The organism is Kitasatospora sp. NPDC057904 (genome assembly GCF_042887925.1).
GTDB lineage: Bacteria > Actinomycetota > Actinomycetes > Streptomycetales > Streptomycetaceae > Kitasatospora.
On the sequence record NZ_JBHVOL010000013.1, the window covers coordinates 1 to 52,427 of the forward strand.

The window sequence follows — 52,427 nt, forward strand, 5'->3', positions numbered from 1 at the left end:
CCGCGACACCTTCCTCTACCACGCCTACTGGTTCAACAACGGCAAGCCGTGGAGCGCCTGGGAGACCCTCGGGAACTGGAAGTTCTCCGGCCGGACCCCGGCGCCGCTGTTCAGCGCCTCCGCCGGCACCGTCGACCTCTTCGCCGCCGGCACCGACGGCGCCGTCAACCACACCGCCTACAAGCCCGGCATGCCCAAGTGGGCCCCCCTGGACACCCTCACCGGCACCACCCTGCCCACCGGCTGACCGGGCACAGCAGCGGGACCCGACCCGCGCGGCGCCGGCCACCACCACGGTGGCCGGCGCCGCGCCGCGTTCGGGGCCGGGCCCGTCAGGGTGCCGGGGCGGGGGCGGCGGTGAGGAGGGCGTCGAGCAGGCCGGGGAAGCGGGTGTCGAGGTCGGTGCGGCGCAGGCTGACGAAGCGGTTGCGGCCGGCGACGCGGGTGGTGGTGACGCCCGCCTCGCGCAGGACGCGCATGTGGTGGGAGACGGTCGACTTGTGGAGGTGGTCCAGGCCCAGGCCGCGCGGGTCGCAGGAGTGCTCGGCGCCGTCGGCGTAGCTGAGGAGCAGGCGCATGCGCACGGGGTCGCCGAGGGCGGCCAGGACCGTGACGAGGTCGAGGTCGGCGGTGGCGGGCTGGGGCAGCCGCTCGTCTTCGGTCATGGCGCTCGGGTCCTCGCAGGGGTCACGGACGGCGGTGGGCGGTCGCGGGCGGTCGGGGCATCGGCACCGGGCCGTTGGTTTGACAATCATCCACCAATTTCTAGTGTTTGACGAGTGTCAAACTATTGCGCGTTCGTCCAACAATCGAGGGGTTGCGAAATGCTGGGGGGTCGAGGTCGTTTTGGTGCGCATGGGTGTCCGTGAGTTTGTTTTCGATCATGGCTTGTTGGATCGGTGAGGCGACTGTCGGTGGCGTGTGTGAGGGTGGTGGCGCTGACGGAGAGGGGGATGGCGTGACCGGGCCGGGGAAGCCGCTGCGGCGGATCGACGCGCCGTTCGTTTCCCTTGGCCCGTCGGGTGTGACGGTCCGTGACCGTCTCAAGGGCCTCACGTCCGAGGACGAGAGGGTGCTGCGGCTGGTCGGCGGGCACCTCGGTGCGCTGGCGTCGCGTGATCTCAAGGCCCGGTGCGCCGACGGCCTGGATCACTTGGCGACCACGTGGGCGGCCCGTAAGCGGGATCTGACCGGTGTGTCGTCGTCCCGCTGGGCGGGCTCGATCACCAAGGCCACGCACGACCAGTGGGCGCTCTCGCGCCGCGGGCAGGCCTCGCACCTGGACTCCCTGGACACCGGGATCAGGACGGTCTCCCACCGCCTGTCCCTGCCGATCGGAGAGAAGGGCACCAAGCGCACGCCCGGCGGATACCGCTCCCGGCACGAGTGGTTCGTCAAGACCCGGCGTCTGCACGTTCTTGAGGAGCGACGCGCGGCTGTCGCCGCCGACCGCGAGAGCGGCATCGTGCGTGTGGTGCGCGGCGGCCGGAAGCTGCTGGGCACCCGGCACAACCTCGCTGCAGCGCAGCTCACCGAGCAGGAATGGCGGGAACGCTGGGAGACGGCGCGCTGGTTCCTGTCGGCTGACGGGGAGTCCGGCAAGCGGTTCGGGAACGAGACGATCCGCGTCACCCCCGACGGCGAAGTGTCGATCAAGCTGCCCGCCCCGCTCACCGGTCTGGCGAACGCCAGGAGCGGCCGGTACGTGCTGGCCGCGAAGGTGACATTCCCGCACCGGGGGCAGGAGTGGGCCGACCGCATCGAGGGCAACCGGGCGGTGGCGTACCGCATCCACCTGGACGTGTCCCGGGGCCGCTGGTACCTGGACGCCTCCTGGACCCGGCCCGTTGTGCGGACGATGCCGTTGTCCGCGGCCCGTGCGGCCGGGATGGTCGGGGTGGACACCAACGCCGACCACTTCGCCTGCTGGCAGCTGGATGTCCACGGCAACCCGGTCGGCGACCCCCACCGTTTCCCCTACGACCTGTCCGGCACCGCCACCCACCGCGACGCCCAGATCCGGCATGCCATCACGCAGCTCCTCCACTGGGCCAAGCGCTGCGGTGTGAGGGCGATCGGCCTGGAGAGCCTGGACTTCACCGCCGAGACCACCCGCGAGAAGCACGGCCGCCGCAAGCGGTTCCGGCAGCTCGTCTCCGGCATCCCCACCGGGAAACTCCGTGCCCGGCTCGTCTCCATGGCCGCCGAGCTCGACCTGGTCATCGTCGCGGTCGACCCCGCCTACACCTCCCAGTGGGGCGCCCAGCACTGGCAGAAGCCACTCGCCACGCCCACCCGCACAACCACCCGGCACGATGCCGCGAGCATCGCGATCGGGCGACGCGCCCTCGGACACCCGATCCGGCGACGGACGGCACCGCCCCACGACGACCGGAGTGATCGTCGCGGGCATCGGACCGCCCAGGCCGGACCAGGCGTTTGGGGGCGTAAGGAAACCCGCCACCCCGCCACGGACCGTGCACACGATGCGCGCAGCCGGACGGGGACAACGAGAACGCGGGCGACCAGCCGGGCATCCAACACCGTTCGGGATGCACGCAGTGATCAGACCTGGGTCCAAGACTCACTCCTGATCACTTGATTGGAACGGTTCCTTTCCATGCCCGTGCGCCTGCTCCTGCTCGCCCTCGGCACCTTCGCCGTGGGCACCGACTCGATGGTCGTGGCCGGCATCCTCGGCCCGGTCGCCGCCGACCTGGGGGTGTCCGTGCCGGCCGCCGGCCAGCTGGTCACCGTCTTCGCGCTCGGCTACGCGCTGCTGGCGGCGCTGTACAGGCCGGCCGCCAACGCGGTGGCCACCGCGCTGGTGGCGCCCGAGCGGCGCGGGCGGGCGCTGGCCACCGTACTGGGCGGGATGACGGTGGCCACCGCACTCGGCGTGCCGGTGGGCACCTGGGTGGGGCGCGGCGACTGGCGGCTGACGATGTGGCTGGTCACGGCGCTGGGCCTGGCGGCGCTGGCCGGGCTGGCGCTGCTGCTGCGCACCCTGCCCGCGCCCGGCGCACCCGCGGGCCTCGCGGCGCGCCTGGCACCGCTGGGGCGCCCGCGGGTGCTGGGGGCGGCGGCCACCACGCTGGTGTTCTTCCTCGCCTTCCAGAGCGTCTACATCTACCTGGCGACCGCGCTCTCCGGGGCGACCGGGGGCGACGCGGGCCGGCTGAGCACCGTGCTGGCGGTCACCGGCGCGGCGTCGGTGGCGGGCAGCTGGCTGGGCGGGCGCCTGGTGGACCGGGTGGGGGTGCGCCGGGTGCTGCTGACCGGTTCGCTGGTGGCGGCCGGATCGTTCGCCGCACTGCCGTGGCTGGGGCGCAGCATGGCGGGGGCGCTGGTGTACGCGGTGGTGACGCCGCTGGCGGGGTGGGCGGTGTCGGTGGCGCTGCCGCACCGGATGGCGTCGCTGGATCCGGGTGGTGCGCCGCTGCTGATCTCGCTGAACTCCAGTGCGCTGTACCTGGGGACGGCGGCGGGCGGGGTGGCGGGCAGCTGGGCGATCGGGGTGCTGGGCGGGCGGTTCTTCCCGCTGGCGGCGGCCGTGCTGGCGCTGGTGGCGGCGGGTGCGGCGGCGGCGACCACGCGGGCGGGGCATGCCGCGGTGGTCGCGGGGACGCCGGCGGGGGCGGGGGTCGATCAGGTCCCCGCCCCGGTGCGGCGGTGACGGGTCAAGCGCGGGCGGAGCCGAGGTCGCGGTCGGTCTCGGCGCCCTTGAGGAGCAGGGTGGTCTCCTCGATGCGGGCGAAGCGCCCGCAGGGGCCGAACTCGCCGAACACGTAGACCTCCATGCCGACCTCGCTGCCGTCGGTCTTGACGACGTGGACGGTGTGGCGGTCGGCGGTGCGGCCGTCGGCGTGGAACTCCTCGTGGACGTCGATGGAGCCGGAGGCGACGACGGCGCGCAGGTGGCCGATGTGCTCGGCGAAGCCGGCGCGGTCGGCCCAGGTGCCGTCGGTGCGCTGGCGGTAGTCGGGGGTGAAGTGCCGCTCGATGGCGTCCTCCAGGGGCAGGGAGGGGGTGAAGAGCAGGTCGTTGATGGCGGCGGTGATGGTGGTGTGGGCGGCGGCGGTCATGAGAACGGCTCCTTCGGGCATGGGGGTGGCGCGGTCCGGGACGGCCGGAAACCGAGATGCGTGCGTCGCGCACGCTTTCTGGAAGGGGACTCTACACGGAATGCGTGCGCCACGCACGCTACGATCGGGGGGTGAACCACAGCCCCGACGCCTCCCCGTCCCCCGCCCCGCCCTCCCCCGTCCCCCCGGACGCTTCCCCGGCCGTCCCCTCGGACGCTCCCTCGGACGCCCCCTCGCTCGGCGACACCGTCGCCGAGGCCCTGGCCGCCCTGCTGCGCCGCCCCGCCCGCACCGCCCTCTACCGGCGCCTGACCGCGGGTCTGGGCGAGGCCGTGGACGAGGTCACCTACCCCGTCCTCAGCGGCCTGGCCCGCTTCGGGCCGCGCAGCGCCGCCGACCTGGCCGCCGAGATCGGCCTCGACCGCTCCGGCGTCTCGCGCCGCGCCACCCGCCTGGAGGACGCCGCCCTGCTGCGCCGCGAGGCCGACCCCCGCGACCAGCGCGCCACCCTGCTCGCGCTCACCGCGGCCGGCGAGGAGGCGGTGGAGGTGATGCGCCGGCGCCTGGCCGGCGGCATCGAGGAGGCGCTCGCCTCCTGGCCGCCCGGCGAGGCGGAGGTCTTCGCCCGGGGCCTGGCCCGCTTCGCCGAGCAGGGGCCCTTCGGCACCCTCTAGGACACGCCCCGGCAGCCCGGCGCCGGCCCCGCGCGGATGGCGGACGGCGGACGGCCCGGCGCGGAGGTACGTACGGACGCGCGCGGAGGTGCGGGCATGCGCGTGCCCCGGACCGCGGCGGCGCGGTCCGGGGCACGGCGGGCGGGCGGGGCGTCAGGCGCCGAGGACCTCGCCGACCAGGGCGCGGGCCTCCTCCTGCACCCGGGCCAGGTGCTCGGGGCCGTGGAAGGACTCGGCGTAGATCTTGTACACGTCCTCCGTGCCCGAGGGGCGGGCGGCGAACCAGGCGTTGTCCGTGCAGACCTTGAGGCCGCCGATGGCGGCGCCGTTGCCCGGGGCCTTGGCCAGCACCGCGGTCACCTTCTCGCCGGCCAGCTCGCCCGCGGTGACCTGCTCCGGGGCCAGGCGGGCCAGGCGGGCCTTCTGCTCGCGGTCGGCCGGGGCGTCCACGCGGGCGTAGGCGGGGGCGCCGTGGCGCGCGGTCAGCTCGCGGTAGTAGGCGCTGGGGGTGGCGCCGGTGACGGCGGTGATCTCGGAGGCCAGCAGCGCCAGCAGGATGCCGTCCTTGTCGGTGGTCCACACCCCGCCGTCGCGGCGCAGGAACGAGGCACCGGCCGACTCCTCGCCGCCGAAGGCGATCGAGCCCTCCAGCAGGCCGTCGACGAACCACTTGAAGCCGACCGGGACCTCGACCAGCTCGCGTCCCAGGTCGGCGGCGACGCGGTCCAGCATCGAGGAGGAGACCAGCGTCTTGCCGACCGCGGCGTCCAGCGGCCAGTCGCCGCGGTGGCGGTAGAGGTAGTCCACCGCCACCGCCAGGTAGTGGTTGGGGTTCATCAGGCCGCCGTCGGGGGTGACGATGCCGTGCCGGTCGGCGTCCGCGTCGTTGCCGGTGGCGATCCGGTACTCGGAGCGGCGCCCGATCAGGGAGGCCATCGCCGACGGGGAGGAGCAGTCCATGCGGATCTTGCCGTCCCAGTCCAGCGTCATGAACCGCCAGGTCGGGTCGACCTCGGGGTTGACGACGGTCAGGTCCAGGCGGTGGGCCTCGGCGATGCGCCCCCAGTAGGCCACCGACGCCCCGCCCAGCGGGTCCGCGCCGATGCGCAGGCCCGCGGCGCGCACCGCGTCCAGGTCCAGCACGCGCGGCAGGTCCTCGACGTAGGCGCCCAGGTAGTCGTAACGGCCGGTGGTGGCCGCGGCCAGCGCCCGCGCGTAGGGCACCTTGCGCACCCCGCGCAGGCCCTCGCGGATCAGCTCGTTGGCGCGGTCCTGGATCCAGCCGGTCGCCTCCGAGCCGGCCGGGCCGCCGCTGGGCGGGTTGTACTTGAAGCCGCCGTCGCGCGGCGGGTTGTGCGAGGGCGTCACCACGATGCCGTCCGCCAGCGCGCGCGGGCTGCGCCGGTTGTGCGCCAGGATCGCGTGCGAGACCGCCGGCGTCGGGGTGTAGCCGTCGGCCGAGTCCAGCAGCACCTGCACGCCGTTGGCCGCCAGCACCTCCACGGCCGTCACCTTCGCCGGCTCCGACAGCGCGTGGGTGTCCGCGCCCAGGAACAGCGGCCCCGCCACCCCCTGCAGCGCCCGGTACTCGCAGATCGCCTGCGTGGTCGCCGCGATGTGGTCCTCGTTGAACGCCGCGTCCAGGGACGAGCCCCGGTGCCCCGACGTCCCGAACGCCACCCGCTGACCCGCCTCCTGCGGGTCGGGGTGCAGCGCGTAGTAGGCCGTCACCAGCCGCGCCACGTCCACCAGATCACCCGGCTCGGCCTGCCGGCCGGCCCGTGCGTGTGCCATCCGTCTCTCTCCCGCCACAGTCCTGCGCGTCCTTGCCCCGTGCGACCGATCGTAGCCAGAACGCGACGGTGCCCCGTACCGGCGACCGGGACGGGGCACACTACACGCCCCCGGGAACACCCCGGGGCCACGACGGCCGGAACCGGACGAATCCGGACGATCTTCCGCCGGGAACGGACCCGGCGGACGGACGGCGCGGCGGACGGACGGCGCGGCAGCGCTCAGGCGGGCAGCTGCTGGCGGTAGGCGTCCAGGGCGGGGGCGGTGACGGTGGCCAGGAACTCGGTGACGCGGTAGGCGCACACGCCCTCGCGCGCGAACGGGTCGGTGGCCGCCAGCGCCTCGACCGCGGCCCGGTCCTCGCCCACCGCGAGGATCACCCCGCCGTCACGCGGCACCTTGCGCCCGGAGGCCAGGAACGTGCCGTCGGCGTAGTGGCCGTTCAGCCACTCGACGTGCTGCGGCAGCAGGGCGTCGACGCGCTCCAGCGGGGCAATATACGAGAGCTCCAGAACGAACATGCGCCCAGGCTAGCCCCGCCCCGCCGGACACGACCGGCCGGGGCGGGGGCTGCGAGGTGGGCGAGGGCGGATTCGAACCGCCACAGCCGAAGCGGGGGCTTTACAGGCCCTTGGGCTCACCAGTGCCCAGCTCGCCCTCGGAGAAAGGAGACGGATCCTCAACTACCGTGCGCGGCACGCGCGGAGAGCCGAAGAACCACAGAAGAGAAGCGCGGAAAGAAGCGCGGAGACAGCCGCGGAAGCGGTGCGGGCCCCGGCGGGCCGGCGGCGGCTTCAGCGCGCGGCGGGACGGCTCGCGCGATAACGCGGGGAACCCGGATAGGTGCGGTGCATCGCCAAGTCCCCCTTCGTCATTCGCGGTACGCGGTTGATCGCGTCGTCGGGGATCACTGTGCCGGGTGCGCGGCGGGGCGGCAACCGGTTTTCCGCAGGGCCCGTCCCGGGTGTGTGGCGAGTCCTATCCTGCCAGGTCGGCGGGTGGTTGCGGTAGGACGCAGAGCACCCGGGTTTCGCCTTGTGCGCCCCTGGCGCCCACCCGCAGACTCGTCCGCATCCACCTCTCCGGTTCCGTGCCGGCTCCCGCCTTCGGGGGCCGGCGCGCGCCTCGTGCTGCGTGCGGGCCGGGGGCGGGGTGGGGCAGGGCGATACGAGGGGGCTCGATGGAGATGAACACGGACCGGGATCTGGTGCTCAGGGCGCGGATGCGGCTGCTGAGCCACGACGGGCGGGTGCTGCACGCGCCCGCCGGACTGGCCGTCTACCGGCTGCTGTTCGCGGTGAACCCGCAGGTGTACGCCACGCGGCTGGCGTACGTCCTGGAGGAGTCGAGCCGCTCGGCGCAGGTCGCGCACCTGCCCGGGCGGCGGCGGGCGCTGCTCCAGGAGGCGCTGGCGGCGCTGGCCGTCGTCCCGGCGCACCACCCGCACCGGGCGAAGGTCCTGGAGCGCGTGGCGGCCGGGCTGCGCGCACTGGAGGCCGCACCGCAGAGCGCATCGCAGACGGGGGCGGGGCGGTAGGCGCGGAGAGGGGCCGCCTGCGGTACGGCACGTGCTGTTTGACGGTCGATCGGAGGCGGACGGGATGAGCAGCGGTTGGGCACCGCCGCGCGGGCCCGGGCCGTGGAGGGCGGCGGCCGGGGCGCGGTCCGGTCCGGCGGGGATCCCGGCGCCGGGCCGGGGCATCCGCGCGTCCTGAGCCGCCGGTGCCCGCCCCGAGGGGCCGTCCGGCGCGCGGGCGGCCCTCGAGGGGGTGGGTCAGGAGATTTCCATCTGGGCCATCATGCCCATCGCGGAGTGGTCGAGCAGGTGGCAGTGGTAGGGGTAGCGGCCGCGGTAGGTGTCGAAGACGGCCTGCAGGCGCACGCTTTCGCCGGGCAGCAGGCGCACGGTGTCCTTGAGGCCGGACTCCTCGGGGCCGGGGGGCTGCCCGTTGCGCGCGAGGACGCGGAACTGGACGAGGTGGAGGTGGAAGTTGTGGGGGACGTCCTTGTTGGCGTTGGTGACCGTCCACACTTCGCTGGTGCCGTGGGTGATGGCGGCGTCCACGCGGTCGGGGTCGTAGGTCTTGCCGTCGATCATGCCGCGGGGCTCGGCGCGTCCGTCCTCGTCGACCCGCAGGACGACGGTGCGTTCGCGGTCGGGTTCGGGCAGGGCGGGCAGGGTGCGCAGGCGGGCGGGGACCGAGCTGGGGTCGTGGGCGGCGCGGGTGACGTCGAAGCGCAGGACCTGGCCGACGTGTTCGGGCGGGCCGGGGGGCATGGCGTTGGTGAGGGTGACGCCGGTGCCCACGCGGTATCGGGAGAAGTCGATGACGACGTCGGCGCGCTCGCCGGGTGAGAGGTCGACGGTGTCGGTGACGTGGGGGCGTTCCAGCAGGCCGCCGTCGGAGCCGATCTGGGTGATCGGGCCGCCGTCCTCCAGTTTGAGGGAGAAGAAGCGCAGGTTGGAGGAGTTGAGCAGGCGCAGGCGGTACTTGCGGGCGGCGACCTCCACGCGGGGCCAGGGGCGGCCGTTGGCGAGGATGGTGGTGCGGTTGAACGGGTCGTCCATGCGGTAGACGAGGTTGCCGTCCGCGTCGAAGCGGGCGTCGCGCAGGGCGATGGGCAGGTCGTAGCGGCCCGAGGGCAGGGGCAGGGCGGCTTCGGTGGCGTCGGTGAGCAGGTAGAAGCCGGCCAGGCCGCGGTAGACGTGTTCGGATTCGGCGTGGTGGGCGTGGTCGTGGAACCACAGGTTCGCGTGGCTCTGGTCGTTGGGGTAGGTGTAGGTGCGGGTGCGGCCGGCGGCGATGAGGGTCATGGGGTCGCCGTCGCTGTCGGCGGGCACGCTGGCGCCGTGCAGGTGGACGGAGGCCGGCTCGTCCAGGAGGTTGGTCTGGCGCACGACCACCGGGCGCCCGGAGCGGGCGCGGATGACGGGGCCGGGGAAGGCGCCGTTGTAGGCGAGGACCTGGGCGGGGCGTCCGGGCAGGATCGGGGTGTGGACCTTGAGCATGGTGACGGCGTAGGTGTCGGTGCCGCCGTCGGTGGAGACGGGGCTGAGCACCGGGGGCAGGGGCATGGCCAGGGAGAACTTCCCGGCCAGCCGGGGGCCGGCGTCGGGTCCGGGGTCCGGCTGCCCGGTGGGGGTGGCGCTCTCGTGGACGTGGCCGGGGCCGTGGCGGTCGGCCGCGTCCGGGCCCGCGGGGGTGAGGGAGGCGGCCGGGCGCAGGGTGGTGCGCATCAGCAGGACTCCTCCCCCGGTCGCCAGGGCGGCGCCGATCATCCTGCGTCTGCTCACCATCGTGGGTCCTCCGGGGCGGCGGGTCTGTGAGGCTTCTCTGGAGCTGCGGGCCGGACTCGTGGACGGGGTGCGAGGCTTCGGGTCCGGGATCTTCCGGGGGCGATTGCAGCAGCGCCCGCTAGCGCGGCGGCGGAGTCCCGCTGGGGCCGGGCGCCGTCCGTGCGGCGCAGGTCGCAGGTGTGCGGGGTGCGGGGTGCGGCGAGCTGGGCGTGTTGCGCGCCTGTTGCGCCGTGCGGGTCACCGTGGCTCGGGAAGCACTGGAGGATCCCTCGAAGCGGCTCCAGGCAGCTGGAAGCCGCGCGCCGGCGTGGACGGCTCGCGGGGATCCGGGGGGACTCGAAGGGGAGGGCGGGAGCGTGGACCTGCGGTACTGGCTGGGCAGGGCGGCCGAGGTCGTCGAGCGGTGGGGCGAGCGGTTCGGGCCCTTCGAGCCGCACCCCTCGCACCACGTGGACGACGCGGACTTCGCCGCCGCGTTCGAGCGCTTCGCCAAGCGCCTGGAGCACAACTACCCGTTCTTCCATCCCCGTTACGCCGGGCAGATGGTCAAGCCCCCGCACCCGGCGGCCGTCGTCGGCTACCTGGCGGCGATGCGCTTCAACCCCAACAACCACGCCTACGAGGGCGGCCCGGCCACCAGTGACATGGAACGCGAGTGCGTGGCGGCGCTGGCCGCCATGTTCGCGCTGCCCGCCCACGTCGGCCACCTCACCAGCAGCGGCACCATCGCCAACCTGGAGGCGCTGTACGTGGCGCGCCAGAGCCACCCCGGGCGGGCGGTGGCCTACAGCGAGCAGGCCCACTACACGCACAGCCGCATGTGCCACGTCCTGGGGGTGCGCGGGGTGGCGGTGGCCGCCGACGGCCTGGGCCGCATGGACGCGGGCGCGCTGGAGGCGCTGCTGCGCGGCGGCGACGTGGGCACGGTGGTGGTCACCGCCGGCACCACCGGGCTCGGCGCCGTCGACCCCGTCCACGAGATCCTGCCGCTGGCCCGCCGTTACGGGGCGCGGGTGCACGTGGACGCCGCCTACGGCGGGTTCTTCGCGCTGCTCGCCGCCGACCCCGCCCAGGCCGCCGCCCTGGGCCTGGACCCGCGGCCCTGGCGGGCGGTCGGCGGCTGCGACTCGGTGACCGTCGACCCCCACAAGCACGGCCTGCAGCCCTACGGCTGCGGCGCGGTGCTGTTCGCCGACCCCGCCATCGGCCGCCACTTCGCCCACGACTCGCCCTACACCTACTTCACCGACGCCGAACTGCACCTGGGCGAGATCAGCCTGGAGTGCTCACGCGCCGGCGCCTCGGCGGCCGCGCTGTGGCTGACCCTGCAGCTCCTGCCGCTGACCCCCGGCGGCTTCGGCGCCGTCCTGGCCGGCGGGCGCCGCGCCGCCCTCGCCTGGGCCGACCTCATCCGGGACAGCCCGGACCTGACGCTCTACCAGCAGCCCGACCTGGACATCGTCACCTACCTGCCCACCGGCACGGGCCCGCTGTCGCTGGCGGGCACCGACGCCGCCGGCGAACGCGTCCTGCGCGCCGGGATGAGCGCCGAGGACGACCCCGTCTACCTGAGCCTGCTGCGCGTGGACGCCGCCGACTTCACCCGCCGCCACCCCGGCGCGCTCGCGGACGCCGACGGGGCGCGGATCCTGCGCAGCGTCCTGATCAAGCCCGAGGCCGAGCACTACCTGCCGCGCCTGCACGCGCGCGTCAGCGAACTCGCCCGCGCCTGAACCGGCTTCCCCCCGCGCAGCCCTTTTGTCCACCGATCCCGCCGATCGTCTACCGATCCCGCCGAGGAGAGTGTGTCCGTTGACCACCGCCACCCTGCGACCCGGCGCCGCCGCGCTCGCCCCCCTGACCCCGCCGCCCCCGCCCCCGCCCGCGGTCCGCCCCGCGCGCGACGGCGAGGAGGAACCCCTGGCCCGTACCCTGGCCGCCGCCTTCCACGACGACGCCCTGATGCGCTGGGCCTTCCCCGACGGCGCCCACCGCGCCCGCGTCCTGCCCGCCTTCTTCCGCGTCCACCTCGCCCAGTGCCTGGCCCACGACGGCGTCATGACCACCGACGCCCTGGACGGCGCGCTGCTGTTCCTGCCCCCCGGCGTGTGGGAGAACCCCACCCGGCGCGACACCGGCGCCGCCCGCGCCCTGGACCGGGCCGTCGACACCGCCGCCCACCCCGAGGCCGCCCACCGCCTGGCCGCCATCACCCGCCTCCAGCAGCGCCGCCACCCCGTCCACCGCCCCCACTACTACCTGGCGTTCATCGGCGTGCGCCCCGTCACCCGCCACACCCGCACCGCCGCCGCCCTGCTCGCGGCCGTCACCGCGCGCATCGACGCCGACGGCCAGGCCGCCTACGCCGAGACCAGCTCCCCGGGCGGCGCCCACCTGTGCGCCACCCACGGCTTCACCCGCTTCGGCGAGGCCATCGCCCTGCCCGGCGGCGGGCCCCGGCTGCGCCCGATGTGGCGGGGGCCCAGGTGAGCGCCGTCCTGCGGGTCCACTCCGCCGCCGAGATCGACGCCGGCGCCGGCGCCGAGCGCCCCGAGGTCGCCCGCGTCCTGGCCTGGAGCCGCGCCTTCCTCACCGCCTCCCACCCCGACCTCGGGCGCACCGGCCCCGTCTGCCCCTACACCCAGCCCTCCCTGCGCCGCGGCCTGTTCCACATCGCCACCATCGAGGGCCAGGACGACGGCGACCTGCCCGCCCTCGTCGCCGGGCTGCGCACCTGGTACGACACCCTCCTGGACGGCCTGACCGAGGAGTCCGAACGCGAACTGCTCACCATCCTGCTCCTGCTGCCCCACCTCGATCCCGCCGACTCCACCACCCTGGACGAACTCCAGCGCAAAGCCAAGGACGACTTCGTCGAACAGGGCCTGATGATCGGCCAGTTCCACCCCGTCTGCGAGGAGGGCGGCCTGTGGAACCCCGCCTTCCGCCCGCTGCGCGCGCCCGTCCCGCTGCTCGCCGTGCGCAAACTCCTCGTCTTCGACCTGCCCTTCCTCACCGGCGACGAGACCCACCTCACCCACTACCTCGCCCGCTTCGCCCCCGCCATGCCCGCCCGCATCCGCGACCAGCTCGTCACCGGCATGACCGCCCGCGCCAAGTCCCCCTCCCCCGTGGCCGCCTGACCCGGGCCCCCGGAACGCCCGGCCGGCGCCCGGGCGTCCCGGGGGCCCAACTCCCGTTTGCTCCTTGCGCTTTGGATCACCCGTCTCCCCACCCCGCGCGGCCTCCGAGCTGCACCGCCCGCCCCGGGGCGCCGCGACGAACCCGTGCCCACACACCCGCCCCAGCCTCCCCGACACACCCAACCCCACCGCCGGGTGCCCGACTCCCCCACCCCGGGGCGCACGAGTCCGGGCCGGGAGCGGCCCCTGCCCCGCGGCCGGGATGGCCGGGGACGAAACCCGCTGGCCGGGCCGGGCGGCGGCAGGGCAGGGTGGGCGCATGACCCGCCAGGAACTCGCCGCGCTGCTCACCGACCAGACCCCGGCCTGCGGCCCCGCCCGCCGGGCGCTGCTGTCCGGCGGCGCGTTCGATGTCGGGACCAACCTGATCCCCGCCCGGCGGCTCGCCGGCGTCTACAGCCGGCGCGAGCGCAGGATCCTGGAACGCGGCCTCTATTCGCTCGGCCTCGCCGAGTCCCTCGCGATCCTGCGCCAGGCCGGGGACGGGGCCCTGCGCGTCGCCGTCGTTCAAACCCCGGACTGCAGCGGGCCGTTCATCGTCTTCCTCGACGCCACCGCCCCCCGCGTCCTGGCCTGCCTGGACAGCCCCCGCTTCCTGCCCCGGCCCCTCGACACCCACCGACCCTCCCGAAGCGCCGGCTCGTACTGGTCCGAGCAAGCCACAACGGCAGCTCCGCCGCCAGGCAAACGTCAGCAAGCCGCCCCGGAGGGGGAAACTCTTGAGACGAAACATGATCAGGAACAACACTGGGTGAGACACGACGAGCCGGTGACCAGGCTCTGCGGCCACTCTCCTGGCGATCTTCGACGTCAGTAGGCTCGCTCCGCCTCGCCCGGCCACCGGCCACCGGCCACCGGTCGCCGACCTCGGCCGACCTCCGCCGACCTCCGCCGACCCTGGGAACGACCGGCGGAACCGAACAAACTCACCCCGCCCGGTCCGGCGCGGGTTCGGGAGCCTCCACACGAAGGTCCCCGCACCGGCGTGTGCACCGAAACCAGCCCGCACCGGCCCGGGCCGGCCGCCCGGCTCGAAGAACCAGCGGCCCGCCGCCCGCTACGAGATGGGGCAAAGTCCTCGCCACCGGCGGGGCACACGCCCGGCCCGCCCACCACCGGAAGGGCACCGAACCCAGGCGCACAGCTTGACCAGCCTGAGCCAGGATGACCTGGACGGATCAGGTAGAACTGCTCGCGTCACAGCACCAGCTCCGAGAGGCGAGGTATGGATCACCGGGATGTGGATGGCGCCGTGGCCGAGATGGTGCGGGTACTCGGCCCGCACACAGCGGACAACTGGGCGGTCTCAGCGGATTCGCTTGACTGGACCTGCCGGGAGACGGCTGTCCACGTGGCGCACGACCTGCTGGCCTACGCCGGCCAGGTGGCAGCCTGCCCCGCCGATGCCTACCTGCCTTTTGATCTGACGGTCCCCCCGGATACCTCCCCCCGAGAGGTGCTCCAAGTGGTCACCGCCTGCGCGGGACTGCTCAGCAGTGCGCTGGTCACGGCTGACCCGCAGGTGCGGGCCTGGCACTGGGGCGCCTGTGACCCGGCCGGCTTCGCGTCGATGGGTGTTGCCGAGATTCTCCTTCACACCTACGACATCACCCAGGGCCTGGGCGTGCCGTGGCTGCCACCGCAACCGTTGTGCGAGGGCGTGCTCCGCCGCCTCTTTCCCGACGCCCCGCCCGGAGCCCCCATCGAAGTGCTCCTCTGGTGCACTGGCCGGGGCGAGTTGGACGGTCGCCCCCGCCGCACCTCATGGACGTGGCAGGCAGCGACCTCCTGACAGATCTCTGCGAAGGTTGAACGTCAAGCCGAGCGGCAACGCCCTGCGTTCCAAGGCCCGTTCGGCGCGGTCCGCCGGGCGGCCGGGCCCGACCCCCGGCGCCAGCCTCGGCACGACGCCTTTCCGGTCCTGCCGCCCCCGGCTCGGGGCCCCGGCGCCCCGGCTCGCCGAGCGGCCCCATGGCCTGTCCCGAGCCGGCCGGTTCGAGATCACGCAGCCCCCCGGGGGGGCCTTCCCTGCTTCAGGCCTTTCAGCCGGCCCCGGCGGCGGCCTCGGCGGGCAGGCGGGAGGTGACGAGGTCGGCGACCGCCCGGCTCATCGCCTCGCGCTCGGCCGCCGGGTCGGCGGCGGTGGCCAAGGCGACGGCCGCCTGGTGCAGCGCCCCGTACAGCAGGTGGGCCAGGGGTTCGGCCTGGCCGGGGGCGAGCAGGCCGCGGCGGGCGGCGCCGTCCAGGGAGGCGCGCAGCAGCTGCCGGGCGCAGTAGGGGTCGCCGAAGCGCACCGAGCGTTCCCAGCCGAGGACGAGGGGGCCCTCGATGAGCAGGATCCGCCGCACGGGGGCTTCCAGGCAGGCCGTCAGGTAGGCGTCCATGCCGGCCAGCATCCGTCCGATCACGCCGTGGCCCGCTTCCTTGGCCTCGGTCGCCGCGTGGGCGCAGCGGTCGTGGACGTCGTGCTGGACGGCCTCGTAGGCGGCTTCGAAGAGGCGGTGCTTGTCGGGGAAGTGGTGGTAGAGCGCGCCGCGGGTGACTCCGGCGCGCTCGACGATGCGCGTGGTGGAGGTCTCGGCGTAGCCGTCCGCGGTGAACAGGGCGATCGCCGCGTCGACGAGGTGTCTGCGGGTGGCGTCGCCCTGTTCGGCCTTCTTCGTCATGGCCTCATCGTACGGAGTAGACGTTGACGTCGTGGCCGAGGCCGATGAGGGCGGGGTCCAGGCGGCCGGAGGCGGCGAGGACGAAGGCCATCGGGTCGGCGGCGGGCGCGGCGGCGGTGGCGGCGTGGGGGCGGCCGAGGCGTTGGAGTTCGGCGCGCAGCCAGGTCTCGCTGGCGGCGAGGCCGGGGCCGTCGGTGGTGCGGGGGTGGCCGAGGGCGGTGCGGATGTCGTCGGCGTGGACGAACGCGTCGTACCACAGGGTCAGGACGCCGTTGGCGACGGTGCGCCCGAAGCGGGGGTTGACGCTCTGCCAGACGCGGTCGTCGAGGCGGGCGAGGGAGGCGGTGAGGCGGGCGGCGGCCTCGCGCAGGAGGGCGGCGAGTTCGCGGGGCGGGGTGTCGCGCAGGGCGCGGGCCTGGTCGTCGGGGGTGCGGGTGCCGATGGTGCCGTCGGCGGAGTCGAGGGCGTTGGCGGTGACGTGCGCGGCGACGTCGCGCACCTGCCATCCGGCGCAGCGCGTGGCCGCGTCCCGGTCGGTGTCCTTGAGAGCGTCGAGCAGGTCGGCGAAGAGCCCGAATTCGGTGTCGAGCCCTGCCACGACCTGTGCCCTGTCCATCCCCGTCATGCCGTCAACCCCCTGGTGTGCGGCGGCCGTTGGTGGCCGTGCCGTCGCCGACGACGATACATACATGCAGCCTGTATGTATAGGGCGGGGGTGGTGTGGAGCGGGAAGTCGGCCCCGTCGACTCCCCGCGCCGGCAAGGGCCTTGGGGGCGGCGCCCGGCGCCACGGCTCTACCCCTCGGCCCTGCCCTGCCCAGCCGGGGGCAGCGCGGAGCGGGAAGTCGGCCCCGTGGACTTCCCACTCCCCCGGCCGGATGGCCGGGGTGCTTACTGCTTCGGTGGCGTGGGCGGGTCGTTGGGCGGCGGGTTCTGCGGGCCGGCGAGAAGGGCCTCGGGGCTGCGGGCGTCGTCGTGCAGCTCGTCCGGTAGCGGTGGCAGGGCGGGTTGTCCGGGTGCCCGGGCGGGTCCGCGGGATGCGCGGCCGCGTTGCTCGCGCCAACGGCCCTGTCTCTCCGGGTGGATCGTGCCGCTCAACTCGGCTTCCTCTCTGCTGGTCCTGCCCGTTCCGGCCATCCTGGCGCGGACGGCCGGCGCGGCGCGGAGATTCGGCCCTTGTCGGATCATGGGCCCGGGATGGCTGCGCCCGGCCGGAGGTCGACGAGGCGAGTCGGGTTCAGCAGCTCTCCTCCACGTAGAGGAGGGTCCATGCCGTCCGCGGAGGCGAATTCGTAGGGGTTGTGAACTGCTGGGGATCGAGGTCGTTTTCGTGCGCATGGGTGTCCGTGAGTTTGTTTTCGATCACGGCTTGTTGGACCGGTGAAGCGACTGTCAGTGGCGTGTGCCAGGGTGGTGGCGCTGACGGAAAGGGGGATGGCGTGACCGGGCCCGGGAAGCCGCTGCGGCGGATCGACGTACCGTTCGTTTCGCTTGGCCCGTCGGGTGTGACGGTCCGTGACCGTCTCAAGGGCCTCACCCCCGAGGACGAGAGGGTGCTGCGGCTGGTCGGTGAGCACCTCGGTTCGCTGGCGTCGCGTGACCTCAAGGCCCGGTGCGCCGACGGCCTGGATCACTCGGCGACCACGTGGGCGGCCCGTAAGCGGGATTTGACCGGTGTGTCGTCGTCACGGTGGGCCGGGAGCATCACCAAGGCCACGCACGACCAGTGGGCGCTGTCGCGTCGCGGGCAGGCCGCGCACCTGGACTCCCTGGACACCGGCATCCGCACGATCTCCCACCGCCTGTCCCTGCCGATCGGGGAGAAGGGTGGCAGGCGGCAGCCCGGCGGATACCGCTCCAAGCACGAGTGGTTCGTCAAGACCCGTCGCCTGGCGATCCTTGAGGAGCGCCGCGAACAGGTCGCGGCCGACCGTGAGGCCGGCCGCGTGCGCGTGGTGCGCGGCGGCCGGAAGCTCCTCAACACCCGGCACAACCTCACCGCCGCGGACCTGACCGAAGCCCGGTGGCGGGAGAAGTGGGAAACCGCCCGGTGGTTCCTGTCGGCTGACGGGGAGTCCGGCAAGCGGTTCGGGAACGAGACGATCCGCGTCACCCCCGACGGCGAAGTGTCGATCAAGCTGCCGGCCCCGCTGGCCGATCTGGCGAACGCCAGGCACGGCCGGTACGTCCTCGCCGCGAAGGTGACATTCCCGTACCGGGGGCAGGAGTGGGCCGACCGCATCGAGGCCAACCGGGCGGTGGCGTACCGGATCCACCTGGACGTGGACCGTGGCCGCTGGTATCTGGACGCCTCCTGGACCCGGCCGGTCGTGCGGACGATGCCGCTGGCCACCGCCCGCGCGGCCGGGATGGTCGGCGTGGACACCAACGCCGACCACTTCGCCTGCTGGCACCTCGATACGCACGGCAACCCGGTCGGCGAGCCCCAACGGTTCCCCTACGACCTGTCCGGCACCGCCACCCACCGCGACGCCCAGGTCCGCCACGCCATCACCCGGCTTCTGCACTGGGCCAAGCGCTGCGGCGTCACGTCGATCGGCCTGGAGAACCTGGACTTCACCGCCGAGACCACCCGCGAGAAGCACGGCCGCCGCAAGCGCTTCCGGCAGCTCGTCTCCGGCATCCCCACCGGGAAACTCCGTGCCCGGCTCGTCTCCATGGCCGCCGAGCTCGACCTGGTCATCGTCGCGGTCGACCCCGCCTACACCTCCCGGTGGGGCGCGCAGCACTGGCAGAAACCGCTCGCGACACCCACCCGTAAGACCACCCGACACGACAGCGCCGCTGTCGCCATCGGGCGACGCGCCCTCGGACACCCGATCCGGCGACGGACGACACCGCCCCACGACGACCAGAGCGATCGTCGCGGGCATCGGACCGCCCAGGCCCCATCGGGCATCCGGGGACGCGAGGAAACCCGCCACCCCGCCACGGACCGTGCACACGATGCACGCAGCCGGACGGGGACAACGAGAACGCGGGCGACCAGCGCACCCAAAACCGTTCGGGATGCGCGCAGTGATCAACCGTGGGTCCAGGACTCACTCCTGCTCACTGAATAGGAACGGTTTTCGCCATCATGGTGTCGTCGTCCAGACTCCGCGGCTACGGGGTCCGCTGGGACCCCGGTGCCCGGTGCTACCGGGTGCGCAACGAGGTCACCGGGCAGTGGCTGCGCAGCGGCTCCAGCGGTGAACTCGCCGGCTTCCACTCGTTTTGCGCCGCGTTCTCGGCGTGGCGCCTGTTCGAGGTGCACCGCAGGACCGGTGGGTGATGGGGCCGATCCTGGACCGCGCGACAGCCGAACAGCGGCGTGAGGCCGCCCTGGTGGCCGACGACCTGGCGGCCGTCCTCGCGCTCGCCGGGGCGAAGTTGCCGTCCCTGGAGGTGGACTGGGACTTCGGGCGCCGCACCGGCTGCTACCTGATCTCCCTCGGCGCCGCCCGCACCGCCGAAGTGCTGCGCATCGTCGAGCTGTTGCGCAAGGGCCTGCACTACGAGCACCTCACCGCCGACGAAGCAGGACGGTGACTCCCTTGCCCGGCCCCCGACTTCACGCCGAAGTGCCCGTGTGCCGGCTCGGCTGCCTCGTCCTGGTGCGCAACGTGCGCGGGGACGTCCTGCTCGTCGACCCCGACCACCTGGACGGGCTGATCCTGCCCGGCGGCGCCGCCCGGCCCGACGAGGCGCCGCACGAGGCCGCCGCCCGCCACCTGTTCGCGCAGACCGGCCTGGTCCGGCGCCTCACGCACGTCCTGGCCCTCGACTTCGCCTGCGCCGACCGCTACCCGCAGCGCCTGGGCCTCGTCTTCGACGGCGGTGTCACCGGCGGCCGGCCCGCCGGCGCGCGTTTCGTGCCCGTGCGGCGGATCGGGCAGGTCATGGCCCCGGCGCAGGCCGCCCGCGTCACGGAGGCGCTGACGGGCCGTGCCGTGCCGCTGCTCCTGCACGGCCAGCGCGCCGCCTGAACCACCGGGGACGGGCGCCGCGTGGCCCGGTGCCCCCGTGCCCGGAACGCCCGCACGAGTGGCCGCCGGGCCTGACCGCCCGGAACCGGACGCCCCAGGACACGCCCGGAGCGCCGCGAGGACGGGGCACCGGGCCCCGCCGCGGGGCGGGGCGTGGGGTGTGGGGGTGTCAGGCGGCGGCGAGGGCCGGGCGTGGGGTGCGGGTGAGGCAGTCGTCGGTGAAGGCGAGGGCGCGCAGGTGGTAGGGGCGGGCGGCGTGGCCCAGGGACAGGTTGTGGCCGGCGCCGTGGGCGGTGGTGAGGCGGGCCAGGCCTTCGGGGAAGGCCCGGGTGAGGGCGGTGCGGGCGGGCGGGTCCAGGCGCCACCATGTCTCGTGGTCGGCGAGGGTCAGGCGTACGGGGACGCGGACGCGGGCGGCCAGGGTGGTGTAGCGGGTGGGCCAGGTGGCCAGTTCGCGGGATTCGAGGGCGGGGACGGGGGTGAGCAGGGTGCGGGCGGCGTGGAAGGTGCCGGGCGGGTACAGGTGCAGGGGGCCCCAGTTGAGGCGGCCGCCGCCGGCGAGGTCGTCGGGCCGGTCCCACGCGCCGGGGGCGTAGTGCTGGGCGAGGCCGGAGATGTCGACGCCGAGCAGGGGCAGGGCGGGGTCGTCGGGCCAGTGGGCGGCGAGCTGGAGGGCGATCTTGCCGCCGAAGGAGTGGGCGAGGAGCTGGACGCCGGCGCCGACGGGGTGGGCGCGGGCGTAGTCGGTGAGGGCGGCGTGCAGGGTGGCGGCCTGGTCGGCGATGAGCTGGCCGTGGGGCAGGCGGCGGGCGGAGGCGCCGTGGCCGGGGCGGTCGGGGGCGAGCACGGTGTAGCCGAGGCGGGCGGCCAGGGTGAGCAGGTCGGTGTCCGGGTGGGCGGGGCCGGCGAAGTAGGCGGCGCGCATGCCGCGTCCGTGGATGGCCAGCAGCAGGGCCTTGGGCTCACCGGCGGGCCCGGCCGGTCCGGCCAGCGCGGCGGGCCCGGCGGGGGGTTCGGCGACCAGGGCGGAGACGGGAATGCCGTCGGCGTCGAGGACCAGTGAGCGCACCAGGGGGCTCGGGGCGGGGGCGTGCCTCATGCGGTCACCGCCCGGCGGGCGGCGTCGAGCCCGGCGGCATCGAGTCCGGGGGCTTCGGGTCCGGCGGCATCGAGTCCGGGGGCTTCGGGTCGGGCGGCGTCGAGGCGGGCGGCGTCGAGCCGGGCGGTCCAGGTGCCCACATCGCCCTGGCGCATGAGGGAGGTGCCGATCAGCAGGCCCGCGTAGCCGGCGTCCAGGAGGCGGGCGCCGTCGGCCGGGTCGGTGATGGCGGAGGCCGAGACGGGGGCGCGGGTGCCGCACGCGCGCAGGGCGGGCAGCAGGCGCAGGGAGCGGGTGAGGTCGCCGGTGTCGCGTTCGCGGCGGCGGATGTCCTTGTTGTTGACGGCGATCACGCACGCCTCGGGGCGGGTGAGGCGCTCCAGTTCGGCTTCCTCGGTGATCTCGACGAAGGGGGTGAGGCCGAGGCCGAGGGCGGCGGTGATCAGGCGGCGCAGGGAGGCGGCGGGCAGCAGGGCGGCGGTGAGCAGGACGGCGGAGGCGCCGAGGGCGGCGGCGGCCTCCAGCTGGGCGGGGCGGGTGAGGAAGTCCTTCTGCAGGACGGGCAGGGAGGTGGTGGCGGTGACCTCGCGCAGCAGGCGGGGGGTGCCGCCGAACCAGCGGCCGGTGACCACCGACAGGCAGGGGGCGCCGGCCTGTTCGTAGCGGGTGACGAGGTCGGTGACGGTGCGCGGGCCGAGCAGGTCGGCGCCGTGGGGGTCGCGGAGCTTGATCTCCATGACCAGGGGGCGGTCGGCGGCGAGCAGCGCGTCCAGGAACCGGGTGGAGACGGACGCGACTTCGGGGGCGGGCGCGGCAGCGGGCAGGGAGGGGGCGGCGGTCATGGTCGGGGGTCCTCGGGAGACGGCGGCGGGAGGGACGGCTGGTGCGGGTGCCAGGCGCGGGTGAGGGCGGTGAGGGCCTCGCGGGTGAAGCGGCCGGCGCCGTCGCGGGCGGCGGTGTCGATGTCGGCGCCCGCGTACAGGGGGTGTTCGGTGACGGTGGTGTAGGCGGGGCGGTTGTCGGCGTTCAGGCCGCCGGCGAGGAGGAAGGGGATGCTCAGGCGCGGCAGCAGGGCGTGGACGTCGGCGGGCCGCAGCGGGTGGCCGGTGGAGCCGACGCGGCCGTCGTCGGTGACGGTGTCCAGGAGGAACAGGTCGCATCCGGCGCGTTCGAAGGCCCGGATGAAGGGGCGTTCCAGGCAGCGGCCGCGGGCCAGGTGCAGGACCTTGACGAGGACGGCGTGGGGCAGGCGCCGGCGCAGGTCGGCGACGACGGCGGGCGGCTGGTAGGCGTGGAGCTGGATCCAGCGCACGCCGGCGTCGGCGGCCAGACGGGCCAGGGCCGCGGCGTCGTCGAGGAAGGTGACCAGGACCGGTTCCAGGCCGCTGCCGTGGGCGGCGGCGGCCAGCCGGACCAGGCGCCCGGCGCTGAGGTCGGCCGGTCCCCCGGGCACGCCGTGCCACAGGCCCACCAGGGTGGGGCCGCCGGCGGCGAGCAGGGCGACGTCGGCGGCGGTGCGCGCCCCGCACACCTTCAGGTGACGCAGGCCCGGGCGCGGGGCGGGTGCCGGGCGCCGCGCGACGGCGGTGCCGAACGCCGCGGCCGGCGGGGCGGGCGGGGAGGGCAGGGCGTTCACTTGCCGAGTCCGAGCATCGCGGCGATGCGGTTGTACTGGATCTCGTTGCTGCCGGAGTAGATGGTGCCGGCGACCGCGTTGCGCACGTCCTTCTCCAGCCCGTACTCCGACATGTAGCCGTTGCCGCCGAAGACCTGGACGGCGGCCAGCGAGGTGGCGAGGTTGGACTCGCTGGTGAGGAGCTTGGCGATGGCCATGTCGACGGTGACGTTCTCGCCGGCCTCCAGGCGCTGGGCGGTGTCGTAGAGCCACTTGCGGGCGGTCTCCAGGCGGATCTTGGTGTCGACGATCTTGTTGGCGACCGACTGGTAGGAGCCGATGGGCTTGCCGAAGGACATCCGGGTCTTGGCGTAGTCCAGGCAGCGGGCCAGGCGGTGCTGCATCTCGCCGGTGTTGACGATGAAGGAGTAGAGGATCTCGCGCTTCATGACGTGGTCCAGGACGAGGAAGCCGCCTCCGACGCGGCCCAGGACGCGGTCGGCGGGCACCCGTACGTCGTCGAGGTAGACCTCGGACAGCGGGGAGGTGCGCAAGCCCATCTTCCTGATGGGCTTGCCGGTGCTCAGGCCCGGCATGCCGCGGTCCAGGAGGAAGGCGGTCACGCCGAGCGCGCCGCCCTGGGGGTGGGTGCGGGCGTAGACGACGATGACGTCGGCGACGGGGCCGTTGGAGACGAAGGTCTTGGCGCCGGTGAGGACGAAGTGGTCGCCGTCGCGCACCGCGCGGGTGCGCATCTGCATGGCGTCCGAGCCGCCCTCGGACTCGGTGATGGCGTGCGCGCCGATCGCCTCGCCGGAGGCGATGCGCGGCAGGTAGGCCTCCTTGAGGGCGGGCGAGCCGAAGGCCTGCAGGGGCACGCCGGTGGAGGCCATGGAGGTGGTGACGCAGAAGTTGAGGCCGCCGTCGCGGCAGTGCTGCCCCAGGCCCTCCAGGACGTACATGGTGGTCAGCAGGGACTGTCCGAGCCCGCCGTGGGCCTCGTCGAAGGGCAGGGACAGGATCCCGGTCTTCTGGATCAGGCGCCATTTGTCGTGGGAGAAGGCGGCCTGCTCGTCGCCTTCGATGTGGCCGGCGCTCAGGTCGTCGCCGAAGCGGGCCAGTGCCTCGCGCAGGGCGTCCTGGTCGGCGTTCCAGCGGATCACGGTGGTGCCGCCTTCCTCCCGGGCCTGCCGCTCACGGGGACCCGGGGTGTCCAACCGGCGCGGGGCGCACCGGCGTTCAGTGGCTTGACTCGCTTGACGGGCATGACGGGCATGACGGGCTTGCGGGCTTGACTCGCTTGACTCGTTTGACGGGCTTGACGGGCTTGCGGGCCCGGCTCGTAGGCCGGGCTTGCGGGTTTGACTCGCTTGACGGGCGTGGCCCGTCCGGCGGGCCCGGGCCGGCTTCGGCTCGCCTCGGCCGGCCCCGGCTGTGCGGCCGTCGGCCTAGTAGGCGGAGGAGTTGTGGGCGTCGAGCTGGTGGACCTCGTCGCCGCGCAGGGCCGGGGAGAAGACGCACACCAGGCGCATGTCCTCGTGGGGGGAGGCGACGAGGTAGTGGGCGTCGTGCTCGTCCAGGGCGTACAGGCGCCCGGGGGTGATGGGGTGGGCGTTGCCGTCCATGTCGACGACCTCGCCGGAGCCGGCGATGCAGTAGCAGGCTTCGAGGTGGTTGCGGTACTCCAGGCGGGACTTGGTGCCGGCGTTGACGATGGTGTCGGTGAGGCTGTAGCCGAGGCCGTCGCTCTCCACAAGGAAGCGGCGGGACAGGCCGTTGCCCCACTCGACGGTCTTCACGTCGTCAAGGTCGCGGATCAGCATGCGGGTTCTGCCTCTCTGGTGGCGGGGGTGAGGGTGACGGCGGTGCCGGTCGTGCCGGTGGAAGTGCCGGCGGTACTGGTGGTGCCGGTGGTGGTGCGGGTGGGTCCGCCCGCCCGCGGGGGGTGGGGCGGGCGGAGTTCACGGAGGAAGGCGCGCAGCGCCGCGAGGGGGTCGGTGCCGGCGTTCAGGGCGGCTTCGACGCGTTCGACGGCGGCGGAGCCGACGACGGCCGCGCGGGCGCCGGTGGCGGCGACGGCCTCCAGGTCGGTGGCGCTGCGCACGCCGAAGCCGATGGCGACGGGGGTGTGGGGGGCGGCCCGGTTGAGGGCGGCGACGGTGGCCTTCAGGGTGCGGTGGCCGGCGGCGGGTGCGGTGCCCGAGCGTCCGTAGTGGGCGACCAGGTAGACGTAGGCGCCGTGGGCGGTGCGGGCGGCCTCGGTGAGGACGCCGGGGCCGGAGGTGGCGTAGCAGGTGGCGACCTGGGGCAGGCCGGCGTCGCGGCAGGCCTGCTGCCAGGCGGGGCGCCGGCGCGGGGGCAGGGCGTGGACGAGCAGGGCGTGGGCGCCGGCGGCGGCGATGGCGCGTGCGGTGTGTCCGGGGTCCGGGCGGCGCAGGCTGTGGGACCAGTCGGCGAGCAGCGCGATCTTCAGGCGTTTGAGCTGCGGGACGAGGCCGGTGAGTTCGGCCAGGACGGTGTCCAGGGTGGTGCCGGCGGCCAGGGCGCGGGCGGCGGAGCGGCGGATGACGGGGCCGTCGGTGGGCGAGTTGGGGAAGGGGACGGCGAGTTCGAGGACTTCGACGCCTTCGTCGTCGAGCATGCGGGCGGTCTCGGCCAGGGGTGCGGGCGGGTCGCCGGCGTTGAGGAACACCGCGAGCGCGGGGCGCCCGTCGGGGCGCTCGGGCAGGAACGGGCGCTCGGGCGGGAACGGGTGCCCGGGCGGGAACGGGTGCCCGGGCGGGAGCGGGTGGTCAGACACCGGCCACCGCCTTCTCCTCCGCCGCCGTGAGTGCCGTGGCCGTCTTGCCGGGGGTGCGCAGGCGCTGGGCCAGGGCGCGGGGGGCGCCGTCGGCGAGGGCGGCGAGGGCGGTGGCGTGGGCGGTGGGCCAGTGGGTGTGGCGTCCGGAGGCGATCGCGAGGGCGGCGGCGTTGAGGGCGATGGTGTGGGTGGCGGCGCGGCCGGCGCGGCCGGCGAGGGCGTCGAGGAAGTGGCCGGTGAGGTCGCCGGGGTGGGGGGCGAGGTCGGCGAGGGTGCCGGTGTCGGGGGCGAGGGAGCCGGCGGGCAGGTGGATGGTGGTGTGGGGGGTGTGGAGGGTGTTGTCGGCGAAGGGCAGCAGTTCGTCGGCGCCTTCGGTGTTGTGGGCCAGCCACACCTGGCGTCCGCTGCCGTGCGTGCCGGCGTGGGCGGTGAGGTCGCGCAAGGCGGTGAGGTCGCGCAGGGCGCTGAGGGGGGCGGTGGCGGAGACGCCGGTGAGCTGGGCGGTGACGGGGGCGGTGGCCAGGAAGGGGCCGAGGGCGTTGAGGAAGCGGCCGAAGGGCTTGAGGGTGAGCGGGTAGAGCAGGCGGGCCAGGCGGGTGAGGGCCGGCGGGTAGACGTGCGGGCCGGCGAAGGCGATGTTGTGGCGGGCCAGGTGGTCGGCGGTCTCGGTGTGGGAGGAGGTGAGGGTGATGCCAAGGCGTTCCAGCAGGTCGATGGAGCCGGCCGCGCTGGTGTAGGCGCGCGAGCCGGTCTTGACGACGGGTACGCCCATGCTGGCGGCGGTCAGGGCGGCTGCGGTGGAGAGGTTGAAGGTGGCCGGTCCGCCGCCGGTGCCGACGATGTTGGCGCTGCCCGGGTGGGCGGGGCCGGGGTCGGGGCTGCGTTCGGTGAGGGAGGTGGTGAGGGCGGCGAGGGTGGCGGTGTCGGGCAGGCGGGTGGCGAGGCTGGCCAGCAGGGCCGCCGCCTGGGCCCGGTCGCTGTCGCGGGCCGGGCCCTGGGCGGCGCCCTCCAGCCGGTCCCACCACGAGCGCCAGGTGTCCAGGGGGACGGGCCGGGCGGCGATCAGGTCGGTGAGGGCCGGGTGCACGGGATCAGCCGCCGGCGACGGTGGCGGCGAGCGCGCGGCGCTGGGCGATGAAGGCGTCGATCGCCTGCACGGAGCGGAAGTTGTTCGGGTCGAGGTCGGTGTCGTCGACCGGCAGGGCGAAGTGGTCCTCGACCCAGGCGATCAGCTTCAGGACGCCGAGGCTGTCGATGACGCCGTCGGTGAGCAGGTCGTGGTCGTCGGCGAGCTGCTCGGGGGTGACGTCGGGCAGGAACTCCTCGATCAGGAACTTCTTGATCTGCGCGATGTTGTTCATGGTGGTCGCAACTCCCTTGAAAGGTTCGTGACTTCCGGAAAACAGGACTTCGGACGGCAGGACTCCGGACGGCGGGGCTCCGGACGGCGGGGCTCCGGGTGTGCCGGTCAGCCGGCGGGCTGGTCAGCCGGCGGGCCGGGCGGTGTGGGGGGCTGTGCCGGCGAGGACGGCCTTGCGGTCGACCTTGCCGGTGGGGGTCTTGGGCAGCGGGGTGTCGTGGATGGCCAGGCGTTCGGGCACGGCGGCGCGCGGCAGGTTGGCGGCCAGGTGTTCGCGCAGGGTGAGGGTGTTGAGGGCGGAGCCGGGGGTGCGGTGGACGGCGGCGTGCAGGCGCTTGCCGGTCAGCGGGTCGCTCTCGGCGGCGACGGCGGCCTCGCGGACCTCGGGGTGGGCGAGCAGGACGCGTTCGACCTCGGCGGTGTTGACGGCGACCCCGCGGACCTTGACCTGGAAGTCGGCGCGTCCGGTCAGGTGCAGGCGGCCCTGGGCGTCGCGTACGGCGAGGTCACCGGTACGGAACCAGCGCCGGCCCTCTCCGGCGCCGTCGGGCCGGGTGGTGAAGCGGCCCGCGTCGCGGGAGCGGTCGAGGTAGCCGGCGGCCTGGAAGGGCGTGGAGACGTACAGTTCGCCGCTGCCGGGGCCGGTCACGGGGGTGCCGTCGGGGGCGGCGAGCAGGGTGCGCACGCCGGGCAGCGGGGTGCCGATGGGCACCGGCAGGGCGGCGGTGGCGTCCAGGGCGTCGAGTTCGTGCAGGAAGCTGTCGTTGGTCTCGGTGCAGCCGTAGATGTTGTAGAGGCGCGCGGCGGGCAGCAGGGCGGGCAGCGCGGCCAGGGTGCGGGCGTCGATCGCGTCGCCGGTGAACGCGGCGTGCTCGACGCTGTCCAGCACCGTGGCGCCACCCGGGCCCTGGGAGGCGGCCTGGGTGAGAAGGGCGTAGCACAGGGGGACGGCCTGCAGGACGTGGGGGCGGTGGCGGGTGAGCTGGGTGAGGAGGTGGCGGGCGGACAGGGCGTGGGCGGGGTCCAGGAGCAGGACGGTGCCGCCGGCGGCGAGGGTGGCCCAGACGTCGAGCAGGCACAGGTCGAAGTTGAGGGGGGCGTAGTTGGCGACGACGCGGCCGGGGCCGAGGTCGAAGGTGTCGTGGGCCCAGGCGGTGAAGCGGTCGACGGCGCTCTGGGCGAGGGGGACGATCTTGGGCAGGTCGGTGGAGCCGGAGGTGGTGAGCATGAAGGAGGTGCCGGCGGCGAGGGTGGGCACGCCGGGGTGGGTGGTGGCGGGCAGGGCGGGGGGCTGCCGGCCGGCGGGGGTGAGCAGGTGGCGGGCGCCGGCCTGGGTGTGGAGGGCGGCGAGCAGGGCGGGGGCGAGCTGGGGGGAGGGCAGCAGGAAGGGGCGGCGTTCGGTGAGGCAGGCCAGGACGAGGGCGACGGCTTCGGGGGATTTGGTGGCGTGCAGGGCCACGGGTTCGCCGGGGGCCAGGTCCAGGGCGCGCAGGCGCCGGCGTTCGCGGCCGGTGAGGTGGGCGAGTTCGCGGTAGGTGACGGCGCGGTCGTGCCAGAGCAGGGCGGTGGCGTCGGGGCGGCGGCGGGCGTGGTGGGCGAACGCGTCGGGCAGGGACAGCGGCGGCACGGCGGCGGGGGCGTCTGGGGTGGTCATGGCGGGTCACTCCCCTGCCGGGGCGATGGTCGCCCAGCCGGCCTTGACGGCGGTGGTGGTGGCGGTGGCGGTGGTGGTGGCGAGGGTGAAGCGCACGACGGTGCCCCGGTCGTGGGGGTGCAGGGTCAGGTGCAGCGGGGTGCCGGGGGTGACGGGGGCGGCGAAGCGGGCGCCGAGGGCGGTGATGCGGGTGGGGTCGCCTGCGGCGTGGCGGTCGGTGATCTCTTCGGCGGCCAGGGCGAGCAGGTGCATGCCGTGGGCGATGGCCGAGGGGAAGCCGGCGGCGCGGGCGGCGTGGTCGTCGAGGTGGATGGGGTTGAGGTCGCCGGCGGCGTGGGCGTAGGCGCGCACGTCGGCGGGGGTGAGGGTGCGGGTGAGGGTGTGGGGTTCGGTGTCGGGGGTGGTGCCGGGGTGGGCGGTGGGGGGCAGGGCGCCGTGGGGGGCGATGCGGGTGGCGCCCAGGAGGAGGGCGGCGGTGGTGAGTTCGGCGAGCAGGGTGCCGTGGGGGGTGGTGAGGCGGGTGGTGAGGGCGATGCGGGTGCCGCGCGGCTCACGGCGGGCGGCGGTGACGGTGACCTCGACGTCGGTGTCGGCGGCGGCGTCGGTACCGGGCGGCAGCGGGTGGTGGGTGCGGATCTCCTGGGCGAGGTGGACGACGCCGGTGAAGGCGTCCTCGTCGGCGGTGAGGGCGGCGACCGTGTGCTGGGCGAGGGTGTGGGCCAGGACGAACGGGTGGGCGGGGGATGCGAGTTGGCCGGCGGGGCCGGTGGCGGGGGGCAGGCCGGTGCGGGCGGCGGTGCGGTAGGCGGCCAGGGCTTCGGCGGTGACGGGCACGCGGGTGCGGAACTCCGGGGCGGCGTGCGCCGGGTCCGTCGCGGGCTGTGCCGTCGGGGCCGGGGCCGGGGCGGCGGGGGCGGGGGTCGTGGTCATGCGGGGGTCACCACCAGGGTCGAGTTGTGGCCGCCGAATCCGAAGGAGTTGGACAGGGCCGCGCCGGAGCGGATCGGGCGGGGGCGGGTGTGGACGACGTCGAGGTCCAGGCCCGCTTCGGTGGTTTCGTGGTTGGCGGTGGGCGGCACCAGGCGGTTGGTCATGGCCTGGATCGCGGCGATGAGTTCGACGGCGCCGGCGGCGCCGATCAGGTGGCCGATGACGCCCTTGGTGGAGGTGACGGGCACCGCGTGGGGGCCGAAGACGGTGCGCAGGGCGGCGGCTTCGGCGCGGTCGTTGTGGATCGTGGCGGTGCCGTGGGCGTTGACGTGCGTGATGTCGGCGGGGGTCAGGCCGGCGTCGGTGAGGGCGGCGCGCATGGCGGCGGTGGCGCCGGCGCCGTCGGGGCGGGGGTTGGCCAGGTGGTAGGCGTCCGCGCTGGAGCCGTAGCCGGCCAGCAGGGCGTAGGGGGTGCGGTGGCGGGCGCGGGCGTCGTCCAGGCGTTCCAGGACCAGGAAGCCGGCGCCTTCGCCCATGACGAAGCCGTCGCGGTGGGTGTCGAAGGGGCGGGAGGCGCGGGCGGGGTCGGCGTTGCGCTGGGAGTGGGCGCCGAGGTTGCCGAACGCGGCGAGCGTGACGGGGGTCAGGGTGGCCTCGCAGCCGCCGGCGATCACGACGTCGGCGCGGCCGGTGGCCAGGAGCATCGCGCCGTGGCCGATGGCGTCGGCGCCGGAGGCGCAGGTGGTGGCGATCGTCAGGGCCGTCCCGCTCCAGGACAGGCGCATGGCGATCTGGGCGGCCGCGGCGTTGGGCATGGTGATCAGCGGCATCAGCGGCGAGACCCGCAGCGGGCCGTGCTGGGTGTAGGCGGCGGACTCGCGGTCGCTGGTGGTGCGTCCGCCGACCGCGTTGCCGACGACGATGGCCGAGCGCCCGGGGGCGGGGTGGGGGGAGCCGGCGTCGCGGTGGGCGGCGAGGGCGGCCAGGGTGGCGTAGTGGGCGAAGGGGTCCAGGCGGCGGGCGTCCTTGGCGGGCAGCGCCGGGTCGTGCGGCAGGGCGGTGACGGGGCAGCCCAGGCGTACCCGGTGGCGGGCCAGGGCCGGGTCGGTGAGGGCGCGTGCGGTGGAGCGTCCCTGGCTGACCGTCTGCCAGAACTCCTGCAGGCTGTGGCCGGCGGGGCTGATGACGCCCAGGCCGGTGACCGCGATCTCGGGCCGTACGGGCCGCGCGGGGGTTGCGGGCCGCGTGGGGGCTGCGGGCCGGTCGCGTTCCGGCGAGCGCGGGGACTGCGGGGACTGCGGGGACTGCGGGGACTGCGGGGACTGCGGGGGCTGCGGGGAGTGCGGGTGGGGTGGCGGGGTGGGGGCTGGCATGCGGGTCGTCCTCCCTTCGGCCGGGCGGCGCGGGTCAGATGAGGCCGGTCTGGGCGGCGGCGGTCAGGAACGCGTCGGCGGCGAAGTCGATGTCGGCGGCGCTGTGGCGGGCGGTGACCGCGATCCGCAGGCGGGCCAGGTCGTTGGGCACCGCGGGGGTGACCACCGGCAGGCCGATCACCCCGGCCTTGCGGCAGGCGGTGGCGTAGTCGTAGGCGGCGTCGTCGGAGCCGGCGATGACCGGGATGACGGCGGTCCGGCTGTCCATGGTGCGGATGCCCGCCGCGTTCAGGCGCGAGCGCAGGCGTTCGGCCTGGGTCTGGATGTGGGTGACGCGCTCGGGCTCGCGGCGCAGGATCCGCAGGCACTCCAGCGCGGCGCCGGTCTGCGCGGGGCCGAGCGCCGCGGAGAACAGGAACGGGCGGGCGGCGTAGCGCAGGTGGCCGATCAGGTCGGCGCTGCCGGCGACCCAGCCGCCCATGGAGGGGATGGCCTTGGAGAGGGTGCCGAGCTTGACGTCGACGCGGTAGCGGTGGCCGAAGTGCTCCTCGATGCCGCCGCCGCGCGGGCCGATCACGCCCAGGGCGTGGGCCTCGTCGACCATCAGCAGCGCGCCGTGGCGGTCGCAGACCTCGCGCAGCTGCGGCAGCGGGGCGATGTCGCCGTCCATGGAGTAGACGCTGTCGACGATCACCAGGCGCACCCCGGTGGCGGAGGCGGCCTTCAGGCGGCGTTCCAGGTGCTCGACGTCGTTGTGGCGAAAACGCGTGACCGTCGCGCCCGACAGGCGGCAGCCGTCGACGATGCTGGCGTGGTCGTACTTGTCGATCAGGACGGTGTCGCCCTGGCCGACCAGGGCGCCGACGGTGCCGACGTTCGCCGCGTAGCCGGAGCCGAACACCAGCGCCCGCTCGCGGCCGGCGAAGCGGGCGACCTCCGCCTCCAGCTCCTCGTGCAGCGGGATCGTGCCGGCCAGGGCGCGCACGCCGTGGTTGCCGGTGCCGTAGACGTCCAGGGCCGCCTTGGCCGCGGCCACCACCCGCTCGTCGCCGGCCAGTCCGAGGTAGCTGTACCCGGACATCATGAGCAGGCGCTCGCCGTCCAGGTCGCAGTAGGCGCTGTCGCGTTCCATCGTGTAGGCGACGAAGCTGTTGCGGCGCGAGGCGTCGAACTCCAGCGCGCCGACGCGCTCCAGCGTCTGGTCCAGCTTCGGCTGAAGGCGCTGCCATGCTGCGGTGGCCATACTGCTCACTCCTCACGGGCAAGGGGGATGCGGGGACGGGGCGGCGGGGAAACCGGCCGGGGCACCGGCGGGAGCGCCGGATGCCGGGGGTGCGGGTGCGGGGGTGCCGTGGTGCGGGTGCCGGGGGTGCGGGGGTGCCGTGGTGCGGGTGCCGGGGGTGCGGGGGTGCCGTGGTGCGGGTGCCGTGTTCCCGGGGGTGCCTCTGGTTCCCGGGTGCTTTTGCCGGGGGCGGTGCCCCCTTTTCCCCTGTACGGGCTTTCCCGGGTGCGGGGTTTCCCGGTGCCGGGTTTTCGGGTGCGGGTTTTCTCGAAGCGTCCACGCGGGGTGCTCAAGGATGGCTACATTTCTACGGCAGGAAGCGCAAGGCGGCCGCAACAGCCCGATTCCCGGCCTGCGGTAACGCTCTGACGTGCGGAAACCCTGCGCCTACGACGCATGGACCGGCCGGTGGGTATGTTTCGCCGACCGGTGTTGACACCGCGCAAGCAGCCGAATGTATGGTCGAAATCCGCCGGAACGAAAAACCGAACGGCTGGTCGGCGTTGCATTTCCGGTCCGGGTTTCTTTCCAGGGCCCGCGGCCCGGCACCGCCGCCCGCGGGCCGCGCCGCGGCTCAAGGGGGTTGGAGCTATGTTGAACGGTTTGCGGGACGACGGTGCGCCGGGCAGATCGGGGGCGCCGTCATGCTGATCCGCCTGACCGGCCTGGTGACCGTCGAACACGAGGGCGCCGCCCCGCAGCACCTGTCCGGCGCCCAGGCGCAGGTGGCCTTCGCCCGGCTGGTGCTGGAGCGCTTCGCCGGCACCGGGCGCGACGCGCTGGCCGACACCGTGTGGCCCGACGGCCTGCCCGACACGTGGGCCTCGGCGCTGCGCAGCGTGGTCTCCCGGGTGCGGGCGTTCGTCGCCGCCCCGGGCCAGGGGCCGGGGGCGACGCCGCTGGTCTCCCAGGGCGGGCGCTACGTGCTGCGCCTGCCGGCGGACGCGGCGGTGGACGTGGAGGTGGCGGCGAGCGCGGTCGGCGAGGCCGGCGAGGCGTTCGGCGCCGGTGCCTACCCGGTGGCGCAGCAGCTGGCGGCCGGCGCGATCGCGAACCTGCGCGGTTCCTTCCTGCCCGATCACGACGGCGAGTGGGCGTGCGGGGTGCGCGACCACGTCGACGAACTGCGCATCTGTGCCCTGGAGACGGCGAGCCTGTCGGCCTCCGCGCTGGGCGAGGAGCACCACGCGCTGCGCTGGGCGGAGGAGGCGGTGCGCCGGGCCCCGTTCCGCGAGAGCGCCTACCGCTGCCGGATGGCCGCGCTGGCCGCGGCCGGCAACCGGGCCGAGGCGCTGCGCTGCTACCAGCAGCTGCGTCAGGTCCTCGCGGAGGAGCTGGGCATCGACCCGGGCCCCGAGTCCCAGGACATGTACCTGTCGCTGCTGCGCTCCCCCGCCCCGGCCGCCGACGCGCCCCTCCCGGCCCCGGCTGCGGCTGCGGTGGCGGTGGCGGGTGCGGTGGCGGGTGCTGCGCCGGGCGCCGCGCCGGCCGCGGGGGCGGCGGTGCCCGCGGTGGACCCGGTGCTGATGGGGATCTTCGAGCCCCTGCCGCCGGGGCGCTGGAGCCGCTCCGGGCCCCCGGTGCGCGCCGCCTGACACCCCGCCGCCCCCGGGGGCACCCGGGGGCGGGCCCCTCCCCGTCCCCCTCCGTCCCCCTCCGTGCCTCTCCTCTGTCTGCCGCTTCGGTGTTTGTCCTCCGTTTCCCCCCGCTTCCCTCTCTTTCCCGCCCCGTCCCTCCCCGGTCCCTCTCCGGTTCTTCGCGGGTTCTTCGCCGGGGATGTCCCCGGCGTGTTGCGGAGCTGTTGCGGTGGGCGGGCGGGCCCCGTGCGGGAGGGTGGGCGTAGTAGCGTCATGACCCGAAGTCGCGCACCGCGCGCGGCGGTTCACGACGACGGACCGAACGGACGGGGGCCTGGATTTTGGGAAGGGGTGGTGGGTGTGGGACGGACACGCGCTACGGCGCGGGTGATCGAGCACCCGGGCGTGGAGGACCTGAGCGTCCAGCAGGTACTGGAGGCGCTGGCGGACCCCGCCCGCAGATCGGTGGTCTGCCGGCTGGCCCGCGAGGACGCTGACCTCAGCTGCGGCTCCTTCGAGCTGCCCGTCTCCCGTTCCACCTCCACCCACCACTTCAACGTCCTGCGCCAGGCCGGCCTGCTGCGCCAGTACTACGTGGGCACCACCAAGATGAACGCCCTGCGCAGCGAGGAACTCGAACACCGCTTCCCCGGCCTGCTCACCGCCGTCGTCGCCGCCGCGCACGCCGAAACCGCCCCGGGCCCGCCGGTGCGCGAGGCCGTGCGGCCCGGCTGACCCCGGGCCCGGCGCCCCGGCCGCTCCGGGGCGCCGGGCCTGCCGGTGTGCCCGGCCCTGCGGGTGTCCCGGCCCTGCCGGCGTGCCCGCCCCGCCGGCATGCCCGGCCCGCGGCGGCTCAGACCCGCGCGAGGAGGGCGAACCGCTCGTCGTCGACCGGGCGGCCCCACAGGTCGCGATCGCCGCTCAGCGACTCGACCCGAAGGTCGGCGACCAACGGCCGCACCACGCCCGCCAGGGCGTCGGCGCCGATCCCGCCGCTCCACGGCAGCCGCCCGGCACCGGCCGCGTACGGCGCGTCGTCCTGCCCCGGCTCGCGCCACCGGCCCTCGACCAGGACCAGCCTGCCGCCGGGGCGCAGCAGGGCGGTCCACTGCCGCAGCGCGGCCTCGGGGTCGGGCAGTGTCCACAGCAGGTGCCGGCACAGCAGGACGTCGAAGCGCTCCTCGCCGACGGGCGGTGCCGCCGCGTCGCCGGTCAGGAAGCGTGCCGGCAGGCCGGCTTCGGCCAGCTTCGCGCGTGCCCGCTCCAGCATGCGCGGTGCCAGGTCGACGCCCGTGACGCGGTGTCCGCGCCGGGCCAGCAGCATCGACAGCGACCCCGTTCCGCAGCCGACGTCGAGCACGTCGAACGGCCCGGACGGCGCGGAGGGGACCCAGCGTTCCAGGAGCCGGGTCCACGCCAGGCGGGTGGGCCCGGCGCTCAGCCCGTGGTCGGGCTCGTCGTCGAAGGACGAGGCGGCGGCGTTCCAGTACTCGGCGATGGCAGCGGAGTCCTCATGCATGGCCGGCATCCTCGCAGTCACGACCGACAGCCCCGCGGCCCGACGCCGGACGCATGCCCGCCCGGGGCGCGCGATCCGCCCGTACACGGCACGCCGCCCGCCGGCACCACGCCGGTCCTCCGCACCCCGGTACCGCCCACCGGTACCCCACCCCGGCCCGCCCACCGGCCCGGCAGCCCACGGATCCGCCCGCGGCCACCGCCCTCCGCACACCCCGCCACCCGCTCCCGGCTCCCGGCACCCGGCACCCGGCACCCGGCCCACAACACCCGCCCACGCCGCACGGGCCCCACCACCGCTCCCCCGCAGCCGCACCGCACCCCGCCTCGCCGGCCGGCCTTCTTTACGCCTCGCCACCCCCGCGCCCCACGCCCGGCACCCGGCCCACAGGCCCGCCCACGCCGCGCGGGCCCCACCACCGCTCCCCTGCAGCCGCACCGCACCTCGCCACGCCACGCCGACAAGTCTTCTTTCCTTGACAATTTTTTTTGTCGGCAAGATGCTGGAGGGGTGCTGGACGTCGCCGTGATCGAAGAACCCGCCGCGGCCGAGGCCTGTCTGGACCCGATCCGGGCCCGGATCCTCGCCGCCCTGGCCGAACCCGGTTCGGCCGCCATGCTGGCCGCCCGTCTGGGGCTGGCCCGGCAGAAGGTCAACTACCACCTGAAGGAACTGGAGCGCCATCACCTGGTCGAGCTCGCCGAGGAGCGGCGCAAGGGCAACGTCACCGAACGGGTCTACCGCGCGGCCGCCGCCTCCTACGTGATCTCCCCGCGGGTGCTGGCCGGGGTGAGCCCCGATCCCGAGCGCTCCCCCGACCGGCTCTCGGCGCGCTGGCTGCTGGCGCTGGGCGCGCGGCTGGTCCAGGAGGTCGGGACACTGGTCACCGGCGCCTCCCGGGCCGGGCGCAAGGTGGCCACCTTCGGTCTCGACGCGCAGGTGCGCTTCGCCTCGGCCGCCGACCGGGCCGCGTTCGCCGAGGACCTCGCCCAGGCCGTGGCGGCCCTGGTCGCCCGCTACCACGACGAGTCCGCGCCCGGCGGGCGCACCCACCGCGTCGTCGCCGCCCTCCACCAGATCCCCGACACCGCGCCCGCCGCCGCGCCGCCCACCGAAACCCCGTCCGCCGAAACCCCGTCCGCCGAAGCAGCGGCGGACCCCGCAGCCCCGGAGCCCCCGCGATGACCCACCCGTTCGAGATCGCCCTGGACACCGTCCTGCCCGCCGGTCCCGAGCAGGTCTGGGAGGCGATCGCCACCGGCCCCGGCGTCGATTCCTGGTTCATGGGCCGCAACACCGTCGACCCCCGCGAGGGCGGCACCGCCGCCATGACCACCGCAGGGCACCGCCAGGAGGCGGTCGTCACCGCGTGGGAGCCCGCCAAGCGCCTGGCCACCCGCACCCCCGAGACCGGCGACGGCCGCTTCATGGCCTTCGAGTACCTCATCGAGGGACGCGAGGGCGCGGCCACCGTGCTGCGCGTGGTCCACAGCGGCGTGCTGGGCGACGACTGGCAGGAGGAGTACGACGCGCTGCGCCGCGGCTGGCCCTTCCACCTGCACACCCTGCACGAGTACCTGGCCCACTTCGCGCACCGCACCGCCGTCCCGGTCTTCGCCGCCGCCCCCGCCCCGGGCCGCACCCCGCAGGAGATCCGGGCCCTGCTCGCCGGCGCCCTCGGCCTGCCCCTGCCCGTCACCGAAGGCGCCCGCGCCCGCGCCGACGTCCCCGGCCTGCCGCCGCTGCAGGGCCACGTCGTGTGGGCCGACGACGAACGCATCGCCGTACGCGGCACCGACGCCCTGCACACCTTCCACCACGGCCCCGGCCTGGTCCTGCTCTTCCACCACCTCTTCCACCCCACCGCCGACGGCCCCGCCACCGACGGCCCCGCCACCACCGGCGCGGACGCCGGAACGGAGATCGGCACGGAGGCCGACCGGGCGGACGCCGCCTGGCAGCAGTGGCTCACCCGCCTCCTCGCCTGACCCCGCCCACCCCCACGCCCCTTACGCCCCCACGCCCCTGACGCCACCGACCGACCGCAAGGACCCCTCATGCGCACCCTGATCAGCACCGCGTTCATCTCCCTCGACGGCGTCGTCGAGGCCCCCGGCGGCGAAGCCGGCTACCGCAACGCCGGCTGGACCTTCAAGGACGTCGAGTTCCTCCCCGAGGCCTACGAGATCAAGCAGCGCGAACAGCAGGAGGCCGGCGCCGTCCTCCTGGGCCGCGTCAGCTACCAGGCGTTCAGCCCCGTCTGGCCCGACATGCCCGAGTTCGCCCGCTACAAGACCCTGCCGAAGTACGTCGTGTCCACCACCCTCACCGACGCCGACCTCACCGACACCTGGGGCCCCACCACCATCCTGCGCACCCTGGAGGACGTGGCCCGCCTCAAGCAGGGCGACGGCGACCCGATCATCGTCCACGGCAGCGCCACCCTCAACCACGCCCTCGCCGACGCCGGCCTCGTCGACCGCTACCACCTGCTCGTCTACCCGCTGCTCCTGGGCGCCGGCAAGCGCCTGTTCCCCGCCACCGACAAGGACACCCAGAAGCTGCGCCTGACCGAACACACCGTCTACCCCAACGGCCTGCAGAAGCAGATCCTCGACGTCCTCCACTGACCCCCCGCCACACCACACCGCCCGCCGCGCCCGCCCCCGGCACCACCGTCCACGCCCCGCCCCCGCGCGGCGGGAGGACCAGGGGCGACCGCGCCCGACCGCGCCCGGGCGGCACCGGGGCCGTCGTCCCGGAGAAACGGGACCGGGCCGCCGGCCGGAAGCGGCAGGACCGCAAAGAAGGGTGACGCCCCGCCGGCCGCGCCACCGGGCCCCGCGGTGGGCGCACCACGTGGTGCGCCCGCCCGACAGGCCCGGGGCGTGGCCGGGGCATCGCGCCCCGCCACGCCCCGCCCCGCACTGCCCCCGGCTCCGCCCCCGGGGGGCCGCCCTGCCGGGCCTGCCCCGCTCGCTCCGGTGTCCCGGGCCGAGGACCCCGCCCGGACCGGAGCCGGGAGCCGCTCGCCGCTCGTCGCGCGGGCTCAGGGGCGGGCGGCGGCCAGCAGGGCGAAGGCGGCGATGATCACCGCGACGCGGCCGTAGTGGTAGCGCTCCCAGCGCTTCATCTGCTCCTTCCAGTCCGCGGGCCGGTTCTCGGGGGTCCACGTCTTGCCCCGGTTGTTGATCGGGACGAGCAGCAGGACCGACATGAGCACGCTGACGACCAGCAGGGCGCCCGCGGTGACGACGAGAGCGGCGCCGTGGCGGTGCCATCCGGCAACCGCCCACAGCACGACCAGGACGAGCGAGGCGATGTACCAGAAGGGCATCACCGCACCGAGCATCCGCCCCCCGTGCGCGCGGCCGAGCTGGCCGCCGTCACCGGGAAGCGCGTCGAAGATCCGGTTCACGAAGAAGGCGACGCAGAACTCCACCCCCACCATCACCCCGACGACCACGGTGGTGAAGACCTCCAGTGCGCTGAGCATGATGACCCCTCCAGGCATCTAGTGCTGCTAGCCGATGAGGCAACGCTAGTACTACTGCCGCTCGATTGTCTAGCGGTGCTAGGGTCAGGTCATGTCGGTCACGCCGGTCCAGGAACGCAAGCAGCGCGAACGGGCGCAGCGCGAGCGCCTCATCGTGGCGGCGGCCCGTGAACTCGCCGAGCGCCAGGGCTGGGAGGCGGTGACCACCCGGCGCCTGGCCGAGCGCATCGGCTACAGCCAGCCCGTCCTGTACGGGCACTTCCGCGGCAAGCGGGAGATCATCGGCGCGGTCGCCCTGGAGGGCGCCGCCGAGCTGGCCGCGACGGTGCGGGCCGCGGGCGCCGGCACCGCGGGCGCCGGCAGCGCGGGCGGGCCGCGGGAGCGGGCCGGTGCCGTGGCCCGGGCCTACCTCGGCTTCGCCGCGGGCAACCCGGCGCTCTACGACGCCCTGTTCCACCTCGACGCCGGCCTGGCCTTCGCGCGCGAGGACACCCCCGGACCACTGAAGGACGCCTTCACCGCACTGCTGGACAGCCTCGGCGAGGCCGCCGGCGACGGCACCCACCCGGCGCTGTTCACCGAGGTGTTCTGGGCCGCCCTGCACGGACTGGCCACCCTCGCCCGGGCCGGACGCCTGCCACCCGGGGACACCGCGCGCAGGACACAGCTGCTGGTGGAACGGCTCACCGCCATCTGACACCCCGCCCGGCCCGGCACCCCATCACAGCCACACCGCCCCGGGGCCCCGGCCCCCGCCACCTGCGCTCACCCACGCCCGCACCGCACAACAGGCACCACCACACCCCGTTGCCCGCACCACAGGTGCCACGCCGCCCGCCGGCCCGGGGCCACGGCGCAGCGGTACGGCCCTCACCCGCGCACCCGGCGCCCCGCGGTCCGGGGCCCGGACCCCACCACTGGCCGCCTGCGCTCACCCACGCCCGCACCGCACGCCGCGACACCCGTCGATCACGACCCCGACCCGGCCGCGTACCCGGCCGCCGTGCCCGTGCCCCGGCACGGACACCGGCACACCGCCGAAACCGCGCCCCCGCACCGCGGGTGACACCGCGCCCGCCGGCCCGCCCGGGGCCACGGCGCGGTCGTGCGGCCCCGCCCGCGCACCCGGCCCCGCCCGGCCACCCGGCCCCGCCCGGCCTGCTCCTCTGGCGGCACCCCGTGTCCCGGCCGGGGGGCGGGCGGCGCGCCTCGCCGTTCCCCCGCGCCGCGGCCCGCCAGGAGCAGCCGGGTGGCCGTGCGGTGTGTTCACTGCGCGGGCGGCCAGGGCGCCAGGGCCGGGCGGGCGGGGTCCGGGTTCGCGTCCGGGCTGCGCAGCGTCAGCTGGCGCCGGCGGCTTCGGGGTGTCCAGCCGTGGCCAACCAGCGCCTCCCGGATCAGGCCGGCCACCAGTCCCGGCGCGATCACCACGCCGTGCTCCACCCACACCACCAGGCGCTGCCCGTCACCCTGCGCGTGCGCCACCACGACGGCCAGCCCCGGCTCGTCGTCGGGTGCCACCGTCCAGCGGTAACGGTCCCCGCCGACGACGATCACCCGCGAGCCCTTCCCCGCCAGCGCCACCCGCACCACCCCTTTTTTTTCCGGATACCCGATCACGGCCTCGCGCCCGATCATCGCCTGCCGGACGAGGCCCGTGTGAACGGCCGTGACGGCCGGGCTTCCGGCAGGCACCGCCATCGCCCGCAGAAGACCCGGCCGTCCACGCCCGGCCGAAGCGCCCCGGCCCTGCCGGAACCCCGTCCGGAGGCGAAGCCGGCGCTCACCGCGACGAGGCCCCGGCGCAGGACACCGGCAAGCGAGCGGACCGGGAACATCCTGCCCACCCCGGCGCCTGACGGCACGTGACGGCACACCGGCCGCCATCCACACCGCCGGCCCCGGCCCCTGCCGGTGAGCCGGAACCCCGTTGACCCCCTGCCCGCGCGCAGGAACACTGGCCCCACCCGGTATCAACCCGGACCTTCCGGACGGACACGGCAGGACGCATGGAACGGAACACGGCTTCAGAGTCACACACGGTGACGGCTCGTGATCTCGTGACCGGCTACATCGACGCCCTCGGCGCGGTCGGCGCGGCCATGAGAGCGGCGTCCGTCCCGCTCGAACGGCCGGCAGACGTGCTCGGCCTGGTCCGTTCCCGGCGGATCATCGCCGGCCGCGGCAGGATCGGCACCTACTCCTACCAAGTCCACGGCACGGGCTGCCTGTTCACCCGTGAGGACGGCACCGAGATCGACACGGACTTCACGGGCGACGGCCGGGAGATCTTCGATCTCTGGCGGCTGCGCCGCTACGCGCAGACCCTGCCCGAACCTCGCGACCCCGCGGAACAGGACCTGCGCTCCGCGGTGGAATCACTGAAGCCGCTGCCGGCCGAGGTACGGCCGGGATGGTTCACCGTCACCGGGGCCCGCCCCGCGGCATGACAACGGCGCAGGGCGGGCCCGCACAGGGCCTGGCCACCCGAAACGACCCGACCCGCACCGCCCGCCATCACACCCACCGCCTGCCGCCTGCCGCCTGCCGCCTGCCGCCTGCCGCCTGCCGCGCCGGTGAACGACGGCGGCCCGCGGTCGCGGCGCGGTCTCGCCCGCCCTCAGGAATCCGCTTGCCGGGCGGGGCAGTTCCAGTCGGCCGCGTCGATCTCCCGGCCCTGCATGTCGTCGATGTGGAAGCAGCCGCCACAGGCCCACACCGTGATCGATTCCCGCCGATGGCCGACCTGGAAAGGCTCGTCCCCCCGCGACGTTCCCGACCAGGAACCGTCACCGGCCGGCGAGTGGGTGACCACGACACAGGTCTGCTCCGGCAGGATCCGGTGGGTATCGGCCCACGGCTCCACCGCCGGCTCCAGCGGCGCATCACCATCGTTGCCGACCACCAGCCGCGCGGTCGTCCAGCGAACACCCTCAGCCCCCCGTTTCCCCGCCACGGCCCGCGTCCTCGCCCGCACGGCCCCGGCGCCTGGCCCGGTGGGGCGAAACCCGGTTGAACCCCCCTCCCCGGCGTGGGGACACCGGCCCCGTGGACCGCCCGCGCCTCGTCTTCCTCGACCCCGACGCCACCGGCGGCCGAGCCTGGCTGTACGCGCTCGTGCACGCGCCCACCGGGATCGTCTACCAGAACCAGTACGGCGGCCTGGCCTGCCACCAGGGCCGCGCCGAGGGCTGCCTCGTCCCCCTCCACGCCCCCGCCGCCCTCCACGCACTGCGCCGCCTCTTCGAGCAGGCCTTCCGCGGCGCCGGCACACACGGCCGCCCCTGGAGCGCCGCGCAACGGACCGCCCTGCGCGAAGCGGTCACCGGCATCCGCTTCCGGGCCTGCGACGGCAGCACGGAAACCCCCCCGCCCGCTGCGCCCGGACGACACCCGCCTCCACGAAGCCGACGAGGCCCGGATCCCCGTGACCACCCCCGACGGCCCCGCCATCCTGCCGTGGTCCAACTCCGACCGACCGGCCCCGCCCCGGCACCGGCACCGGCCGCTCCCCGGCCCCGGTGCCGCCCCGCCTGTCGGCGGCAGACGGGGCGGCAGCGGCCACGATCCGTGCCCCGGCAGGAAAAGCACCCGCCCCACAGGCCACCGGCCGCCTATCATCGGCTCCGTGATGCCGCCGAGAGCCGATGCCGCGTAGGTCCCCGCGCCTGGTGCGCGCCGGCCTGGCCGATCGTCAGGGGCACGGCCCGGTCGCCACACTGCTGATCACGGCCTGCCCCGGGCCGCCCACGTGCAGCGCCGTCCACACGTATCTCTTCGTCGACGGCCTCGACCTGATCGCGCGCACCCACGACGGCGCCACCGGCGGCCATCCGGGCCGGCTGCTCAGACCCGCGGGCCCCCTCTACCCGGCCGATCAAGCCCGGCAGGTGCACGTCGCGACGCACGGTCAGGGCCCCGACGCCGCCCCGGCCGTCGGCATCCGCATCCGGCTCCGGGGCCGGACGGTGGTGTGGGACGGCCTGATGTACCCCGATGCCCGGGACCGCATCATCGAGGAAGTCCGCTTCGACCCGGCCCAGTACCTGGCCGAGATCGAACGGGCCTACACGCGATGGGGCCGCGGCACATAGAAGCCGACGAGGCCTGGAGCCCGTGACCGCCCCCGACGGCCCCACCGCCCTCCTGCTGCGGCCCGGCACCGGCCGACCCCGCTCCCGCCACCAGGCACCAGCCGGCCGCACCGACGCCCGCCCGCAACCGCGCCCCGGCCGGACACCGTCCCCTCCCGCCCGCGCCCGGACGGAAGGGATGACGGCCACCCAGGAGCCGACACCCAGGAGCCGCCCCGCATGCACACGCCCGCCCACTACCGCGACCTGGCGCGCGCCTGCGACGACGGCCGCGTCCTGCACCGGCTCGCCCGCTGCCCCTACCCCTTCGTCTGGCACGAGCTCGCCGCCAACCCCCACACCCCGCCCGCAGCCCTGCTGGAACTGGCCGCGGCCCGCCACAGCCCCTGGAACGACAACCGGCTCCTTCACCTGCTGGCCGGGCACCCCGCGGCGGACCGCACCGTCCTGCGCGCCGTCCTGGACGCCACCGCGGCCAAACTCACGCAAGGCCGGCGGCCCTACGCCGCCGCCGCGGCCCTGGCCGGGCGCAGCGAACTCGAAGCGGACGAAGTCCGCGGGCTCGGCGCCCTGCCCGGTGCGTCCGCCCGCCTGCGCACCCTGCTCCACCGGCGCCTCGCCGCCCGCGGCGAGACGCCGGCGCCCGCACCGGCCCAGGCGTCCCCGGGGCCCTGACGGGGCCGGCACCCCGCCGGACCGGGCGCGTCAGGCCCCGCGTGCTCGCACCCGCGCCCGGCCCCGCGCCCGGCCCGGGGCCTTCACCGGCCCGGCCCGGTCCCCGGGGCCCGGGGCCCGGGGCCCGGGAGACGAGGACCGGGGCCACCGGGCCGGTCTTCTCCCGCTGTCCGGCGTACGGCGGACAGCGGGCAACCGCCCACCGCCACCAGGGGGCCCGCTCCCGCCCCCGGCCCGGTGGCCTCACGGGCCGTCATGCCCGGGCGCCCGGGGCCGTCCTGGAGAGAGCCGCGTGCGGATCGGGCTTCGGATCGCAGTACCGGAGCGGATGACGCGGGAACCGCCCTGCGAGGCCACCGCCGCCCACCGCGCCGCATGCTCCGCCCCGCATCGGCACGATCCCGCGGATCCGGCCGCTCTTCGCACCGCGCATCGTGACGGTGGCCGGCGGCAGACCCGTGTCCCACCGCATCGCGCCCTGCGTGCCACCCGGACTCCCGTCCCACTCGGCCTGCCCACACACCCACCGCACCGGACCCGGCTCGTCCCCGCCCTCGACAGCCGCCACGAACCGCCCCACCGCCGTGCGCACAGCTACGGATCCACGCCGGAACAGGTCCGGCACGAACCCCACCCGAAACGGCAGGCCACCCCTCCCGCCCCGCCGGCAACCACCAGCCCGACCCCACGGACCCGGCACCGCACCCGGCCTCGTGCCCCCGCCCGCCCGCCCGACCATCCCGCAACCGACCAACGACGACGTCCCCCTTCGCCGGGTCTGACCCGTCAACCGCCAAGGGAGAGCCAGCACAGCGGGCTCCCCCTTGACCCTGCAGTCGTCGTCAGATGAAGTCGCGCAGTCCCAGCAGGCGTTCGAGCCCGGCGACGGCTTCGGCGGCCGCATGAGTCTCCAGCACCTCCTCGGCCGGATGGACACAGGGACTCCCGCGCCAGACGACATAGCCGCCCTCCGCGTCCACCGTCACGAACGCCGGCACCGGCTCCCCGTCCCCCATCCACCACCGCGGCCCCGTGCTGAAACACAGTCGGCCCATGCTGGTGAACGGATAGAAGCGCGCGAGCCCACTACCCCGAGCCGCCGAGACCAGGGGCACCAAGCCCACGTGCTCATCACGACCATAGGACTGGTCAACACCTGCCGAGCTGTCCAGCTCGAAGTCCCAGGCCACTTCCAGCGATTCCTCCATCAGGCCATGCTCCCGCCGATCCGATCAGCAGAGAAGGGCCAAACGCTCACCCCACTCCCCAGACCGTTCACGCCTCAAAGAACCGGGGAGCCGGAGCAACTCCGGCCAGATTCGGAGAGCCTCATCACCCACGGCAGCGGGCGAAGCCCCGCCCACGGAGGCGCCGGTGCGGCGCAGCCGCAGCGGCCCGGCCCGTTCGCCTCCGGCCGCTCCCGCCCCCGCCCCCCGTGGGCGAGGGCACCACGGTGACGGACGCGCAGCCACGGCCGCGACGGCCAGGCGGTACGAGCGTGCTCGCCACGACGCCCTTACGGCGAGAGCCGGTGCGCCGCGAACCGTTCGCCTCCAGCCGCTCCCGCCCCGCACCCCCGTGGGCGAGGGCACCACGGTGACGGACGCGCAGCCACGGCCGCGGTGGCCAGGCGGTACGAGCGTGCTGGCCACGACGCCCTCGCGGCGAGAGCCGGTGCGCCGCGAAAACGCGGGCCGGGCCGGGCCGCCCGCCCGGCCCGTCACCGCCCGCCCGGCAGCCCCGCACGCCACCGCGCGGGCGGCCGACGACGACGGCCTGCCCTCGCGCCCTCGCGCCACCGGGCACCGGGCACCCGCAGGCGCGTGCGAGGTGGCGCCGCACCCCGCACGGGAGACACCCCACCCACGTGGACCGCCCGGCCGGCGGGTCCGTGCCCGCGCACGGGTCCCTGTCGGAGCGGGCCGGTCATGCCCGGTCGAAACAGAGACAGAAAGGGTGTCCGGCGGGATCGAACATCACCCGGACGTCCTCCTGCGGCTGGTGCCCGGCCACCGTGGCCCCCAGCGCCACCGCCTCGGCGACGGCCTCCTCCAGATCCCCGACCTGGAAGTCGAGATGCATCATCGGACGCTGCTGTCCCTCGGCCGGGGGCCAGCGCGGCGCCCGGTAGCCGTCCGCCCGCTGGAACACCAGGAACGGCCCCTGCGGCGACGCGGCGACAACCGCCGTCCCCGGCTCCTCGTGCCCGATGCGCCATCCCAGGAGCCCGGCGTAGAACCTCGCCAGCACACCGGGATCCGGCGCCTCGATCGCCGTTCCCCACCACATGCCACCCGTCCGGGATCTCATACCGGCAGCCTGCCCCACGGCCACCGCCCTGTCGCGCCCACGACGACACCAGCCCGCCGACCCGCCAGCCCGCCAGCCCGCCGGCTCGCCGGCCCGCGCACCGGACGAAGGAACGGCCCTGCGGCTCGGAAGACACCCCGGCCGTCGGCAGGCCCGCGGGCCGGGTCTTCGCCCTCCCCGCCCGGCCCGGGAACCTCCCGCGCCCGAACGACGCGCCCGAGCACGCCGGGCAGACCTGCCCGGGCACCGGTCGGCGCCGGACCGTCGCGAACTGCCCTCGCACGGTCCCGCGCCCGGCCCAGGAGCACGTGCGCAGCGCCCGGGACGCCCCCGGGACCCGCCGGCCGTCGACGGCGGCTTCGCCCCCGTTCCCGGAACCCGGGCCGGCGGCCGGCCGCACTCGACGGGCGCACCACCCGCCCGCCCGGCGCCCTGCGCAGCCCTCAGGGCCCCGCCGCGACCGTGTGCCCGGCCCCGGAGGCCGGGCACACGGTCGCGAAGAGCCCCGGCGTCCCCCGGGTACGTCCCCGCACCCCGGTGACGACCGGTGATCCCGGACAGGAACCCGCCTCAAAGACCCCGGCCTCGGCCCGCGACCAGCCCACGGCCAGCCCGCGACCGGCCCGCGACCGGCCCGCGGCCGGCCCGCGGCCGGCGGCCCCGGCGTTCGGGGCGGGCACGGGAACCCGGACGTCATGCAGGCCCGAGACCCCCGCCCCGGAAGGCCCGCCCCAGGAGGCCCGCCCCGGGAAGGCCCCGCCGCCCCCCTGCCGGGCCGCCCGCCGTCCTCCACATCTCCCGGACACCCCCGGCTTGTAGGCTTGCCCGGAACATCTCGGTTCGTTGAGGGAGGGCCCGGTGCGCGTCCGCCGGTGGATATGCGTGCTCGCGGGAGCCGTCGCGCTGAGCAGTCCGACGGCCGCCTACGCCCGTGGCGGGGGCGGCGGCCACGGCTTCGGCGGCGGCCACGGCAGCAGCGGGGGCAGCGGCGGCGGGGGCGGCCACGGCAGCGGCTTCCACGGGTCGGGCGGCGGCGGTTTCGGGACCGGCTTCGGAACGGGTTTCGGGGCCGGCGGCGGTGGCGGCGGGATCGTCACCCTGCTGGTGATCGTGGCCGTGATCCTGCTGATCCTGTGGCTGTGGTCCCGGCGCCGCAAGGCCAGGCTCGCGGACGGCCTGAACACCGTCTCCGACCGCACCGCCCACCGCGCCGACGCGCAGGCGCGCGAGCGCGCCGCCCACGTCTCGGCCCGCGTGGACGCCATCGCCGACACCGATGCGACCTTCGACCGCGCCGCGCTCGAACAGCGCGCCGTGTGGCTGTACGAGAGCGCCCAGCGCGCCTGGACCGGGCACGACCTCGCCACGCTGCAGCGGATCCTGTCCCCGGTGCTGTACGGCAAGTGGGCCGAGGAACTCCAGGACTACGCCGCGCGTGGCGAGGTCAACGTCGTGGAGATCGTCTCCGGCCCGGTCGTCGAGCTGGTCGACGTCGCCAACCGCGCGGGCGAGGTGAACGACACCGTCACCTTCCGGATCACCGCGACCCTCCACGACTACGTGCGGCGCGCCGACGGCGGACAGGGCGTGCGCAAGGACGGCTCGACCCGCCCGGTCGAGTACTGGACCTTGCGCAAGAACGCGGCCGGCGAGTGGATCGTGTCGTCGCTGGAACAGGCCGCCGAAGGCGCCCACCACCTGAGCGCCGCCATCGAGACGGACGGCTGGGACCAGAAGGACGTCGCCCGCCAGGCCGTGCTCGAAGTCGCCGGCAAGACCTCGGTCACCGGGGCCGGCGACATCCTGTCGCTCACCAACATCTCGTGGACCACCGACGCCGACACCGCCGCCGGCGACCTGAGCGTCCTGGACGCCCGGTTCGACAGATCGGTCCTGGAAGTCGCCGTCGAACGGTTCCTCGAGGAATGGGTCATGAACGACGGCAGCCTCGACTTCACCCCCGTACGCACCGCCCGCCGCACCGTCCTGCGCCAGGCCGACATCACATCCGTCAAGATCACCTCGCTCCTGTCCCGCACCCCCATCGTCTTCCGCCTCACGGTCGACGCCCAGGGCGTCTACTACGAAGTCGACCGCCGCAGCGAACAGGTCCTGCACGGCGACCCGCACCAGCGCAGGCCCATCACCTTCACCTTCGACCTGCGCCTGGACGACACCCCGCCCGGGACATGGACCGTCACCGCCACCACCACGCAGTAACCCCGGACCCCGCACCCCGCACCCGCACCCGCGCCCGCGCCCACGCCCGCGTCCCGCCCTCCCCGCAGGCGCGGCCCGCACCCGCACCACAGGCACCCAACGCCCGCATCCCGCCCTCCCCGGCCAGGACCCCCGCCACGGCGGCGCACGGCCCGGCCGCCGTGGCGGCGGACCGGGAACCGCGCCGGCCCACCCCTTCCGCCAGGCCGGGCCCGGGCCTACCCGCGAGAGCGGGCCCGGCACAGCCGGGGCCCGGGCACCCCCCACAGCCGGCACGCCGCCCTCGCCGCGCACAGCAGCGGGTCACGGTCCCCTTTCCGTTCCGGGGGCGACACACTGCCCGCGGCCTGGCGGACCACCCCGGCGGCAGGCCGCGCAACGGCGAGCGGGCCGGCTCCCGCGCCGAGGAGCTCTCCGGCATCCGGCCACGACGGATCCCTACGAAGCGCGGCCAAGCGCCGCCCCCACGGACAACGGCCCCAGGCCCAGGGGCCTTGCGCGGACGACGCAAGGGCCCCGCCGCTGCGGCCGGGACCAGGACCGGGGCGGCCCGGGCCGTGTCCGACACCCCCGGGCGCAGGAAAGCCGGGACCGACACGGCCGTCCGCGTCCCGGCCACGGAAACGGCCGCGGGCCCGCCCCACCGCGCCCTCGGGGCGTCGTCGGCGGGATGGACGGGGCTGTGGCCCGACGCGTGTGACACGGCCGCGCCGAGTACCGGCCGGGCTTCTCGGGCAGCACGCGGAACCGCCCGAAAAACGAGCCGCGGCCCGGACGGCCGGGACGACGGTTCACAGCGGCGCAAGCGATCGCGCCCCGGTCGAAGGAGCCGTTGTCCGCCTCGACCGCAGGCATCGCGGTGCCGTGCCGGTGACCGGTCCGCAGTCCCCGCTCGCGGCCGGCCGACGGGAAGTCACCCGGCTGATTTTGTCGGGCTATATGAGCGCCACTGCTTCGGTGTGAACGGGAGCCGGGTCCAGGCCGTTCGTGGCGGTGGTGTACTCGCCCGGGACGGGTGCTCTTCGGTCAGTTCGGGAGCCACTTCGGCGGGCATGGGAGCCATTGGCCGGGTGACCGGGCGGGTCTGGGCGGAGTGTCCGAGAAGACCGGGTCAGCGTCGTCGATAACGTGTGGTCGCGGGCCCGGGTTGCCTCCCTGACAAGTCGAGGCCAAGGCCCGCCCCATGCGAAACGAGAGCACTGCGACAGCATGCCGTGATCGAGCTCGTTGGGTTCCTCGGAGTGCCTGACGCACTGGTCCAGCTGGCTGTCGCGTGGCGTACCCGGCCGTCCCCCGTCTCCGGCACCGCTGTAGCGTTGTCCGCAGACGATCAGGGGGGTTCAGTGACGAGGTCCTTGCATTTCAGCTGGGAACTGAGCGGCTCCGGCTGGGCGAGGTGCAGGATCTGGGACGGCTCGACGAAGCACCAGGACAGCGTCAGCTACTGTACGAACGCGCTCGCCGACTTGCTGAAAGGCGTGTCGGGCCTTTACGGCCCCCATGGCATCCAGCGGTTCTCGTTCGATCTCGAACCGGCAGAGGCGCGGTGGATTCTTCGTCGCCAAAACAGTGACGTGCACATCACGATCCGTCGCTTCCCGGACATGTCGGCCAGCTTCGACGTACCGGACGGGAAGGGCACCCTCGTGTGGACGTCCACACGTCCTCGCACCTCCCTGGCGCATGCGGTCGCGATGGCTGCCGAGAAGGTGCGGCGAACCCACGGCGAGGACGGCTACCTCCGGAAGTGGCAGCTGCACGCCTTCCCCACCGCCGAACTGCAAACCCTTCGGCACCTGCACCTGGCAGCGGATGACTGCGCTCTCCAGCACTGAACCAACGGCGCCTCACGGCGCAGACAAAGCTGAGCCAGAACCGCTTCTGGTTCTGGCCCAGGTTGTGCGCCAGTGACGGTCCGTGACGGATCACCGGCTCTTGCCGGCCTCGTAGATCGACTGAAAGTCGTTGGCTCGGGTCCCGGGTGGCTGACAGTCGGCGACCGTGACGCAATCGTGGTCCCTGTTCCAGGAGTTGCTGTTCCCGTCAGTGCCGGAGGTGGCACTTGTCCGGGTGGAGGCGATCGGCTCCGTGGTGCGGGTGGAGGAACGGTCGACCGCCGACGACGCCAACTGCCCCGACTGCGGCGTTTGGTCGAGTCGCGTGCACGGCTCCTGCCTGAGGTTCCCTGCCGACCTGCCGAGCGCGGGACGGCGGGTCGTGCCCGCGCTGCGGGTACGACGGTTCGCCTGTCCGGATCGGTCGTGTCCGCGGCGGACGTCCGTCGAGCAGATCCAGGGCCTGACGCGCCGGCACGGGCAGAGCACCGAGCGGCTGCGCTCGGCGGTCACCGCGATCGGGCCGGCGCTCGCCGGCCGGGCCGGTGAACGGTTGGTCCGGCTGCCGGGGCTGCGTGGGAGCCGCAGCACGCTGCCGCGGCGGGTGATGGAGATACCGGACCTGCCCGTCGGTGCCCCGGCCGCGATCGGGGCGGACGGCTTCGCCCTGCGTCGCGGCCACGTCCACGGCACCGTGATCACCGACGCCGTCACCCACCGGGTCCTTGACCTCCTCCCGGACCGCGACGCGGCCACCCCCGGCCCGTGGCCGGCCGACCATCCACAGGTCGAGGTGATCTGCCGCGACCGCGCCAGCGCCTACGCGGAGGCCGCCGACACGGCAGCACCCCAGGCGCGGCAGATCGCCGACCGCTACCACCTGTGGCACAACCTCACCCAGGCCGTCGAACGCACCGTGCTCGACCACCGCGCCTGCCTGCACAGCCTGCCCCTGATCGAGCCGGAGCCCGAACCGCAACGGGGAGACGCCACTCCCCACCGACAGCGGCACCGACATCGAGGAGGAGGCCGAGAAGCCGACCGACCCCGCCGCACGCATGGCGGACCGACGCACCGCCCACCACGCCCGGGTGCATCAGCCGCTGGAGTGCGGCATGAGCATGCGCGAGGTCGCCCGCCACCTCGGCCAAAGCCGCAACACCGTCCGCCGCTACGCGCACGCCGCACGCCGCACGCCGGCAGGACATGATGAAGGACCGGCGCCCCGGCCGGGCACGCTCGACCCGTTCAAGCCCTGCCTGGCCCAGCGGTGGGACGAGACGGGCGGGAGGATCACCATTCGCGTGCTGTTCAAGGAGATCACCGCACGGGGCTACCGGGGCGGGCGGACGCTCCTCGCCCAGTGAAAGCGCCAGGCCCTCATCGCCCCGGACAACCCACCGCCCCCGCCACCGCCCCCGCCATCCTCGATCCGGCAGGTCACCGGCTGGCTGACCCGCCACCGCGCCGGGCTCACCGCAGACGAAGAAGTCCAGCGCAAGGCGCTTCTCGCGCACTGCCACGAACTGGACACAGCCGCCGGCCGGGTCACCTCCTTCGCCGAAATGCTCACCCGCCTCGAAGGCGAACGCCTCACCGACTGGATCACCGAGGCCATGACCCCGGGCCCGCCCGGGATCAGCACCCTCGCCGCCGGCCTGAACAGCGACTACGACGCCGTCCACGCCGCACTGACCACCGCGTGGAACTCCGGTCCCCTCGAAGGCACCGTCAACCGGACCAAGATGCTGAAGCGACAAATGTCCGGGCGTGCCGGCTTCGCCCTCCTACCCAGGCGAGTGCTCCCCGCCTGACCGTCCGCAGCGAAGGACCAGGGCCCCGCCGGTCGTCCTCAGAAAGGTGGCTCGTCTGCGCAGCCGCCGGTCGACGGGCTGGGCTCGCAGGCGCACACATCCTCGGAGGTCTCCAGGCCGGTCGTGTCGTGGCCCCGTGCCTTCAGGGTGTGGAGTGCGTTGCTGCGGTCGTGGCGACTGGTGCTGGTCACGAGGAGATGGCGGGCGCGGCCGGCCAGCTCGCTACGGTGCCGGGTGAGTTCAGGGTGTTCGGCCAAGGAGACGGCCGCAACCAGGACGGCATCGCGCACGGCCGTGCTCTCGCGGTCCAAGAAACGGGCGACGGCGTCGTGGAACAGCGGTCGCAGATCGCGGAAGGCGCGCATGTACGGATCTTCGTCGAGCGACCAACCGTGGCGCTCGCCAATGGCGACGCACTCGTCGCCGGCGTCGTAGGCGAGGGACCCGAGCCAGTCCAGGAGCGCCGCACGTGCGGCGTACGGGGCGCGTTCCCCGACCCCGGGGTGAATCGTGTCGCCGGCAGGACGAGCAAGGATCGCGGCGACGTACACGGCCACGGGCACGGTGGCCTCCTAGAGGCTGTTCTGATGCCGCACCGGCTCCAGCTCGTCGAGCGCGACACCTCGAACTCTCGGATCCGGGACGACAAGTCCGGCCAGGACAGCGGACAGGAACTCCCCTCCCGTCAAGCGGGCGGTGCCGAGCAAGGCCCAGTCGGTGGTGCGCAGCATCGCCTGGGGATCCGGGAGTTCAGTGACACCGAGGTAATCGCTGATCGTCACCCGCCGAGGCTACGGGACCCCTCCGACACCGAGCCTTATGTAGCCCACTCGGCCCGATGCTCAGCGGGCCGAGACCGGAACTTCTTGCCGTCCTGCAGTACCTGTCGGTCCTGGCGCCTACGGATCGTGACCAGCTCACGGAACAAGCCGGGCCAGAAACCACTTCACCCCGGCGGACCACCCCGCCACGCACCGCCCGGCAGCACGCGGGCCCCCTCCCACACCAGAGCGTGCCCCGGCCTCCGGTCACAGCGGACCCGCATACCCGGGCCGCACCGGCGGGAGCG

55 protein-coding genes, 1 tRNA gene and 1 pseudogene are annotated in these 52,427 nt (G+C 74.9%); 29 read left to right on the top strand and 28 right to left on the bottom strand.

Annotation, left to right across the window (positions count from 1 at the left end; genetic code table 11):
- On the top strand, window positions 1-247 hold a 247-nt coding region (locus ACFVSN_RS29030), incomplete at its 5' end, for a hypothetical protein (RefSeq protein ID WP_387956831.1).
- An 85-nt stretch (window positions 248-332) separates the two neighbouring features.
- Here the strand turns inward: ACFVSN_RS29030 and ACFVSN_RS29035 are convergent.
- On the bottom strand, window positions 333-665 hold the full coding sequence (locus tag ACFVSN_RS29035) for an ArsR/SmtB family transcription factor (protein ID WP_380449148.1): 333 nt from the start codon (window positions 663-665) through the stop codon (window positions 333-335).
- Between the two features lie 293 nt (window positions 666-958).
- On the opposite strand from ACFVSN_RS29035, the gene ACFVSN_RS29040 reads away from it, so the two are divergent.
- Window positions 959-2,602: an IS200/IS605 family accessory protein TnpB-related protein gene (locus ACFVSN_RS29040; protein WP_387956832.1), complete on the top strand. Its 1,644-nt coding sequence runs from the start codon at window positions 959-961 to the stop codon at window positions 2,600-2,602.
- 18 nt (window positions 2,603-2,620) lie between these two features.
- Complete coding sequence (locus ACFVSN_RS29045; protein ID WP_387956833.1) at window positions 2,621-3,676, top strand: MFS transporter; 1,056 nt, start codon at window positions 2,621-2,623, stop codon at window positions 3,674-3,676.
- A gap of 4 nt (window positions 3,677-3,680) precedes the next feature.
- Here the strand turns inward: ACFVSN_RS29045 and ACFVSN_RS29050 are convergent, their stop codons facing one another.
- Window positions 3,681-4,085 carry a nuclear transport factor 2 family protein gene (locus tag ACFVSN_RS29050; protein ID WP_387956834.1) on the bottom strand — a complete coding sequence of 135 codons (405 nt, stop codon included), beginning with the start codon at window positions 4,083-4,085 and terminating at the stop codon, window positions 3,681-3,683.
- 260 nt (window positions 4,086-4,345) lie between these two features.
- Here ACFVSN_RS29050 and ACFVSN_RS29055 point away from each other — a divergent pair, with 260 nt between their 5' ends.
- Window positions 4,346-4,759, top strand: coding sequence for a MarR family winged helix-turn-helix transcriptional regulator (locus tag ACFVSN_RS29055; RefSeq protein ID WP_387603406.1), 414 nt, complete (start codon window positions 4,346-4,348; stop codon window positions 4,757-4,759).
- A gap of 153 nt (window positions 4,760-4,912) precedes the next feature.
- Here ACFVSN_RS29055 and pgm read toward each other — a convergent pair whose 3' ends face one another.
- The 3 genes from pgm to ACFVSN_RS29070 all read right to left on the bottom strand — a co-directional run bounded on the left by pgm (window position 4,913) and on the right by ACFVSN_RS29070 (window position 7,211).
- Window positions 4,913-6,553 (bottom strand): phosphoglucomutase (alpha-D-glucose-1,6-bisphosphate-dependent), encoded by a 1,641-nt coding sequence (pgm, locus tag ACFVSN_RS29060; RefSeq protein ID WP_387956835.1) that lies wholly within the window; start codon window positions 6,551-6,553, stop codon window positions 4,913-4,915.
- 221 nt (window positions 6,554-6,774) lie between these two features.
- Window positions 6,775-7,074: a YciI family protein gene (locus ACFVSN_RS29065; RefSeq protein WP_387956837.1), complete on the bottom strand. Its 300-nt coding sequence runs from the start codon at window positions 7,072-7,074 to the stop codon at window positions 6,775-6,777.
- A gap of 57 nt (window positions 7,075-7,131) precedes the next feature.
- Window positions 7,132-7,211 (bottom strand) — tRNA-Tyr (locus ACFVSN_RS29070).
- Between the two features lie 522 nt (window positions 7,212-7,733).
- Between ACFVSN_RS29070 and ACFVSN_RS29075 the strand changes: the two genes are divergently transcribed.
- Window positions 7,734-8,090, top strand: a complete 357-nt coding sequence (locus ACFVSN_RS29075; RefSeq protein WP_387956838.1) for a hypothetical protein — start codon at window positions 7,734-7,736, stop codon at window positions 8,088-8,090.
- 237 nt (window positions 8,091-8,327) lie between these two features.
- Here the strand turns inward: ACFVSN_RS29075 and ACFVSN_RS29080 are convergent, their stop codons facing one another.
- Window positions 8,328-9,851, bottom strand: a complete 1,524-nt coding sequence (locus ACFVSN_RS29080) for a multicopper oxidase family protein (protein WP_387956839.1) — start codon at window positions 9,849-9,851, stop codon at window positions 8,328-8,330.
- 356 nt (window positions 9,852-10,207) lie between these two features.
- Between ACFVSN_RS29080 and ACFVSN_RS29085 the strand changes: the two genes are divergently transcribed.
- The 5 genes from ACFVSN_RS29085 (at window position 10,208) to ACFVSN_RS29105 (ending at window position 14,846) form a co-directional block, all read left to right on the top strand.
- Window positions 10,208-11,584, top strand: a complete 1,377-nt coding sequence (locus tag ACFVSN_RS29085; RefSeq protein ID WP_380510454.1) for a pyridoxal phosphate-dependent decarboxylase family protein — start codon at window positions 10,208-10,210, stop codon at window positions 11,582-11,584.
- A gap of 79 nt (window positions 11,585-11,663) precedes the next feature.
- Window positions 11,664-12,341 carry a hypothetical protein gene (locus ACFVSN_RS29090; RefSeq protein WP_387956841.1) on the top strand — a complete coding sequence of 226 codons (678 nt, stop codon included), beginning with the start codon at window positions 11,664-11,666 and terminating at the stop codon, window positions 12,339-12,341.
- Complete coding sequence (locus ACFVSN_RS29095; protein WP_387956842.1) at window positions 12,338-12,994, top strand: DUF6875 domain-containing protein; 657 nt, start codon at window positions 12,338-12,340, stop codon at window positions 12,992-12,994. Before ACFVSN_RS29090 ends, ACFVSN_RS29095 begins: the two co-directional genes overlap by 4 nt.
- A 319-nt stretch (window positions 12,995-13,313) precedes the next feature.
- Window positions 13,314-13,871, top strand: coding sequence for a hypothetical protein (locus tag ACFVSN_RS29100; protein ID WP_387956843.1), 558 nt, complete (start codon window positions 13,314-13,316; stop codon window positions 13,869-13,871).
- A 444-nt stretch (window positions 13,872-14,315) separates the two neighbouring features.
- A complete protein-coding gene (locus tag ACFVSN_RS29105; RefSeq protein ID WP_387956885.1) occupies window positions 14,316-14,846 on the top strand; it encodes a hypothetical protein in 531 nt (176 codons plus the stop codon).
- Window positions 14,847-15,096: 250 nt separating this feature from the next.
- On the opposite strand, the gene ACFVSN_RS29110 is transcribed toward ACFVSN_RS29105, so the two are convergent.
- The gene (locus tag ACFVSN_RS29110) at window positions 15,097-15,720 is read right to left on the bottom strand and encodes a TetR/AcrR family transcriptional regulator (protein WP_387956844.1); all 624 of its coding nucleotides are present in this window, start codon (window positions 15,718-15,720) and stop codon (window positions 15,097-15,099) included.
- A gap of 4 nt (window positions 15,721-15,724) precedes the next feature.
- Window positions 15,725-16,345, bottom strand: a complete 621-nt coding sequence (locus tag ACFVSN_RS29115) for a maleylpyruvate isomerase family mycothiol-dependent enzyme (RefSeq protein ID WP_387956845.1) — start codon at window positions 16,343-16,345, stop codon at window positions 15,725-15,727.
- 714 nt (window positions 16,346-17,059) lie between these two features.
- Between ACFVSN_RS29115 and ACFVSN_RS29120 the strand changes: the two genes are divergently transcribed.
- From ACFVSN_RS29120 to ACFVSN_RS29135, 4 genes are read left to right on the top strand one after another with little or no spacing between them, the layout of a single operon-like run.
- Window positions 17,060-18,802 (top strand): IS200/IS605 family accessory protein TnpB-related protein, encoded by a 1,743-nt coding sequence (locus ACFVSN_RS29120; RefSeq protein WP_387956846.1) that lies wholly within the window; start codon window positions 17,060-17,062, stop codon window positions 18,800-18,802.
- Window positions 18,803-18,819: 17 nt separating this feature from the next.
- Window positions 18,820-19,014 carry a hypothetical protein gene (locus tag ACFVSN_RS29125; protein WP_387956847.1) on the top strand — a complete coding sequence of 65 codons (195 nt, stop codon included), beginning with the start codon at window positions 18,820-18,822 and terminating at the stop codon, window positions 19,012-19,014.
- Complete coding sequence (locus tag ACFVSN_RS29130; RefSeq protein WP_387956848.1) at window positions 19,014-19,271, top strand: hypothetical protein; 258 nt, start codon at window positions 19,014-19,016, stop codon at window positions 19,269-19,271. The genes ACFVSN_RS29125 and ACFVSN_RS29130 overlap by 1 nt, the downstream gene beginning before the upstream one ends.
- 5 nt (window positions 19,272-19,276) lie before the next feature.
- A complete protein-coding gene (locus ACFVSN_RS29135; protein ID WP_387956849.1) occupies window positions 19,277-19,708 on the top strand; it encodes an NUDIX domain-containing protein in 432 nt (143 codons plus the stop codon).
- Between the two features lie 169 nt (window positions 19,709-19,877).
- Here the strand turns inward: ACFVSN_RS29135 and ACFVSN_RS29140 are convergent, their stop codons facing one another.
- The 12 genes from ACFVSN_RS29140 to ACFVSN_RS29195 all read right to left on the bottom strand — a co-directional run bounded on the left by ACFVSN_RS29140 (window position 19,878) and on the right by ACFVSN_RS29195 (window position 31,782).
- Window positions 19,878-20,807 carry an alpha/beta hydrolase gene (locus tag ACFVSN_RS29140; RefSeq protein WP_387956850.1) on the bottom strand — a complete coding sequence of 310 codons (930 nt, stop codon included), beginning with the start codon at window positions 20,805-20,807 and terminating at the stop codon, window positions 19,878-19,880.
- Window positions 20,804-21,649, bottom strand: coding sequence for an indole-3-glycerol-phosphate synthase (locus ACFVSN_RS29145; RefSeq protein WP_387956851.1), 846 nt, complete (start codon window positions 21,647-21,649; stop codon window positions 20,804-20,806). Before ACFVSN_RS29145 ends, ACFVSN_RS29140 begins: the two co-directional genes overlap by 4 nt.
- Window positions 21,646-22,443 (bottom strand): N-(5'-phosphoribosyl)anthranilate isomerase, encoded by a 798-nt coding sequence (locus ACFVSN_RS29150; RefSeq protein WP_387956852.1) that lies wholly within the window; start codon window positions 22,441-22,443, stop codon window positions 21,646-21,648. The genes ACFVSN_RS29145 and ACFVSN_RS29150 overlap by 4 nt, the downstream gene beginning before the upstream one ends.
- Window positions 22,440-23,585, bottom strand: coding sequence for an acyl-CoA dehydrogenase family protein (locus ACFVSN_RS29155; protein ID WP_380445180.1), 1,146 nt, complete (start codon window positions 23,583-23,585; stop codon window positions 22,440-22,442). The genes ACFVSN_RS29150 and ACFVSN_RS29155 overlap by 4 nt, the downstream gene beginning before the upstream one ends.
- A 285-nt stretch (window positions 23,586-23,870) precedes the next feature.
- A complete protein-coding gene (locus ACFVSN_RS29160) occupies window positions 23,871-24,245 on the bottom strand; it encodes an ectoine synthase (RefSeq protein WP_359973999.1) in 375 nt (124 codons plus the stop codon).
- Entirely contained in the window at window positions 24,239-25,222 is a 984-nt protein-coding gene (gene trpA / locus ACFVSN_RS29165) for a tryptophan synthase subunit alpha (RefSeq protein WP_387956853.1), read from the bottom strand. Before trpA ends, ACFVSN_RS29160 begins: the two co-directional genes overlap by 7 nt.
- On the bottom strand, window positions 25,215-26,309 hold the full coding sequence (locus ACFVSN_RS29170; RefSeq protein ID WP_387956855.1) for a hypothetical protein: 1,095 nt from the start codon (window positions 26,307-26,309) through the stop codon (window positions 25,215-25,217). The genes trpA and ACFVSN_RS29170 overlap by 8 nt, the downstream gene beginning before the upstream one ends.
- 4 nt (window positions 26,310-26,313) lie before the next feature.
- Window positions 26,314-26,583: an acyl carrier protein gene (locus tag ACFVSN_RS29175; protein WP_380445183.1), complete on the bottom strand. Its 270-nt coding sequence runs from the start codon at window positions 26,581-26,583 to the stop codon at window positions 26,314-26,316.
- A 123-nt stretch (window positions 26,584-26,706) separates the two neighbouring features.
- Window positions 26,707-28,236 (bottom strand): AMP-binding protein, encoded by a 1,530-nt coding sequence (locus ACFVSN_RS29180; protein ID WP_387956856.1) that lies wholly within the window; start codon window positions 28,234-28,236, stop codon window positions 26,707-26,709.
- Window positions 28,237-28,242: 6 nt separating this feature from the next.
- Window positions 28,243-29,166: a MaoC family dehydratase gene (locus tag ACFVSN_RS29185; protein WP_387956857.1), complete on the bottom strand. Its 924-nt coding sequence runs from the start codon at window positions 29,164-29,166 to the stop codon at window positions 28,243-28,245.
- A complete protein-coding gene (locus ACFVSN_RS29190; protein WP_387956858.1) occupies window positions 29,163-30,539 on the bottom strand; it encodes a beta-ketoacyl-[acyl-carrier-protein] synthase family protein in 1,377 nt (458 codons plus the stop codon). The genes ACFVSN_RS29185 and ACFVSN_RS29190 overlap by 4 nt, the downstream gene beginning before the upstream one ends.
- A 34-nt stretch (window positions 30,540-30,573) precedes the next feature.
- The gene (locus ACFVSN_RS29195; RefSeq protein ID WP_380445187.1) at window positions 30,574-31,782 is read right to left on the bottom strand and encodes an aminotransferase class I/II-fold pyridoxal phosphate-dependent enzyme; all 1,209 of its coding nucleotides are present in this window, start codon (window positions 31,780-31,782) and stop codon (window positions 30,574-30,576) included.
- A 683-nt stretch (window positions 31,783-32,465) separates the two neighbouring features.
- Between ACFVSN_RS29195 and ACFVSN_RS29200 the strand changes: the two genes are divergently transcribed.
- Both ACFVSN_RS29200 and ACFVSN_RS29205 read left to right on the top strand, forming a co-directional pair.
- The gene (locus ACFVSN_RS29200; RefSeq protein ID WP_387956859.1) at window positions 32,466-33,416 is read left to right on the top strand and encodes a BTAD domain-containing putative transcriptional regulator; all 951 of its coding nucleotides are present in this window, start codon (window positions 32,466-32,468) and stop codon (window positions 33,414-33,416) included.
- A 342-nt stretch (window positions 33,417-33,758) separates the two neighbouring features.
- The gene (locus ACFVSN_RS29205) at window positions 33,759-34,133 is read left to right on the top strand and encodes an ArsR/SmtB family transcription factor (protein ID WP_380445189.1); all 375 of its coding nucleotides are present in this window, start codon (window positions 33,759-33,761) and stop codon (window positions 34,131-34,133) included.
- A 118-nt stretch (window positions 34,134-34,251) separates the two neighbouring features.
- On the opposite strand, the gene ACFVSN_RS29210 is transcribed toward ACFVSN_RS29205, so the two are convergent.
- A complete protein-coding gene (locus ACFVSN_RS29210) occupies window positions 34,252-34,917 on the bottom strand; it encodes a class I SAM-dependent methyltransferase (protein ID WP_387956860.1) in 666 nt (221 codons plus the stop codon).
- Window positions 34,918-35,427: 510 nt separating this feature from the next.
- On the opposite strand from ACFVSN_RS29210, the gene ACFVSN_RS29215 reads away from it, so the two are divergent.
- From ACFVSN_RS29215 to ACFVSN_RS29225, 3 genes are all read left to right on the top strand, one after another.
- The gene (locus ACFVSN_RS29215; RefSeq protein WP_387956861.1) at window positions 35,428-36,102 is read left to right on the top strand and encodes an ArsR/SmtB family transcription factor; all 675 of its coding nucleotides are present in this window, start codon (window positions 35,428-35,430) and stop codon (window positions 36,100-36,102) included.
- Window positions 36,099-36,905, top strand: coding sequence for an SRPBCC domain-containing protein (locus tag ACFVSN_RS29220; RefSeq protein ID WP_387956862.1), 807 nt, complete (start codon window positions 36,099-36,101; stop codon window positions 36,903-36,905). The genes ACFVSN_RS29215 and ACFVSN_RS29220 overlap by 4 nt, the downstream gene beginning before the upstream one ends.
- A gap of 69 nt (window positions 36,906-36,974) precedes the next feature.
- Window positions 36,975-37,547: a dihydrofolate reductase family protein gene (locus ACFVSN_RS29225; protein WP_387956863.1), complete on the top strand. Its 573-nt coding sequence runs from the start codon at window positions 36,975-36,977 to the stop codon at window positions 37,545-37,547.
- A 419-nt stretch (window positions 37,548-37,966) separates the two neighbouring features.
- Here ACFVSN_RS29225 and ACFVSN_RS29230 read toward each other — a convergent pair whose 3' ends face one another.
- Window positions 37,967-38,413, bottom strand: coding sequence for an anthrone oxygenase family protein (locus tag ACFVSN_RS29230; RefSeq protein ID WP_380445194.1), 447 nt, complete (start codon window positions 38,411-38,413; stop codon window positions 37,967-37,969).
- 91 nt (window positions 38,414-38,504) lie between these two features.
- Between ACFVSN_RS29230 and ACFVSN_RS29235 the strand changes: the two genes are divergently transcribed.
- A complete protein-coding gene (locus ACFVSN_RS29235) occupies window positions 38,505-39,110 on the top strand; it encodes a TetR/AcrR family transcriptional regulator (RefSeq protein ID WP_387956864.1) in 606 nt (201 codons plus the stop codon).
- Window positions 39,111-39,679: 569 nt separating this feature from the next.
- Here the strand turns inward: ACFVSN_RS29235 and ACFVSN_RS29240 are convergent.
- Window positions 39,680-40,111: a hypothetical protein gene (locus ACFVSN_RS29240; RefSeq protein WP_387956865.1), complete on the bottom strand. Its 432-nt coding sequence runs from the start codon at window positions 40,109-40,111 to the stop codon at window positions 39,680-39,682.
- 341 nt (window positions 40,112-40,452) lie between these two features.
- Between ACFVSN_RS29240 and ACFVSN_RS29245 the strand changes: the two genes are divergently transcribed.
- Window positions 40,453-40,860: a DUF6896 domain-containing protein gene (locus ACFVSN_RS29245; RefSeq protein WP_387956866.1), complete on the top strand. Its 408-nt coding sequence runs from the start codon at window positions 40,453-40,455 to the stop codon at window positions 40,858-40,860.
- 170 nt (window positions 40,861-41,030) lie between these two features.
- Here ACFVSN_RS29245 and ACFVSN_RS29250 read toward each other — a convergent pair whose 3' ends face one another.
- The gene (locus ACFVSN_RS29250; RefSeq protein WP_387956867.1) at window positions 41,031-41,315 is read right to left on the bottom strand and encodes a hypothetical protein; all 285 of its coding nucleotides are present in this window, start codon (window positions 41,313-41,315) and stop codon (window positions 41,031-41,033) included.
- Between the two features lie 212 nt (window positions 41,316-41,527).
- On the opposite strand from ACFVSN_RS29250, the pseudogene ACFVSN_RS29255 reads away from it, so the two are divergent.
- From ACFVSN_RS29255 to ACFVSN_RS29270, 4 genes and pseudogenes are all read left to right on the top strand, one after another.
- Window positions 41,528-41,740 (top strand): annotated as a pseudogene (locus ACFVSN_RS29255) (DUF6210 family protein); the annotation flags it as partial.
- 46 nt (window positions 41,741-41,786) lie between these two features.
- Entirely contained in the window at window positions 41,787-42,068 is a 282-nt protein-coding gene (locus ACFVSN_RS29260) for a DUF6210 family protein (RefSeq protein ID WP_387956886.1), read from the top strand.
- A complete protein-coding gene (locus ACFVSN_RS29265; RefSeq protein WP_387956889.1) occupies window positions 42,058-42,504 on the top strand; it encodes a hypothetical protein in 447 nt (148 codons plus the stop codon). The genes ACFVSN_RS29260 and ACFVSN_RS29265 overlap by 11 nt, the downstream gene beginning before the upstream one ends.
- A 219-nt stretch (window positions 42,505-42,723) precedes the next feature.
- Complete coding sequence (locus ACFVSN_RS29270) at window positions 42,724-43,179, top strand: hypothetical protein (protein ID WP_387956868.1); 456 nt, start codon at window positions 42,724-42,726, stop codon at window positions 43,177-43,179.
- An 842-nt stretch (window positions 43,180-44,021) separates the two neighbouring features.
- On the opposite strand, the gene ACFVSN_RS29275 is transcribed toward ACFVSN_RS29270, so the two are convergent.
- Window positions 44,022-44,387: a DUF6193 family natural product biosynthesis protein gene (locus tag ACFVSN_RS29275; protein ID WP_387956869.1), complete on the bottom strand. Its 366-nt coding sequence runs from the start codon at window positions 44,385-44,387 to the stop codon at window positions 44,022-44,024.
- A 718-nt stretch (window positions 44,388-45,105) separates the two neighbouring features.
- On the bottom strand, window positions 45,106-45,489 hold the full coding sequence (locus tag ACFVSN_RS29280; RefSeq protein ID WP_387956870.1) for a VOC family protein: 384 nt from the start codon (window positions 45,487-45,489) through the stop codon (window positions 45,106-45,108).
- An 858-nt stretch (window positions 45,490-46,347) separates the two neighbouring features.
- Here ACFVSN_RS29280 and ACFVSN_RS29285 point away from each other — a divergent pair.
- The 4 genes from ACFVSN_RS29285 (at window position 46,348) to ACFVSN_RS29300 (ending at window position 51,358) form a co-directional block, all read left to right on the top strand.
- Window positions 46,348-47,709: a Tim44-like domain-containing protein gene (locus ACFVSN_RS29285; RefSeq protein ID WP_387956871.1), complete on the top strand. Its 1,362-nt coding sequence runs from the start codon at window positions 46,348-46,350 to the stop codon at window positions 47,707-47,709.
- A gap of 1,343 nt (window positions 47,710-49,052) precedes the next feature.
- Window positions 49,053-49,544: a hypothetical protein gene (locus tag ACFVSN_RS29290; RefSeq protein WP_387603545.1), complete on the top strand. Its 492-nt coding sequence runs from the start codon at window positions 49,053-49,055 to the stop codon at window positions 49,542-49,544.
- Window positions 49,545-49,710: 166 nt separating this feature from the next.
- Window positions 49,711-50,754, top strand: a complete 1,044-nt coding sequence (locus ACFVSN_RS29295; protein WP_387956872.1) for an ISL3 family transposase — start codon at window positions 49,711-49,713, stop codon at window positions 50,752-50,754.
- A 316-nt stretch (window positions 50,755-51,070) separates the two neighbouring features.
- Window positions 51,071-51,358 (top strand): transposase, encoded by a 288-nt coding sequence (locus tag ACFVSN_RS29300; RefSeq protein WP_387956887.1) that lies wholly within the window; start codon window positions 51,071-51,073, stop codon window positions 51,356-51,358.
- A gap of 38 nt (window positions 51,359-51,396) precedes the next feature.
- Here the strand turns inward: ACFVSN_RS29300 and ACFVSN_RS29305 are convergent, their stop codons facing one another.
- Both ACFVSN_RS29305 and ACFVSN_RS29310 read right to left on the bottom strand, forming a co-directional pair.
- Window positions 51,397-51,915, bottom strand: coding sequence for a hypothetical protein (locus tag ACFVSN_RS29305; protein WP_387603540.1), 519 nt, complete (start codon window positions 51,913-51,915; stop codon window positions 51,397-51,399).
- 15 nt (window positions 51,916-51,930) lie between these two features.
- Window positions 51,931-52,140: a hypothetical protein gene (locus tag ACFVSN_RS29310; RefSeq protein ID WP_387603537.1), complete on the bottom strand. Its 210-nt coding sequence runs from the start codon at window positions 52,138-52,140 to the stop codon at window positions 51,931-51,933.
- Window positions 52,141-52,427 lie beyond the last annotated feature (287 nt).

What these genes read in the sequence shown, in the direction of transcription:
- ACFVSN_RS29100 (WP_387956843.1), top strand. Translation starts at nt 13,314, where the DNA reads ATGACCCGCCAGGAACTCGCCGCGCTGCTCACCGACCAGACCCCGGCC.
- ACFVSN_RS29125 (WP_387956847.1), top strand. Translation starts at nt 18,820, where the DNA reads ATGGTGTCGTCGTCCAGACTCCGCGGCTACGGGGTCCGCTGGGACCCC.
- ACFVSN_RS29145 (WP_387956851.1), bottom strand. Translation starts at nt 21,649, where the DNA reads ATGACCGCCGCCCCCTCCCTGCCCGCTGCCGCGCCCGCCCCCGAAGTC.
- ACFVSN_RS29035 (WP_380449148.1), bottom strand. Translation starts at nt 665, where the DNA reads ATGACCGAAGACGAGCGGCTGCCCCAGCCCGCCACCGCCGACCTCGAC.
- ACFVSN_RS29065 (WP_387956837.1), bottom strand. Translation starts at nt 7,074, where the DNA reads ATGTTCGTTCTGGAGCTCTCGTATATTGCCCCGCTGGAGCGCGTCGAC.
- ACFVSN_RS29045 (WP_387956833.1), top strand. Translation starts at nt 2,621, where the DNA reads ATGCCCGTGCGCCTGCTCCTGCTCGCCCTCGGCACCTTCGCCGTGGGC.
- ACFVSN_RS29050 (WP_387956834.1), bottom strand. Translation starts at nt 4,085, where the DNA reads ATGACCGCCGCCGCCCACACCACCATCACCGCCGCCATCAACGACCTG.
- ACFVSN_RS29220 (WP_387956862.1), top strand. Translation starts at nt 36,099, where the DNA reads ATGACCCACCCGTTCGAGATCGCCCTGGACACCGTCCTGCCCGCCGGT.
- ACFVSN_RS29190 (WP_387956858.1), bottom strand. Translation starts at nt 30,539, where the DNA reads ATGCCAGCCCCCACCCCGCCACCCCACCCGCACTCCCCGCAGCCCCCG.
- ACFVSN_RS29200 (WP_387956859.1), top strand. Translation starts at nt 32,466, where the DNA reads ATGCTGATCCGCCTGACCGGCCTGGTGACCGTCGAACACGAGGGCGCC.
- ACFVSN_RS29240 (WP_387956865.1), bottom strand. Translation starts at nt 40,111, where the DNA reads ATGGCGGTGCCTGCCGGAAGCCCGGCCGTCACGGCCGTTCACACGGGC.
- ACFVSN_RS29265 (WP_387956889.1), top strand. Translation starts at nt 42,058, where the DNA reads ATGCCGCGTAGGTCCCCGCGCCTGGTGCGCGCCGGCCTGGCCGATCGT.
- ACFVSN_RS29075 (WP_387956838.1), top strand. Translation starts at nt 7,734, where the DNA reads ATGGAGATGAACACGGACCGGGATCTGGTGCTCAGGGCGCGGATGCGG.
- ACFVSN_RS29180 (WP_387956856.1), bottom strand. Translation starts at nt 28,236, where the DNA reads ATGACCACCCCAGACGCCCCCGCCGCCGTGCCGCCGCTGTCCCTGCCC.
- ACFVSN_RS29130 (WP_387956848.1), top strand. Translation starts at nt 19,014, where the DNA reads ATGGGGCCGATCCTGGACCGCGCGACAGCCGAACAGCGGCGTGAGGCC.
- ACFVSN_RS29115 (WP_387956845.1), bottom strand. Translation starts at nt 16,345, where the DNA reads ATGACGGGGATGGACAGGGCACAGGTCGTGGCAGGGCTCGACACCGAA.
- ACFVSN_RS29105 (WP_387956885.1), top strand. Translation starts at nt 14,316, where the DNA reads ATGGTGCGGGTACTCGGCCCGCACACAGCGGACAACTGGGCGGTCTCA.
- ACFVSN_RS29175 (WP_380445183.1), bottom strand. Translation starts at nt 26,583, where the DNA reads ATGAACAACATCGCGCAGATCAAGAAGTTCCTGATCGAGGAGTTCCTG.
- ACFVSN_RS29230 (WP_380445194.1), bottom strand. Translation starts at nt 38,413, where the DNA reads ATGCTCAGCGCACTGGAGGTCTTCACCACCGTGGTCGTCGGGGTGATG.
- ACFVSN_RS29275 (WP_387956869.1), bottom strand. Translation starts at nt 44,387, where the DNA reads ATGGAGGAATCGCTGGAAGTGGCCTGGGACTTCGAGCTGGACAGCTCG.
- ACFVSN_RS29195 (WP_380445187.1), bottom strand. Translation starts at nt 31,782, where the DNA reads ATGGCCACCGCAGCATGGCAGCGCCTTCAGCCGAAGCTGGACCAGACG.
- ACFVSN_RS29225 (WP_387956863.1), top strand. Translation starts at nt 36,975, where the DNA reads ATGCGCACCCTGATCAGCACCGCGTTCATCTCCCTCGACGGCGTCGTC.
- ACFVSN_RS29160 (WP_359973999.1), bottom strand. Translation starts at nt 24,245, where the DNA reads ATGCTGATCCGCGACCTTGACGACGTGAAGACCGTCGAGTGGGGCAAC.
- ACFVSN_RS29270 (WP_387956868.1), top strand. Translation starts at nt 42,724, where the DNA reads ATGCACACGCCCGCCCACTACCGCGACCTGGCGCGCGCCTGCGACGAC.
- ACFVSN_RS29080 (WP_387956839.1), bottom strand. Translation starts at nt 9,851, where the DNA reads ATGGTGAGCAGACGCAGGATGATCGGCGCCGCCCTGGCGACCGGGGGA.
- ACFVSN_RS29185 (WP_387956857.1), bottom strand. Translation starts at nt 29,166, where the DNA reads ATGACCACGACCCCCGCCCCCGCCGCCCCGGCCCCGGCCCCGACGGCA.
- ACFVSN_RS29210 (WP_387956860.1), bottom strand. Translation starts at nt 34,917, where the DNA reads ATGCATGAGGACTCCGCTGCCATCGCCGAGTACTGGAACGCCGCCGCC.
- ACFVSN_RS29235 (WP_387956864.1), top strand. Translation starts at nt 38,505, where the DNA reads ATGTCGGTCACGCCGGTCCAGGAACGCAAGCAGCGCGAACGGGCGCAG.
- ACFVSN_RS29140 (WP_387956850.1), bottom strand. Translation starts at nt 20,807, where the DNA reads ATGAGGCACGCCCCCGCCCCGAGCCCCCTGGTGCGCTCACTGGTCCTC.
- ACFVSN_RS29110 (WP_387956844.1), bottom strand. Translation starts at nt 15,720, where the DNA reads ATGACGAAGAAGGCCGAACAGGGCGACGCCACCCGCAGACACCTCGTC.
- ACFVSN_RS29280 (WP_387956870.1), bottom strand. Translation starts at nt 45,489, where the DNA reads ATGAGATCCCGGACGGGTGGCATGTGGTGGGGAACGGCGATCGAGGCG.
- pgm (WP_387956835.1), bottom strand. Translation starts at nt 6,553, where the DNA reads ATGGCACACGCACGGGCCGGCCGGCAGGCCGAGCCGGGTGATCTGGTG.